This window comes from Blastopirellula marina DSM 3645 (assembly GCF_000153105.1).
GTDB classification, from domain to species: domain Bacteria; phylum Planctomycetota; class Planctomycetia; order Pirellulales; family Pirellulaceae; genus Blastopirellula; species Blastopirellula marina.
Window position 1 is genome coordinate 597,874 of record NZ_CH672377.1, and the last position, 57,671, is coordinate 655,544.

Here is a 57,671-nt window from a genome sequence, read left to right on the forward strand (position 1 = left end):
GTCGGCATAGTCGTTAACTCTGTCACTACCCGCGTCAGCGCAACTTCTGCGCGGCGCTTTTCGTCGGCGAGTTCCTCGCGCGCTGCGTGCGGCAACCTACAACTATTTAGGCACGAAGTACACCCACACGATCGGATCGCCCATCATGCTTACTACGTTTCCTCTCGTCTCCGCCATTTTTGGCGTCTCCGACGGCCTGTTTTGGGTTCTCGTCGGCGTGGCGCTGTTCGTCATGTTCGTGTTTTCGACGCTGATCTTCATCGCGAAACAGTACAAACGCTGTCCTTCCAACCGCGTGCTGGTCATCTATGGGCGCACCGGCAAAGGAAGCGCCGCGAGAACGGTCCACGGCGGCGCTTCGCTGGTGATTCCGCTGCTGCAGGACTACGCCTATCTCAGTCTCGAACCGGTGCAGATCGACATTCCGCTCCGCGGCGCCCTGTCGTCTGAAAACATCCGCGTCAACGTACCGAGTTGCTTCACCGTCGCGATCGGCACTTCGCCCGGCGTGATGGACAACGCCGCCGTTCGTTTGCTCGGCCTGACGGTCGGCGAAATCCGCAAGCACTCCGAAGAACTGATCTTCGGTCAGTTGCGTCAAGTGATTGCGTCAATGCGGATTGAAGAGATCAACCGTGACCGCGACAAGCTGCTCGAACATATTCAATCGTCGCTCGAGCCCGAATTGAACAAGATCGGTCTGATCTTGATCAACGTGAACATCACCGACATCACCGACGAGTCAGGCTACATCGACGCGATCGGCCAAAAAGCGGCCTCGTTGGCGATTCAAAACGCGCGTGGTGACGTCGCCGAAAACTTGAAGATGGGTGAAATTCGGGTCGCGGAAGCGGACAGGGCCAAATTGGTTTCGGTCGCGCTGGCCCAAAAAGAACAGATCATCGGCACCCGCGAAGCGGAACGGGATCAGTCGATTCGCGTCGCCGAAATGCAGAAAGAACAAACGATCGGCGAACGCACCGCCGAGTTCGAGCGCGAAGCCCAAGTCAAAAACGCCGAGCGTGATAAGCGTGTGAGAATCGCCGACGCCGACGCAACCGCGATCGAAGGCGAAAACCTCTCGAACGCCAAGATCGCCGCGTCGCAAGCTGCGCTCGCCGTGAAGCGGGCCGAAGCGTATCAAACCGGCGAAACGCGCAAGAAAGAAGCGGAAGCGGCGGTGCTCGAAGCCCAAAACCGCGCCATGGCCAAAGCGGCCCTCGCCGAAGCGGAACGAGTGGAAGCCGAAAAGCGTGCGTTGCTCGAAGCTCCCGCGAAAGCCGAAAAAGCGAAGATGGAAGTCGACGCGTCGGCCGAAGCCTCCAAGCGACGCATCCTGGCCCAAGCCGACGCCGACGCGATCTACGCCAAGCTCGAAGCCGAAGCCCGCGGTGAATACGAGAAGCTGGCCAAGAAGGGTGAAGGCCTGAAAGCGATCGTCCAAGCGTGCGGCAGCTCGAAAGAAGCGTTCCAGCTCATGTTGCTCGAACATCTCGACAGCCTGGCCGAATCGTCCGCCAAAGCGATCTCGAACATCAAGTTCGATAAGGTCGTCGTCTGGGAAGGAGGCGGCGCCAAAGATGGCCGCTCCAGCACCGCCGATTGGCTCAGCGGCATGGCCAAAACCTTGCCCCCGATGATGCAAGTGCTGAAAGACATCGGCGGCGTCGAGCTGCCCGAAGCGTTCATCCGCTACGCCGAAGATGGCCCCGAAGGCCTGGCCAAATCGATGGAGTCGAACGGCGCCGTCGCGACGGCGGAGAAGCCGCAGCAGGATGAAGAAGAAGCGTAAGCCGATTCACTTTCGTATCGAAAAATTCAACGCAGCCGCTTTTAAAAAGCGGCTGCGTTTTTTTGTGCGCATTGATATTCGTCGTAGTTGTAGTGACTCATCTCGCGAAAAAGTCGTAGGGTGGGTGAAACAAGCGAATTCAGGCGAAAACTCGGAAGCGACATCGCCGCTTGTGTAACCCACCAATAACGCCGGAGTAATGAGCAGGGCCGGTGGGTTACGCAAACCGATCATGATGATTAACGATGGTTCGATCGGACGCGGTTTTGCTCCACCCACCCTACGCGGCTCACCACAGTATTTAGCGCGACTCGAGGATATCCAACCCAATGGCTCGCGATCCTATCGGTTCTGGCAGCGCGGCGGCGGTTATGACCGTAACTTGTCATCCACACCGGAAGTCCATCGCAAACTTCGTTACATTCATGAGAATCCCGTGCGCCGTGGACTCGTTCAGCGAACAATCGATTGGCGTTGGTCGAGCGCTCTTGCTTGGGAAACTGGTACCGACGAACCACTTTCGCTCGATCGCACCAGCTTTCCGCCGCCGACGTTCCTGGATGAGGATCTCTCTTCGGATCTACTGCGGTGATTGATACGGCGAAGACATGCTCTTCTCGCGAAGACGCGATAAGAGCATGGCACCTGATTGGAAAACCCGGGTAATGCACCCGGCTGCGTTTTTTTGTGCGCTTCGATAGTCGCCTTTCGCTCCCGCGAAAGTAGCGTCTTGCCGATGCGGATTGGCGCTTCCACTACTTTTGCGGAGCAAAAGGCGACTATGTAGCGCCGGTTCCCTCCCAAAAATTGTCTCTCGACAATGCGCACGGATCCATGGTCGATTACGTTCGGCTCGTGGGCATTTTCCGCGGCGAATCAGGCTTTGGGATGAGCCGCGAAATCGGCCAGGCTAGCCGGGATTTCTGATCTTCGAAAATGCGTGACCGAGGTCGCGCCGGCGATCGAAGTGCGCGCTAGGGGGCAGATTTCTGTTCAGCGGTCCTGTCCGCTCGGCCCTCCAGAAAAAAAACGTCGCGGTCCAGTCCACATTGTGAATCTTGTCACGAAGTTCGGAGTCCGAATGCTGCAGGAAGCACAAATCAACGCGGTCCGGTCCAGTCCAACCTTTGGGGACTGGCCTTTAAATGACGCAGCTTAACCCACAGACGAGAGGGGGCGGTTCGACAAAAAAATGACTGCGGTCCGGTCCAGTCCAACCTTTGGGGATTGGCCTTTAAATGACGCAGCTTAACCCACAGGCGAGAGGGGGCGGTTCGACAAAAAAATGACTGCGGTCCGGTCCAACCGCTTTCCCTCGGCTTGCGCACTCGGGCTAGTTTTGCTTTGGGTTTCGACATTTGTCGTTTACCTCTGGCCGCTTTTCTCTCGCTCGCGCGTCGGGCTACGAAGAATCTTGGAAAATCTTTTTCGGCTGGGACCAATCGTGTCACGGGCCTGGGCGAAGCTATATCCGTCGCAGCAACGCGGCCGCAAGAAGTGAAAAATTGGCCCCTCGGTGAAGAAGGATATTTCCCATGATTCAGCACAAATCTCTCCTCTCCCCTGCCCCGCTGTTCGACGACGCTTTGGCCGTGTCGGCGGCGCCGTTTGACGAAAGCTGTTTGGATGATTTGTTTGAGGGCGCCATGGTTGATCCGCGTCCTTACCAATTGCGGATCGCGTCGAAAGCGATTTCGGCCTTTGAGGAACACCGGGCCGATCCGTTTCACGAACTTTCGGCTTCCGCCGCATCGGTATTGGTCGAAAGTCCTACCGGCAGCGGTAAGACGGTCATGGGCTTGGGCATCGCCCAGTGGATGCAAAAACATTACGGACTGAGCATCGGTTGGGTTGCGATGCGACGCAATCTGCTGCAACAAGCCCAGGAAGAGAACCTGCGTCGGGGGTTTGACGTCAAGCTTGAGCTCATCTCAATGTTCGACAAAAATCCGCCCAAGGTCGACATGCTAATTGTTGACGAAGCGCAGCACGACGCCGCCAGCAGCATGGCCAATCTGCATTGTTCGGTCCGCCCGCAATACATTCTGGGCCTGACCGCGACCCCGTTTCGCAGCGATCGCGTGAAGCTTTGTTTTGACACGGTGATCAAAGACGCGGGGATTCACCAGCTGATTCAAGATGATTACTTGAGCCGGTTTCATCACTTTACGATTCCCGAATATACGCCGGAAGCGGTCGCCGAGCATTACGCTCGCAGCCCGCTGCATTGGGGCAAGTCGATCATGTTCTTCCATCGTCGCCAACAATGCGACGTCGCCCAAACCGCACTAGCGGCTCACGGCATCCGCAGCGAAGTGGTCACCGCGACCAGTGATCGTGAGCGTCAGCTGAGCGACTTTGTCGCCGGTCGCGTGCAAGTGCTAATCAACATGAGCATTTTGACCGAAGGCTTCGATTGTCCTGATTTGCAAACGGTCTTTTGTCGACCGTCGAGCCGGGCCTGCACGATTCAGATGTGCGGCCGGGTCTTTCGCAAACATGCGGCCCATCCCTTCAAACAGATCGTGCAATGCCGCAACACGCCGCACCCGATTTTGAAAACCGCGACCGCCGCCGAGCAATATGTTTGGAACGGCGAGATGTGGCGCAGTCTGAAAATGAATCGCGAGATCAGCAAAATCAGCACGCGGACGCGGCAATTGATCGCCGGCGCCGAAGTCAAGCTGCCGAAACTGGTCGCCGCGGCTCGTACGTCAAAACCGTTTTGGCAGCAAGTTCGCGAAAGCTTTTAGTCAGTTCAACACGTTGCAGATCGATCCACTTTTTCAAACCCATGCACGGGAGATGACGCGATGAAATGGAACTTCGAATACGGAAATGCCCGGATTAAAGATTTTCAAGTCGCCGCCGAGCGTGACCAGCGCAGCGGCAAGGTCCACGTCAAGTCGATCGACTTGCATGGAGAGAAACTGACGCCGACTCCCCGGTTTTGGCGCTCGATGTTCATCCGGTTCGGCTTTTCGGAAAGCGTGTTTCGCTACTTCGATCACGGCGAAGTCTTTCAGCGGATCGCGGCGCGGACTCCTAGCGATACGGTCCGCTTTTGCGTCGAACGGCCTGGCAAAGGAAATCCTCGCTTGCTGTCGGTCAGCAATCCGAAACGCCCAGTGATCATGCATGACGAGGTGATCGACCTGGTGCAGCGTTATGAAGGGGACGACGTCGACTATAGCAACGGCATGATCACCAGCACGCATCGTCCGCGCAGCGGCGACTGTACGTTTGAGATCGGCGGCGATCATTTCAAGCATCGGTTTGTGATGGAAACGCCGATCGACGGCTTCAGTCAGCCCCGGATTTTTCTCTCGTTTTTGCGGATGGTCTGCTCGAACGGCGCGATCGGCTACAGCCGCGCCTTTCGCAGCGACGTTAGTTTGGGCAAAGACATTGGGCACTGCATTAGCCGCGCGCTCGACAGTTACGACAACGGCGAAGGCTACGCCGCGCTGCGGCAACGGTTTGAAAGTGCGCAAACCTCCTGGGCTTCGCTGCACGAGTGCAATTCGCTCTACAAAATCTTGTGCAAGTTTGAGCGCAGCAAGTCGTTCTCGGCCGAGAACGTGATGCCCGACTTCCACAAAATGACCGGGCGTCTGCACGAACTGTATGGAATGGCGAATCTGGACGCTTTGAGCGAGAAGCGGCAACGCATTTTGCCGGCGAAATGTCGAATTTACGATCTGGTCAATTTCGCCAGCGAGGTCGCGACGCACCACAGCGACGCTGACGCGAATCGCAGCTTGCAGGCCTACATCGGCAGCCTGATTTCGGACGAATACGACATGGAAGGGACGGCGGTCGACTCGACGGAGTTCGCCGATCTGCTGGTGGGCGAGTCCGCCGCGGCCCTCAATTAGCCGCGCGACCGTTGCCGACGAGTGCAGCGGCGGGTTACACTGCCAGTTCAAGAGCGACGGCGCTCTAGCCGCGTGAAGCGATTCGCAATTTCGTTCACGGAAGAACCTAGGCCGGTGGCACGCAACGAACAACTGATCCGTCAGCACAAAATTCTGCAGATACTCGAGCATTCGCGTTACGGGTATCTGCTGGAAGAGATCCGCGACGATCTGGTCAATCAATTGGGCCTGACGTCGCTGCACGTCCGCACGGTTCGCCGTGATCTAGAAGCGCTGCAAGCGGCCGGAGTCGACGTCGATTCGCACGAATCGCCCCGCGGACGCGTCTGGAAGATGGGAACCGGCGCTCGGGGGATGCACAAGATCAACGCGTCGGCGACCGAGCTGATCGCGCTGTCACTCGGGCGTGATCTGATGTTGCCGCTCGCCGGCACGCCGTTCTGGGTCGGCATCGAATCGTTCTGGAACAAAATCAAAGAAGAACTGCCCGACGGAATCTGGGACCACTATCAAAAGTTTCGCCAAGTGCTGCACGTCAGCGGCGTCACCCCCAAATCGTACAAGGATCAAGAAGGCGTTCTGAAAACGATCAATCGCGCGATTCAGCAACATCGGGTCGTGCAGATCTCGTATCAGACGCTCGGTCAACCGAAACCGAAAGAGCGCGAGATCGAACCGTACGGCGTGGTCCTCTATCAATCGAGCATCTACATCGTCGCGGCGGCGCGTGAAATTGAAGATCTAGAAACGCGCGTACGGCACTGGAAGCTTGACCGCTTCAAAAAAGCGGAAGCGCTTGACGCCTATTTCAAGCCGCCGAAAGACTTTGATCTTGAACAACACTTGGCGCAGTCGATCGGCATCTTCGCATCCGAGAAGCCGCAAAACTTCAAGATCCGGATCAGCAGCTTCGCCGCAGCGTGGGTTCGCGAAGATCCCTGGCACCCCGAACAAAAGATCGAATCGCAAGAAGACGGCAGCGTCATCTTGACGGTCAAAGCAGCGAATGACTTGGAGATTATCCCCCGCGTGTTGGCGTTGGGCGCCGAAGCTGAAGTGTTGTCGCCGGCTTCATGCCGCAAAGCGGTCGCCGAACGGGTCAAACGCTTGGCGCAGATCTACCAGATCGATTGACGCTTCCAAACGACAACTCCATTTTCGTCGGGCAAGATCCGCCGCTCATCGGTCAGCTTGTCAGGATCTGCATAGAGATAAGTCGTCGCGCTGATCTCTTGCCCGTCAAACGTTTCGCACGGCAGTTCCTCACGGCCATACAACCGCGGGTAGCCTTCAATCTCATCGAGCGCCTTAAGCACGTTCGCGGCGTCGCGATGCTTGAAGATCCACAGCTCGCCTTGGATGCGGTCTTCGCCGTGTACGAGGCCCGGGTATTCGCCCAGTTCGTAGAGCCGACCTTGCGTGAACGCGGTGACGACGGTGAGCGGCCGAGCAGGCCAAAGCTTTTCGCGTTCTTCGCCTCGTTTGAGCGTGCCGTAAGCGAAGAAGGGGGTGATTTCGTGGGCCATTAGTTGAACAGCGTGGGGGTTTGCGGTTTGGTTCGTTTCCGAGTTTTGGGCGTCGTCGCCGGCGCTTCGATCGGCATATCATTCAGCGAGAGGACCGGGATCTTGGCCGAAAGCGTTTGCGCCTTTTCGACCATCGACTGATGGCAGGTCAAAAACAAGATTTGCACGCGGGGGTCAAACTCTTGCAGCACGGCTAACGTGCGCAGCTGTCGCTGGTCGTCAAAGTTGACCAGGATATCATCCATCACCACCGGCAAAACTTCGCTGCCGGCGGCGTAGCTTTGGATATAGGCTAAACGAATCGCTAGATAAAGTTGCTCACGCGTACCGGTGCTCAACTCTTCCGCCGTTTTCGGTTTCCCTTCGCGAGGCAAGACGATCAATGTTCCCAGCTCATCCAGTCGGCGTTCGATTCCCTGGTATTCGCCAGCTGTCATTTCGCGGAAGAGCCGACCCACCGCTTCGAGCATGTCTCCTTGCGTCTTTTCGCGATGCTTGGCGACCGCCCGATCGATCAACGCGCGGGCCAATACCAGCGGCGCGTATTGATCGACTTTCTCCTGTAGCTCCCCTTTCAAGCTCTCCAGCTCCGACGCGACGGCGATCGACTTGTCCGAACCTTCCAGCGACTCTTGTTGCTGCCGCGCTCGGCCCAGTTGCTCCTTCACGTCGTCAAGTTGCTGGTGCAGCTTGGCGACCTCCGCTTCGCTTTCGACGCGACGCAATTGCACATCGTCCAGATCGGCGGCGGCGAGCGCTGCGGCAAACGCGTCCGCGTCTTCAGACTGACGAATGCCGGTCAGCTCGGCTTGCAACGTTCGCCGCTCGGTTTCCAACTCGGTCAGCTGGCGCGCCTTGTGAGTCGCTTCCTCCAGGCCGAGATCATCATCGACGCCGGCCGCTTCGCGCCAGGCGGACAATTGCGATTCGATCGTCGCATGCTGCGACCGACACTGAGCAATCTGCTGCTCTAGGCTCGCGATTTGCCGCTGGGCGTTCTGCTTTTGACGGACCGCCGCTACCGCCTCTTTCAATCGCCGATCCAGCTCAATCGCGCGCGCCTCGGCCAGGAGATCACTGGCGGGCAAATCGGCCGTTCGCCAGCAGCCGATCACCTCCTGCTCGAAAGTGTCGATTCCCTGCTGCATATCAGCGATCCGCTTTCGCAAGTTGGCCGCGTTATCACGCATCGCACGCACGGCGTCGATTCTGCCCAGCAAGTCGTTGATAATCTGAGCATCGTTGGAACCGAGATCGGGGGCCTCCGAAAGATGCGTGCGGATGGTCTCCATCGCCGCTAATTGACGCTCTTGCAATTGTTGCGCGGCGTCGACGGCGGCGGTGCGATCGCTCTGCAGCTTTTTCGCTTCCACCGCAAGTTGACTATGCTCTTCACGCAGCTTTGTATCAGCCGCCGCGGCACGTTCCAACCAATCGACGACTGTGGCGATGTCGCTGGACGTCGGAGCTTCTGGCAGCACCTGACCGATCTCTTGAATCAGCGACGCATTCGCGGTGGCGATTTCGGCAAGCGACGCTTCGACGGCGGCGGCATGGTCGTTCAGCTCTCGCCAACGTCGCAACTTGTCGCACCAGGTGATCATTTCACTGGGGGATTGAGGAGAAACGCCTTGTTGGTTCCAGAGCTGACGCCATTCCTCTTGCAGCGTTTGCAGCTGTTGCTCGGCGGCGGCCAGCGCTTCGTGGAATCGATCGATGCGGCGCCGCGTCAGTTCCAGATCATCTGTCAGCTTGTCGCGTCGCGCATGCAGTTCGGCCTGCTCTTGGCGACGATCGGCCAAGTCGTCCGGCGTTTTCAACAACTCAGCAAACGCCGCTAGCTGGGCGGCGTCAGCAGTAGCCGAGGTAATCGAATCTTGAAGTTCACCCCAGGCCGCGTCACGTCGTTGGCGAGCTTGCTCGAGCTGCTCGCGCGGCACCAACGCGTGCCGTTGATCCAGGACTTCAATCTCGGCCTGTTGAGCCGCATACGATTCTTCCTCGGCTTCGACGCGCCGCTGCGCTTCGTCACGCTTTCGCTCGGCTTGCTGAAACGCTTCCGCATATCGGTGCAGCTCTGCTTCTGACGGCAAATGTTGGACATCCACCGCTGCAAAGCCGCTCAGGGTCGCGACGCTCTTTTTGAGAGGGGCGGCGGATGACTCTAGTTGCTGCAGCTCACGCTGCAGATCGATCGCTCGGTCGGCGCGGCGCTCCCACGCTTTCGCTTCGCGCATCAAAGGCGCAAACTCGATGTCGCTGACCGGGGGCAGTTCCGCCAACCGCTGCTCGACAATTTGGCTCTCGCGGGCAAGCCGCTGCAGGTCCTGTTCGTAAACCTTCGCTTGACTCCGCAGATCGCGTTCGGCGGCAGCGGCCTTCTCCACTTCCTTTCGCTGCGGAAGCGAGAGGTTAAACTGCGCTAAGGTGGCGACGCTCCAGTCAGGGTGCAGCTCGCGCATTTCGCGATCCGCATCCGCCAACGCGGCGGCTTCGTCTTGTTGGCGAGCGGGAATATCACGACGATAACCACGAATCTCGGTAACGGTTTGCACCAACCGATTGATCGTTTCCTCTTGGCGAATCAAGTCGTCGCTGATCGCCGCCGCGCTGTCGGCTTCTTCTTTGGCCAACAGTTCCGACTGCGATTGATAACGCGCCAGCTCTTCTTCCAGCGATTGCAGCTTGGTTCGCTGCACGCCGAACTTTTCGATCGCTTCGCGCGGCGGTTGCTTTTCGCCTGCCAGCGCGTTGATCTGTTCGCTCAGCTGGGCGATCTTGATCCAAACCGGATAAGCATTTTCGATTCGCTCCAAATGTTTGAGTCGTCGATAGGCTTCCGCATGTTCCTCGTGCAGCTGATCGCGGCGCTCTACCAGCTGATCGAGATCACGCAGCATCTCGTCATAGTGAGTCGGCCGCAGCGGTGCGCTCCGCAGACGAGTGCGCGCTTCGCGGACTTGCGACAACAGTTCGTTGATGCGAGGTTTTCGGCCGGTTGGCAAAAAGAGGGTGTTGCTCTCCGTTTCGAGGGTCTTCTTGAGCGTCTGCAATTGCCCCAATCCGCCGAGACTCCCCCCATACAGCGCTTCATCCAGGCTGGCCGCTTTCAGCCCCTCTTCTCCCGAAGCGAGTTCGGTCAGCGAGAAACCGAACAGCTGCTCATAGGCCGCTTGCTCGACGCCCCCCAGCAAGTCGAGCCAGACCTTCTCGTCAAACGTCTCGCCGCTCTTCGTAAACTGCCCGGTCAGCGGCGCCTTGTTCGACTTGGTTCGGCGAAACTCTAGCTCGCGTCCATCGCCCAAGGTTCCTTCCAGCTCAACCCCCATTTTTCCGCCGTCGGCGTACGCATACGGATTGCGGACGCGGAAGCCGAAGATCGTCTCGCGGATCAGTTGCAGCAGCGTCGACTTGCCGGCTTCGTTGGGGCCATAGATGATCTGCAAGCGGTCGCCCAACTCGAAGCGACGATTGGTGAAGAGCCCAAAGTTTTCGGCCTGAATCGTTTTGATTTTCACGCGGCGCCCTCCAATCCGGTCAGCAAGATTTGTTCGGCGGCGGCGAGCCACTCTTCCATCCGAGCATTTGTATCGCGTTCGTCACTCAGGCCAGCCTGAGCGGAAGAGAGCTTATCAAACAGCGATTTCAACTCGGGCGACAACCCGGCGAGCGCCTCGGGGTCTTCCCGCAACAGCGCCACTTCACGCGAGAGTTCGCCCAGCAGATCGGCTTCGCCGCGCGAGCGTTCCGAGCGTTGGGCGCTGGTCCGTATCTTCACCTTCTCAATGCACAGCTCGTCACTGATCACCGCAGCCGCGTCCCGTACTCGGCCGATCCAGTCTCCTTGTTTCAAGGGATCGTTCAGTTCGGCGTGCAGTTGGCATCTGCCGGTCAGACGAACTCGGGCCACCGTAAAACGTCCTTCGTTCTTCTCATGCGCTGCCGAGAGTGCGTCGCGAATTTGCTCATCCAGTTGTTGCGCATCGGCGTCCGCGGCAAGGACAATCTCCAACTCGCTCCACCGCAATACGTCGGTCGGCTCAAAGCGAACTTCTTCAAGCTGCCCATCGGCGACGGACGCGACGAGACATCCTTTGGCGCCTTGTTCGCGAATATGGCGCCCTTGCGTATTGCCGCTGTAGGCGACATAGGGATGTTCGCACAAAGCTTGCGCTTCGCGTAGATGAATGTGCCCGAGCGCCCAGTAGTCGTACCCTTTGCCGCGCAGCGTATCGATCGTTGTCGGCGCGTAGGGATCATGCTCGTCGTACCCCTGCAAGCTGGTATGCAGCATGCCGATGTTAAAGTGACCGGGGATCGCGGCGGGATAGGCGGCGGCAAGATCCTCCAACACGTCAGGACGTGCGAATCCACGACCATGGATCGCCACTTTCACTTCGTCCAGCGTAATCGTCTCGGCCTGTTTGACCGACAGTTCACTCACGTTGTCGGGCCAGCGAATGGATTTTTGCAACTTGCTTTCGGCGTCATGATTGCCGCGAATGTAAAAGACGCGGATGCCGTGAGCGTCCAGACGGCGAAACTGGGCGATCGTCCATTGCCCGGTCCGCATGTCTTGCCATTGACCGTCGAACAGATCACCGGCGATCAGCAGAAACGCGACCTCTTCGCGAACCGCCAGGTCGACGAGCTTCTCGAATGCGGTCCGCGTCGCCAACTGGACGCGCTGCATCATCGCCGGATCGATTCGCCCCAGACCTTGCAACGGGCTATCAATGTGCAAATCGGCGGCGTGAATGAAACGAAAGCTCATGATTTCACCTCCACGATCGTGTCGATCGATGCGAAATAGAGATGGCCAATGACGGCCTTCTCCGGCAGTCGCCACATCTGCTGCACCGCGCGGCGATAGGCGTTGACCTGCGGTCGATAGTAGGCGGCGCGATCGGCCAGCGTTTCCGCGTCGTCCTCCGGCAAGCGATCGGTCTTATAGTCAATCACGTCGGCGGCGACTACTTCATCCCCTTCTTTCCACAAAACCAAACGGTCGATCGCCCCATTTTGGATTCCCCCTTCGACCGCGATCGCGAAGGTCTGCTCTTGGCGAACCTCCGCGGTCGCGCCGGCGGAGACGCCCTGCGGCCGCGGCGCCGTCTGGCGATCGAGCAACTGCCGCAACTGCGGTTGCTCGATCGTCTTGCGGAAGCGCGCGAGCAAATGATCGACATTCAACGCGTCGCCGACGATTGCCCGCGCGATCGTGCGAAACCGCGTCTCGTCGAGCTCAAAGTCATTTAGCCACTCGATCCGCTCTAGCCAAGCATGCGTTACCGAACCAAACAGCCGTCCTGTCGAATCGGTCGTATGCAACAGGTTGGCGACCTTCAATCGCGGCCCCCCTTCCAGCTTCGATGGCGCGAGAGTTTCGCCACGCTGCGATTTCGCCGCCGCCATAGCGATGGGCAAACGCCGCGCAACCACAGGCGTACGATGCAAGCGCGGCGCATCCGCAGCCGCAAGATGAGCGAACCACTCGGCGTCTCCCATCGCGAAGACGACGTCATTGCCTTGCGGTTGACGCTTGACCTCCAGCGCCTCGGTCACCAATCCGGCCATCGTGCGCGGCGTCTTCTTTTCGCGCGCCGATGGAGGTTTGATCATCACATGCATCGCATGCACCGCGCGAGTGATCGCCACATACAAGACGCACAGTTCTTCGACCGCCTGCTGTGAACTAGCGTTGGTAAACATCTGCTGCAAGCGAGGCGGCAGCACCTTTTGCACATCCTTATTCGCGTAGCGAACAATGCTAGTGACCGGCGACAGCGGCGCCGCGCGCTCGATGACAAAATTGGGAGAACGACCGGGGAACTCGTGATCCAAATCCAACAGCACCACCACGTCAAACTGCAGCCCTTTCGCTTGATGAATCGTCATCACGCGTACGGCCGACGCTTGAGGATCCGCGACGCGCTGCGTCTCGACGAACTCCACAAAATCGCTCGTCCGCAGCGTCGCTTTCGGCTGATACGCATGCGCCATGCGAACCAACTGTTCGACGCGCCGGCGTTCGCGGGAATTCCCGATTTCGACGAGCACCTGCGACCACCGGCGAAGCATCGCGCCATAGCCAAAAACCAACAGCTCGTTTCGCAGCGCCTGCGCCAATTCGGATGACTTGCGCGCCGCCATGTGCGGGGTCAGGCCAATCGTAGCGGCCAAGGGACTGTTCTGCACATGGAATCGAGCGACCGTATCGGCCGGGTGATCGATCCATTGCAACAGCGACATCATCAATTGAACCGACGCCGAATCGGTCAGCGTGCCGCCTCCTTCTTCGCTGGCGGTCACGCCGCGCTGGCGCAGTTCAAAGATCATCTTCCGCACGGCGGCGTTGGTGCGAACCAAGACGCCGACTTCGCTTCCCGGCGAATCTTCCAAACTGCGGCAAACGCGCTCGGCGGCAGCGACAAACAGCATCTCGTCAGTCGGGTCTCCTTCTTCGCCGTACCGCGCGGTTTCGACACTGACGTAGCCCGGCAAACTGGTTTTGGCGGTCGAGTGATCGGCGAACATCGTCTGCCAACGTTTGACGCCGTCTTCAAATCGATCAAGCGACGGATGGCGATGCAGATTCCGCGCGACCAGATTCACAAAATCGATCACCACCGGCGACGAGCGGAAGCTGACCGCTAGTTCCGCTTCGTCCAGCTCGCCAAGTTCGGCGACTACTTCTTCAAAGATCTCGGCCACGCCGCCGCGCCAGCCGTAGATCGCCTGCTTCACGTCACCGACGCAAAAGAAGCTGCCGAGCGGCTGCGTCGTCACCCGTCGCGCCACAGGGCGCAACACGCTCCACTGGGCTGGCGACGTATCTTGAAACTCATCCAGCAACAAATGATTGATATGGCCATCCAGTCGATAGGCGACGCGGGTTGGCGTGTCGGCGTCGGCTTGTCGCGAGAGAAAGCGGGTGACATCGTCAAAGCGGTACGACTGCGACTGAAACTTCAACCGCCGATAGATCGCGTCAAAACGATCGAGCAGTTGAAAGGCGCCTTCGGTTTGACGAACCAGCAAATTATAAGGCTCACACGCGGCGGCCGAGATCAAAGTCTGATAGGCGCGGGCGACATCGGCCGGGATCTCGGCGCGGTAGTACGAGAGATCATCGTCGATGACCTTTTTCGCTAATCCTTTTTCTAGAAACCCGCCGAAGTCTCCTTCGTCGAAGCGGGCCAGATCTTCATTGCGGGCTTTGGTCATCCGTTTGTCGAGCGGCGCTTCGAGCAACAATTTTTTCGCCGCGTCAATCTCTTGCGCTTGCGGCGGCTTGCGGGCCTTCAGCGCTGTCCAAACCGCTGCTGGGGTCTCTTGGAAGAGCCCGTAAAATTGGCTGGCCGCGTCCAGCATCAACTGGCTGACGCCGCGGGTCGTCTCCCCTTTGCTCATCAGGTGGACGATCTCCAGCACCAGCGCCGCTTCGTTCTCGCGCAACAGTTCTTCGATCGCATTGATTCGCAGTTCCGAGTCATCCACTTCATCGGCAATCGACCACCCCGGCGGAAAGCCCATTTCAAAGCTGAAGCACTGGGCGACCTGAATGAAAAAACTGTCGAGCGTTTGCACGCGCAGCCGATGCAGTTGCTGCGTCAGTTCGCGCAACGTCGCGACGCAAGCCGCCGGAGTGACCGGCGCCGCTTCGATAAAGCTGTTCAGCTCGGCTAGTTTGTTGGGATCGCGCGCCGCTTCGGCCAGGCGAATCATAATGCGGTCTAGGATTTCGCCGGCCGCTTTACGTGTGAACGTGGTCGCCAAGATTTCAGCCGGAGCGTCGCCAGAGGCCAACACGCCGAGAAAGCGATTGGAAAGTTGAAACGTTTTGCCCGACCCGGCCGAAGCGCGAATCAAACGATGTTGAAATGGTTTCATCGGGTGATCTCCTCTGCGGCGGCCAACAACTCGGCAGGAGGAAACCAACGTCCTAACACGCCATCCTGACAAATTCGTGAGTAGTCATCTTTTTGCCCGCGAATGTCGGCAGGCGGCCAGAACTCGCCGCGACGAATCTGTCGCACGACATCCACAATCACCTCTTCGGCTTGATCCAGATCGGCGTCTTCCCAGGCGGCGGCGCGATACTTGACGTCTTCGCGCTTCGCCGGCAGCGTGAAGTAGCCGACCTCGACATGGGGACCGATCCCCAGTTCGCGGGCAATCATCCGATAGAAAGGCAATTGCACGTTGAACCATTCTCGCTCTTCAAATTTGCCTTTGTGATGATCGGCCTCCGGTTTCTTCGCCGTGTCAGACGTTTTGTAATCGACGACCGCCCAACTGTTGGTATCGGGGTGATGATCGATGCGGTCGATGCGTCCCTTCAAGCGAACCGGAACGTCGTCGACGACCAGCAGCGGTTCATGCTGAGAGTTGTCGGTTTCGGTACGGACAATTTTCCAACCCTCGCCCGCGCGGCGTGCTTGGGCGGTCGCAAACCATTGCAAACGCAGTCGCAGTTGTTCGACTTGGATCCGAACCGCCGGCAAGACGCGCGCTCCAAATTTTTCGCGCACCAGTTCGCTGAGCGCCTGCTGCAAGAAGTCGCGGATGGCCGCCTCGTCGACGGAGTTGCGAAGCTCGCTGCGGCCGAACGCTTCGAGCGAGTCATGCGCCAGATTGCCAAACTGGGCGGCGTCCAACTCGCGTGCGCTGTCCGAATACGATCGCAGCCGCAAGATTTTTTCGAGATAGTAACGATAAGGACAATACAAGTAGCGGCGAATATCGCTGGCCGTAATCTTATCGACCTGATAAGGCCCCGGCGCAGGCAGCGGGATCTCGATCGCCTGGTTAAACTGCTCGGTCTCGCCAGATTGAAATTCGACCGCACCGTTGTTGATCGCCTCGGGTGCGCCAAACATCCGCTCGACCGCGATCGGCAGCGCCGTGTCATCGCAGCCAAATAATAGCCGACTTGGCGCTAAGGGATCGCCTGCGGAGGTTCGCTTGGCGACGATCACATCGAGATCGCGGCGGCTGTTCATCAACAATTCAAAGGCGTAGGCGTCACGCGCCAGGCGCCGCGAGTTATCTTCGATCCCCAACCGTTCACGCAGCGAATTGGGCAAGAAGAGATCGCCGTTGGCGGAACTCGGCGTCAGACCGTCGTTGAAACTGGTCAGGATCAGGGCCGGCGCGTCACCCAGCGGCAATTCAAGCCAACCGAGCAGCTCGATCACGCCGCTGCGCGGCTCTTCCGGAATCAGATCCGCACGCAGCAAACGGAGCAGGATATCGATCGCTTCACTGGCCGAGAGCAACGGCTGCAACGTATCGGGGATTTCTTCCCAGGTCGCCAGCGCATTTTGAATCGCTTCGATCGGCAGATAGATTGAGCGGTATTCGTCACTCGCCGGCGTTAGCTCGCGCTGGCCGTAAATCGATTGCAAGAGCTCGTTAATCGGTTGTCGCCAATCCACCAAGGGACAAATTGGTTGCGTCAGCGGAATCGCAATTCGATCCATCTGCGCCATCAAATCGGCGATCGTCTCCCCTTCTAACTCGGTCGCATCGAGCGCGTCACGCAGGTGTTCGCCGAAAAACAAGTCGAGCGTTTCGAGCGGATCGCGCTCGGCTTCGATCAATCGCCAAACGTCCGGGTGCCGCAGCGCTTCGGCCAAGGTGGCGAAACTACGACGGCGTAAATAATCGGAAAACGTCCGCAACAAGCGGCAAGGGAGCGTATCGACGACCGCCGTGCCGGGCCCAAAGCGGCTGTCGAGCTGATGCGAGGCCAGGCGCTGTTTTAATTCGGGTACAAGCGCCTCGTCCGGCACGCCGATCACGACGTCTTCCGGCGCATAGCGTCCGGCGAAGCTGGCCAGACAAGCGACCACTTGCTCGGACTGATCGGCGGGCCCTTCGACCAGATAGACGCGACTTGGATCGACCACCGCGCGGCGATCTGACCAGGCATCTGGTCGCAGGCAACCATGCGCGTCAAACGCAGCGGCCAATTCCTCGGGAGCGGCGATCAGGGCCGAAATCTCGGCGCCGTGCGCAGTCGCTTGATCGAGCATGGACCGCAACGTTTGGTTCAAGTCGACGGCGCCGATTAACACAAGCTTCCGCTCGCAGCGACATTCGTCGTATTGCAGCGCAAAAAGTCGAGCCGTCTCTTTATCCCAGACGCCGACGCGATCCAACCGCGCCAGATAATCTTGCTGCAGCTGTGCGAGCGTGCGCCAGCGCTCGAGCTCGGCAAATTCTGGAATCTCTGTGGCGCGCTCGGCGACACCGGCGAAGTCGAGCTTTTCACTCGCGAGCTCGCGATGCGTTTTGCGAATGATTTCGCCATACTCGCGCCATTGCGTCAGATCGTCGGTCGCCGGCGGAAAAGGAATGAGATGTTTCAGACGCTGCGTCCCAAACAGCCGCAACGTTTCCGCCCATGCCAACTGTTGCGTCAATTGGCTGGCGAAAGGACGCTTTTGCTCGTACAGCAGTTCCGGCGTTTGCCCTACGCCGCAAAGCATCGGGGGGACAAGCGAAGCCTGCTGAGCTTCGGCCCGCTCTATCAACAGATCGCGCAGACGTCGTCCCGCTTGGGCGCCCGGCAGGATTAACGCGTACTCGCTGAGATCGAGCAAAGGACCATCGCGATGCGCCCTGGAAATCAGGTAATCGGCCGCCGAAATCAGCGCAGGGCGATCCCAGCCGAGAAAATATCGTGCGAAGTCGGTTGGTCGTCCTGACATGGCTCGCCTTTGCTCTGAAAACGCTCAAGATACCCGCGCCGGGCGAGGGGGAAAAGCCGCGGGTGCTTTTCCCAAGTGGTCGAGCGTAGCGCCAGCAAGTGACACGTTTGGTCACGCGTGAGAAGAAATTGCGACGACCATAAATGGGGGTCAGGCGTTTAGCGGACCAATTCGTCGTAAACTGCGGCGGTTCCGGCGGCCATGCTGCGGTCCGAAAAAGAGTCGCGTTGCCGCCGAATCGCCGCTTGGCGAAGCGCCGACCAGTGGATTTCGCCAGAAACGACCGCCAAGATTTTTTTCGTCAGATCATCGGCGTCGCCGGGGATAGCGAGCAAACCGTCGGCTTTCGGCTGGATCGCTTCGCAAACGCCTTCGACGTCGGAGGCGATCACCGGCACGCCGGCCGCCATCGCTTCGAGCACGACCATCGGCAACCCTTCGCCAAATAGACTCGGCAGCACAAACAAGTCCATCTTGAAAAGCTCGCGATTGACTTCTTGGGTAAAGCCAACCCACTCGATCGCATCTTTGAGTTTTAATTTGTCGACCAATGCCAGGATGTCTCGTTCGTACTCTGGCGTCTCGAAAGGCCCTACCGCGCGTAACCGAACTGCCTGCCCTTGGCTGCGCAGGTTGGCCAGCGCTTGCAGCAAGACTTCCATTCCCTTGCGCGGGCGAAACAGCGCGACGCAGCCCAACGTCCAATCGTCGGTGGGAGTATTGTGCGAGGGAACTTCGGCGAGCGGCGGCACGCCGTTGTGGACCACGCGAACCTTCTCGGCTGCGACTTTCAGTTGCCTCATGTGTCGGCTCAAACTGTGAGAAACCGTGATCAGGCGATCCGCTTTGGTCATCGCCATCGATTCAACCTTCTGGTTTACCCAATTTTTGAAGCGGCGCGTCGAGTCGCGCGAAGTTGGACTATGAACGTGGTAGACGAACTTCGTTGCGCTGCCGCGAATGGCCAACATGGCCAATAACGCCGTGCGCGGCGTATGGGCATGGACAATCTCGTACCCTTCATCCCGAATGAGTCGCGCGGCGTCACGAGCTCGCCAGAGATCAAAACGATGTCGCATCGCCAGGTCAAAGACTTGGCTTGTCTCCGCTTGCCGCGATGTGAGAAACTTGCCCGGTTTCACACAAGCGAAATCGGCGTGATAGCCAAACTCCGGCAGGCGAAGTCCCAGTAGATCTTGCACGCGCTCGGCGCCCGAATAGTGCTCTCCGTTGATCAAATGCAGCACTTTCACCGTGCGAACTTCCCTCGGGCGCGTAGGGATAGCCGGCGGCGCGGCGCTCGAATAGTCGCCGGACAGGTTGTCTGCAGCATGCGAGGAAAGCGGGCCGTCCATCAGCAAAATTCCGGGGGAAGTGATCAGTCCACCGAAATATAGAACTCTAGCGGCGTATCGCTCGGCGATTCTCGCGATTCTCCGGTTGTAACGGTTATTGGGAGGCGCGGCGGACTATCGCCACAATCCCATCAGGCTACGAACCAGTTCCGGCGCTTTTGCATAGGCCAGATATCCGCCGGCGATCAACATGCCGATCGCCGAGAGCCAAAGGCAAACGTCCCACGCGACGCCGGGCGCAATCCGTTGATCACAGCGGTAGTAGCGGAAGTAGAGCGCCGCGGCCGACAACATCGGCAACATGATCGCCTGCATCATACCGCTAAAGATCACCAAAATGGTCGGATGGGGATAGACGATGTAAATCACCACGCACAGCAGCGGGAAGAAGCCGCACAAGAACCGGACTCCGCCGCGATAGGTCGCGTCTCCTTGCCCCAATAGGCCGAAGATCTGCAGCCCATCGGCGTTGACGCGGGCATGACATGCGTTCGCCACAAAGAACGTCGAGTAAAGGACCGCAAACGCGCCGAACAAAAAGAGGGGAGGCGCATACGCGCCAAAAACGGGTTCGTACATCACGCTCAGCGAGCGGATCATCTCGGAGCTTTCCGGAATCAATTTAATTCGCCCCAAGATCGCCGCGCCCAGCAAATAAAACGCAATGGTCGCGAACGTATAGACGATCATCGAACACCACGCGTCGCAGCACATCACCCGCATCCAACCAGCCGCGCGATGTCCCCACTCGGGCGAATCGTCACGCGGCCCGACAAACCGAGCATATCCTTTTTCGAGACACCAATAGGGATAAGCGATCAACTCCGTCGCGCCGACGCCGATAATGCCAAACGTGGCCAGCGCGGTCATCAGCGGCGAGACGCCGATCGCTTCGTTGGCCGGCGTAAAGCGGAAACTAAGCCCTCGCAGAAATTCTTGCGGAGTGACCGCCCAATCGGGATTAAGCTGCAGCGCCAGCAGATTACCGACCGTCACCAGCGTGAATGATGCGACCAACACGGTCGAAATCGTTTCAATAAAGCGGTAGCGTCCGACCAGCAACAGAATCGCGGTCACGCCTCCCAATACAGCCGCCCAGATTTCGTCGTCGATTGGTTCGACGTTTTTTTGAATCGCTTTCAGTTCGTCTTTACGCTTGGTCAACTCGGTACGCAGTGCGGCGGCCTCTGCACTTTCTGGTTGGTAGTCTAATAAATCGGTGTTGGCGGTTTGAATCGAACGACGCAGCGCGAGAAAGCGCGCGCCTTGCTCGTCCAGATCTCCTTCTAACTGCGCGAGTATCGTGCGCTGCCCTGCTTCTTCTTCCGGGTCGTCGCGATCTGCGGCTCGCGTGATCAAGGTTTCGGTAACGCGAATCCGCGTTTGCAGATCGCCAAATTCGTTGTAGTACCGCCCCTTTTCGGTCAGCGGCAGTCCCATCTGCAGCGCTTGGCCGACGCCGCCGACAATGCCGCCCAGCTGAGCGATGCTTGCGGCGGTCATCACAAACCAATAGATCATCAACCAGTTGACCCGCGCCGGCGTCACCAACCGGTACGAGATCGCCGGTCCAGGGACTTGGTTCATCCCATACAGCGCCGTATTGCCGCTGAAGATGGTGTAGCGGCCAAACTCTACCTGAACAAAGACTTTGATCACGCAGCCGATCATGATCAGCCAGAGGAGCCAGAATCCGGCTTCGGCGCCTGCTTTGGTGGTTGCGATCAACTCGCCGGAGCCGACGATCGATCCAGCCACGATCAAACCCGGCCCAATCCGCCGCAAAATAGCGACATAAGAAGTGGGGGGCGTTTCGATTCGGAGCAAATCCTCTTCCAATTGCGGAGAGGAATCGGCAGGCGTGGTACTCAAGCGGGGCTAACTTCAGAGGGCGCGTTTCAAGAGGTGACCACCACGCGCAAAGATTTGCGGCGGTTGCGAACCTACGAGACTAACGCATGCGCCCCGCTTTGGGAAGAATAAAATGCTGCACTGTCTGCTTAAGGAAGCGAACTTCCCACTTCATAATACTCATCGTCGATCATTAGCTCGGAATCGACCGTTTCCAGCACCGTGGTCGTCTCACCGCTGCTGCTGTACGAGACGGGACTGAAAGCCGAGCCGGCTCGATGTCCGTAGGCGTGGGATTCGTCGTAGACAGCATAGCAATAGTCGTTGGGATGAGCGCACATCGTGCACCCAACTCCGGCGCTAATCGATGACGCGGCCATCAGGATGGCGAGCAATTTTTTCATTGCATTACTTCCACGAATCAAAACTGGCGAACAGGACGCAATCGAGAGGCGCCCTTACCAACTCGATCGGCAGTTTCCGATTGTGGAAATTAGAGAACTTATTCCGGTTGCACCGATTTTTCGGAATAAACGGCGATTCGCCCCCACCTAAGCTGCTTGGCGATTTCCTCGCAGCGCCGCCCACGGGATCAAATCGGCCCAGTTCGACAGCATCACCGAAGCCGGGATCGGCGCGTTACGCCCGATTGCTAGCGTGAGCCAACCGGCTTTGGCGGCGGCCGTCAGGACGCGCGCGTCGGCGCTTTGCAGGACGCAGACCGAATCCCCAATCTGCGTGCGAAGTCGCTGATAGGCGACTGGGTCTCCGGCGTCGCAGCCCAACTCCCACGTGGTGACGACTTGGTCAAACGCTTTGGTCCAAGCATGCTCACGACAACGAGAATCGACCGTTTGGGTCGTTTCCCAAAGCGATATCAGTTGGACCCCATATTGGCGAACGCGCTCTAAAATCAGCAAGATGTCAGGCGATGGCTTTCCGCCCGACTCAAGCTCGGGGAACTTGCGCGACGCAGCGCGCCACAGTTCGTCGACGTGCCCGCTGGAGAGTCCTTTGGCGCACAGATACTCTTTCATCGCGTCCCAATAAGGACGCTCGCCGCGCCAGATTGCGGGCAAATTTTGTGTGGTCCACTGGGCGAAGAATGCGGCGAAATCCGCCTCATCTCGTCGCCCCCCGACTAATTGAAACAGCCAACGCTGTCCGACGGTTGCGTCAAACAGCGTGTTTTTTGGATCGATGACGATCGTCAATCGACTCGTTAAGCCGGCGCTCGCCGAGACGATCCACTCGTCGGCGTACCCTTCTGCATCTTCCATCGCGAGCGACTCCATTCGCTGCGTTTGAAAATTCGCCGGCCTACCCGAGCCAGGCGAAGATCTGCGGGGCAACTTTGCAAGGCCGTTTCCTATCGGCGCAGACAAAGTTTATCCGACTTGATTCATCGTCTCCATTCGCTGCCGCAGATGAGGCGTTTCACGAATGAATCGAACGACATCCTGCCATTCGAGATCGTGTGAACGCATCGCATCGACAATCGTCAGCGAGTGCTCCCAATCCTCTTCGTCCACGACCGACAAGCGGACGTCGGCGCCTTCCAGCTCGCTCGGAACCGGCAACAGATGCTGCGGGAACCAATCGGGGCGAGTCGAAATCGATCGGCTTATATCGGCTCGTTCGGCGGAATCGGTAACAATTTCATCCGCTTTCAAGATCGCTTTGGCGCGATACCATTCCGCGAATAGCCCCAACGGAGAAGCGACAGCGGCGCACCCGTCCAAGTGACGATAGCCGACGTAATCGCATTTCTCAAACATCGCAGCGGTGGTCAGCAAACGATCAATCAGCGCCGGATCGACAAAAGGGGTCTCGATCGGAATGCGCACAACGCCGCGCGGCTGATATTCGCGGACAGCATCGGCGAAACGACCAAGCGAATCATGCTTGCGGCTGATATACACCGGCGTATCGCTCGGGATGAGCGGCAGCACCGCGTTGGTGTCGGCATCGTCCGAAAGAACCACCATCACGCCGTCGACGTGGGCCTCGCCGACGCGGCGAATGATCCATTCGACCAGCGGTTTGCCGGCAATGAAGCGTTGAGCTAGCCGAGAGGGAACAATTCGACTGCGATTCCCGGCGTCGCGCCCTGCAGCGCTGACGCTGTCTTGGTTGACGGTATCGATCTGCAGAATGGCAAGATTCTTCAGCATTTCGGCATCCTTGTAGTTGTTTTGCCGGCGAAAAAATTGAAACCGTCGTCCCCGCGATTAGTGTAGCAGTCTCCACAAAATAGGGTCAAGAGTGACAAAAAGACTAGATCTTGCGTGGCAAACCTAGCACTTCGTAGATCCGCGCATCTTCCAGCGTGTCGGCGACGAACTGAGCGCCGGTAAAATCATGATGCCGACTATGATCTCCAGGCGTCGCGACGACGAAGGCGCCGGCGGCGATCGCTGCGCGACTGCCGGTGTGACTATCTTCGAGCACCAACATCCGCTCCGGCGAAACTCCCATCTTCTCCGCCGCTAGCAAATAGATTTCCGGATTGGGCTTCCCGTTTTCGACGTCAGTTCCGCACAACAAGAATCGGAGCCGCGGCAGGATCGCGAACGTGCCCAAGATTTTCTCCGCCATCGGCCGACCAGAACTAGTCGCGACCCCCTTGGGTAGTTCGGCTTGCTCCAGCGAGTCCAACAGGGCGAGTAGTCCCGGCATCGGCGCTAGATGCTCGTCCAAGATCCCTTCGAAGATGGCGTCCGACTCGTCGGCCAAGTTTTCAGGCGTTTCGTCCAGTTCGTGCCATTCGATCATGATTCGAAAGGCGTCTCGACTAGGGCGCCCCATCATCGCATTGGTGAGCTCTTGCGTTAGCTCGTGCCCGCGCCGCTTCAGCAATTCGTAGGAAACCTGGGGGTATAAGAGTTCGGTGTTAAACATGAGGCCATCCATGTCAAAGACAACGGCCTCGATTTTACTTTTTGCGCGCGAACTCATGCTATTTCCGTTGCTCCTATTCTACAATCTCGCTCAGAAGATATGCCGCCCACTGGGCCATTGTCGACTTTGTCCCCCTTAAAATATAGGGGAGTTGAGCCGTTAGGCGGAGTTGTGCGCAACCGCGAGAATGCTAGAATTCAGAGCTTCCCTCGGCGAAGCGCCAACACTCTACCGAGGAGGGAAAAGACGGGGATGTGGCGAAATTGGCAGACGCGCTAGATTTAGGTTCTAGTTCCTAACGGAGTGCAGGTTCGATTCCTGTCATCCCCACTTTGTAACGGCTGGTCGACATTCGACAGCCGTTTTTTTATGCGCAAATCAAAAAAACGCATCGGTCATCGACAATATCTATCGCCAAAATAATTCTCCGGCGAAGATTTGCTGACGAATTTCATCGTACATCTATCTGAGGGGTTGGGGACATCTTCCGAGGGGAGGTAGATAGCTGCTTGCACTTTCTACATAATAAGCAAAGTTAGAACGAAACCTATAAGGTCGTATTACCTTGTTAGCTTGCATCGACTGCTGTCGAGTGTCGAGCTCATATCCCCCCCGCTAATCACAACTTGATTTGGAGTCTCTACTTTTATGGCGAAAAAAGCCGCCGCCAGCAAAGGCAACAAAGCGAATGCAATTCGCAAGTACAAAACAGAAAACCCGTCAGCCGGACCTTCGGCTATTTCCGATGCGCTAAAAAAGCAGATGCCTGGCGTGACTCCGCAGTACGTCAGCACCATTCTTTCGATGGACAAACGAAAGAGCGGCGCGACCAAGACCGGCGCTCTGACCGTCGATGATCTGCTGAAAACCAAAGAGTTTGTGGAACAAATCGGCAGCATCTCCCGCGCCAAAGAAGCGCTCGAAAAGCTCGCCAAGTTGAGCTAAGCGTCTCTCTATCGCGATGCGTCATAGGACGCATCGCGATCGCTAACGCGCATTTGCATCAATTGCTTTTGAGCGATGATCCGGACATCCGCATCCACGTCATGCGCCAGTTCGATCAGCCAAGTCTGTCGATCATACGACCTTTCGACCGATAATTCTTTCGCTAGGCGTAGGCGCTCTTCGACGCGAGGACTCGTTAAACGGCGAGCCAGCTGCAGCTCAAACGGCTGAAACCGCCGGCTCAACAGCTCTTCTTCGGCCAACTCGACGATCTCTGGCCGCGTATCGTGCAACCAATGCATGACATCGATATCCGCTAGCTTTTTTAGATCCATCGGCGGACTGGGCCGCGCCGATTCTGGCAACAAACCCGGCGTCGTCCCCAATGATGTTCCGGCGAACCCAGATGGTTGTCGGTCAGCGCCTTGCGGGTCAATCGGCTTACTGGTCAGCGCGGCGGCGGACGGAAATCCGCTCGGCGGCTGCAATTTGCCGGCCACTTTCGCGTCTGGATTGACCGGGGCTATCGGCAGGTAACCTCCGGGCGCTGCGGCGATCTTTTCTGGCGGCTCATATTCGGTCGGCATGCTCTTCTGCTCGTCCGGCGTCAACATGGTCAGCGCTGACACCAAGGGACGCGGCTGTGCAATCGGAGCCGTCGATGCGGATCGCCGTAGTATCTGATCCATCGCTTGGTTGAATCGGCGCGCCTGAGCCGGTTCGAGCCCAAGATTCCAGTTGGCGACATCCTCCGCCATGCTGGCGGCCGCCAGACGCGCCGTGGGCGTAAGCTGGTCCCAACGCGTTTCCAATTGCACCGCGATTTCAATCGCTTCTTGTTGATAACGAAGCGCCGCTTGATTGCGCCATCGTCTTCTCTTTTGCTTCAGTACATGGGCGGCGGCCAGCGCCAGGGGAGCGCGGTTGCTGTTTAGAGCATCGACCAAGTCTTGTTCCGGATGGTTCGAGACTTGCAATTGACGGCGCAAATAGAATTCAACTTCTCCGTCAGGAGCTTGCGCTAGCTGAGCTTCATTATACGACTGGAGATAGAAATCGCAGCTATAGGAAACAGCGCAAACCAATCCAAACGCTGCAATCAACAGCGAGGCGAGCCCCCTCCAGCTTTTTGATAAAACGCGATACATAATCTGGCCTGACAGTGGCGCATGAGAGCGATGATGATATCGGCGCCGCCGCTGGCGACAAGGGCGATTCATTGCCGGTACTGCTAGCATTCGGGCTGGAATCGTTCGTATGGAAGAGATTGATTGAGGATTCCCCCCTCTCTGAACCGAATTATCATCAGGATCGAAACAGCTTAACAGTCGGCGAGGTCGACCTGCTTCCGGGGGACGTATGACGCGCAGAGTCCGAGATGCCATTTGCATCGCGAACCAAAGATATGTACGTGCGGCACGGTGGTTCACGGCCATGGCCGTAATGATCGGTTTTGCTGGTGCGGCTTTGGCGCAAGAATCAGGCAGCTATCCGAACGAAACGGTCGCCTTCAATCGAGGGGATCGGGAAGCCGCGATTCGCGAGATCCCGTTTGGCAAGCTGACCGTTCAGGCCGGCGACGACATTCGCCATGTGGTGACCAACCCGAGCATCTTCCGCCGTTTGCCGGTACAGGTGATCGATTGCGATCCCGACCTCTATCTGCTGATGGTTCGATATCCAGAAATCATCGTCAACATTTGGCGCTTGATGGGAATTACGAATGTCGCCGTCGAGCGAACCGGGCAATTTTCGTTTCACGCCCAAGATGGCGCCGGAACCGTGAGCGACGTGGAATTGGTCTACGGCAATCGCGACACGCATATCATGGTCGCCAACGGCTACTACGAAGGTCCACTGGCGCCTGGCAAAGTCGACGCGAAATGCGTGCTCGTGCTAAAAACCGGATATGCTCCGAACGAACTCAACAAAACGTTCGTCTCGAACCAATTGGACGTGTTCGTCAAATTCGAGCATAAAGGGGCCGACCTGCTGGCCCGCACGTTGTACCCGCTGATCGGCAAAACCGCGGACGCCAACTTCGCTGAGACGACGGCCTTTCTCGGCAAGATCTCCAAGAGTTCGGAAGACAACATCACCGGCATCCAAAACCTGTCGCAAAAATTGACCGAAATCGATCCGGCCCTTCGCGCACAATTTGTCCAAGCGACCAACCGCGTCTACGAGCGCAGCAAGGCTGCCCAGCAGCCGCTTTCGCCCCCGGCGAATAGCTCGTCTCCGCGCGAAGTGACCAGCGACGGTTCTCCACGACCTTTTGTCGCTAAACAAGAGAACGGCATTCGTCCCCTCTCTGCCGAATCGCCGAAAGAAGTAACCATCGCCCCGGTCGAAATCGCCGGCCCCTTTCCGCGGAAGCGAACCGCCGATCTACGTCGTTAATACGACGGTAGAGAAGCGGACAGGTTCAATGTGCGTCGCGCGTCTCCCGCAGTCCGGACTATTCGACCGACCAATCGAAGTCTCGGCGCGCACGGCGGCCAACAGTGGATCCCAGGCTCGCGTCATCAACGATCCGCATGTGCGGAGGCTTGCAACAGCGCCATCTCTTTGATCGCTTTCAAGTCGAGCTTTCCGGTTCCTAGCAGCGGTAATTCCGGCACCTGATAAAAAGCGTCTTGCGCCGGAATAAAGATATTGGGCAAGCCCCGGGCGACCAGCGCTTCGCGCAGCTGCTCTGGCGACTTGTCCATTTCTGTGTAGAGGACGATGAGCCGCTCGCCCTTTCTGTTGCAAGGAGCGGCTGAAACGGCGATCCGCGGCTTCTCATCGTCGGCTGGGGCCAGCATCGTATTCAATGCATCTTCGATCTGAATGTGCGGCACCATCTCGCCGCCGATCTTTGAGAAGCGGCTAATCCGTCCGGTGATGCAAATGAAGCCATCTTCGTCGATCACCGCCATGTCGCCGGTGGTGTACCAATCGTCTTGGATCACCTCGGCCGTTTTCTCGGGCAAGTGAAGGTAACCAAGCATGACGTTCGGCCCCAGAATCTGGAGCATCCCCTGCTGATCAGAGGCTAGTTCTTCGTGCGAGTCGAGATCGACAATCCGTGCCGAGACATTCGGAATCGGGCGACCGACGGTCCCTTCTTTGCGATCGGGCTGAAAATTGTCAAACGATCGACTAGGCGGAATATTGCACGACACGAGCGGCGAACACTCGGTCGCCCCATAGCCTTCGACCGGACGAACGCCGAAGCGCTGCTCAAACTCGTCGCACAGGTCATGGGGCAACTTCTCGGCGCCGGCGATGACCACTTCCAACGAGCGGAACAAATCAGGATCGACGCGTCGCAAAAAGCCGCGCAAGAAGGTCGGCGTAGAGAACATCAACGTCCCAGCGTATTTATGGGTCAACTGACCGATCTGCTTGGCGTCCAGCGGGCTAAAGTGGAACGCGCCGGCAATGTCGAGCGCCAGCACCGGCCACATCGTCAGCGTATAGCCGAACGAATGGAAGAACGGCAAGATGCCGATCATCACATCTTTGCTGTGCAGATGCCCCATCTGATCGACTGCTTGAACGTTCGACGCGATATTGGATTGCGTGAGCATCACCCCCTTCGGCTCGCCGGTCGAGCCCGAAGTAAAGATGATTGTCACCAAATCTTCCGGCTCGATTTCGTTCAGGCCAAATCGCCAATTCAAAATTCGACTCGGCGTCAAAAACGCTGCGGCGCCGCAGGCGACTTTGTCGAGCGTCGTCGGCTTCGTTTTCAAGTCTTCCAGCAAGACAATTTCGGCGTCGAGCTTGTAGTCAAACTTCTCCATAAACTTGCGGCTGGTCAGCACATGCTTGACGCCGGCCTGACGAATGCAGGAATTCAAAACGTCATTGCCGACGGTGTAGTTCAAATTGACCGTCGTCCGACGATCGAGCGCCAGCGCGGCGTTTACTACCACATCGGCGCCGGTAGGCGGCAGCAAGATGCCGACCATCGGTTCCGCATGACGATCGGCCAACACATGACGATTGAGCAAGCGCCGCATGATCATTGCACCGGCCAGCAGTTTGCCTCCGGTCAGATCAACGCCGGTCGAATCGACCACTTTGCGAGCGAACAGCCGCTTCTTGCAGGCCTTGATAAACGACTGAACTGGAGGAACAACCCGATCATGGCGCACAGCAAACGCATGAGAACCAAGTCGCTGCACCGCTTGGCGAATTTTAAACACGTCGTAGGGCGCCTCAATCGGTTTGCCAAAATGAATTGAAATCGGCGTCCGCCAACCTTGCGGACGCTTCCAAAAAAACTTGCCGCCGGAAAAGCTGAAAATGCTTCCCCAAAGTTCGTCCAGAAAAACAGGCACGACGGGCGCATCGGTCCCTTGCACCAACTTCATCAGACCGCGTTTGAATCCTTGCACTTGACCGCTGCGCGTGATGCCCCCTTCGGCGAAGATGCAAACCAGTTCGCCATTCTTGATCGCGGCGTTCCCAACGCGCAAGGCCTTTAAGATTCCCTTCGGGCCGTTGTCGATCATAATCGCGCCATGCCATTCGGCGAACTCGCGCGCCCACTTGCTCTGAAAGTTCCCCGCCCAAACGAACATCCGCACCGGGCGACTACTGGTCAGCAGCAGCAAGATTCCGTCTAAATAAGTGACGTGATTTGAAACGAGCAGCGCGCCGCCGTTGACCGGCAGATTTTCTCGGTCATAGACCCGAATGCGATAACACGTTTCGCTGGCGAGCCAGACGAAAAAGCGAATCGTCGGCTGAGGGAGAAGCCGTAAGATGTACCATAGCACCGGCACGGTCGCGATTCCACAAAAGAGGAAAATGAAGCGAGATGAGAGGAGCGGTAAGCCGGAGGCTTGATAAAACACGGCCGCCGCCAACTGCTTGTCTTCCGGAAACCGCGCAAGCTGATTGCTGCGATCGACCAAATCTTGAACTTTGAATCTCTGGGAAAGCTCGACCCATAGCAACTCGGCGATCGCTTTTCGCCGCTCATCATCGGTAGCGGCGAAGCGGTCGATCTGCTCGATCGTGATCCGCGTTCCGTTTCCTTTTTCCCACTCGTTTTGGTGCGCCAAGACCTGCGCCGCTAATTGCGTTTCAAACTCGGGCGATCCTACGTACTGAGCTGCTTCGATATTTTGCAGCGCACCTTCCCGTATTTGCCAGCGCATTCCCATGAACATGATCGCGACGACCATGCAGCCGCTGAATGTGAGGAAGTTGCTAGCGGCGAGCACGACGCCTCGCTTGCGCGGATCGCTCCGGTGTTGCAAGAACGCCGCCAGCGGAACCTCGAACAGCCCGGCGAATACCCCCAACGAGAAGAGCAGCGCACAGGTGATCCCATACGTCGCGTTCAGCGTCTCGTCTGGATTGATGATCGCGCCATGCACAAAGGATAACGCCAACGAACTGAGCGCCATGCCTGCGGCGCCCAGCGGCAAGATGCCCAGTTCGACGTGGCCTTGCGACCAGTAGCCTGCCAAGACGCAGCCGACGGCGACGCCGGCGACCAGCGCGATCAAGAGCGGTCCGACCTGCTGCTGCGTCGTCGTACCTCCCTCGCCGGCGAATTGATCGATATTCATCTGGGCGAGACTCGCCAAGGACCAGAAGAACGCGGTTCCCAGCGCCACGCGCAAGATAGCGCGATCCTCTCCCAGCACGCGCAAGTTGCGAATCGTCTCGTGGAACGCCGCGATCGGGCTCCAAGGAAATTTCAAGTTGCTATTCGCAACCGGCAGCGGCTGAATCAGCAAACTGGCGCCGACGCCCACCAGCGCCGTACCGATCAAGATCACCGCCGCCAGACCGATGTTCGTCATTCCCTGATCGGTCCAGTCGCTGAGCGAATTGCCGACAAACGTGCCGACCGCGACGGCGATGACCGTTCCCAGTCCCAAGATCCCGTTGGCGGCCGAGATATGCTTCATCTTCAGCATCTCGGGAACGGCGCCCAGTTTGGCGGGCCCATACAGCGCACTTTGCGCCCCCATCAAGAAGACGGTCGCCAACAACCACCAGAAACTGTTGGTCACGACAAACACGATGCCGAGCGCCATGATGGCGACTTCGGCCCACTTGCACCAAACGATCACCGTGCGCTTGCTGTAGCGGTCGGCCAGATAGCCGGCATGCGCGGCGAACAATATATAGGGAAGCACAAAACAGGCGGTGCCGGCCATCAAGACCGAAGCAATATTGGTCGCGGCCTGCTCTTTGCCGATGCCGATGACAAACCAGCGAAAGATGTTGTCGTTCACCGCGCCCAGCATCTGGGTAACGACCAAACCGAGAAAGCTGGCGGACCACAGATCATCGCGCTGGGCGTCGCTTTCCGCTTCGCTTTCGATCGAGGACACGGCGTCAGAATTCATGGAAGATAGCTTCAGATAGGTTCCGCAATTTAATCCGGTAAGTTAGCCGATTCGCGTCAATCCACCTAGTAGTGGGTAGCGGAGAACTCCACCGTCAACCATGACGCGAGATAAGCATCCTCACGAGCCAAATCGGCGCCAATTTAAACCACTTTCCGCCATCGCGCCCCCCCAAGATTGCGCTCGACGCCGTATTCAGACCGAAATATGCTTGCGATCGTCACCGGCGCAATAACCCTGCCCCCAGAGAATCCGCTGAAATTCACCGATCGCTAGCTCGATATTTATAGATACCTCTGCTCACGTGCCCAACGACTGAGAGCCACCCTATGGAACTGAATCGCAACCAATACTTCATGATCGGTCTGATCGTGCTTGCGCTCGGAATCCAATTTCGCGTCATCGATTCTGTCACGTTGACGGCGGAAGCGAGCTCTTTTATCGCCAAAAGGATCGTCAAGCAACAAGCCGAAGCCGGTGAGATTCCGCCTGCTTTTGTGCCGGCCGCCGAGAAACAGGCCAGCAATAAGCGTACGATCAATCCGCCAGAATGGCTCGGCTGGGCGCTGATGTCGGTCGGCGGAGTTTTGATTTTGCATAGTCTAGCGATGCAAAAACCTGGTTAAAACTAGCGCCGCTGATACGGTAAGTTCGACCCCTGGTTCAGATCTAGATAGTCGCGATAGGGGGAATAGGTGCGAATCCGGACCCAGTCTAATTTACGCTCGAAGACCCCCTGCCCCGGCACGATGATGCGGACTTTCACCAGCCCATTGGGGCTGAGCGTATCGTCCGTCTCCGGGTTGAGCCCCTGATACGGCAAACGGACGGCGGCCGTTCCGCCAGACGACTCAAGCTTACCGCCCCAGCGACCTAAACGGGTCGAAACGACGCCGCGCTGCGACGGCGCCGTATAAAAATCGTGCCGCCGAAAAGCATATAGCTCGGCGTCATATTGCCCTTGGAGATCCAGCGAACGCCCAAACTGATCCCGAGCGTCGATCGTTAACAGCAGGCCATCGGCGATGATGTCGTAGTCCCAATTCTCCAGCGTGGCGCTGACATGCAGCGACGACAGCCGCGGGACGTACGTCTCCTCGGTTTCGTAGGAAGCCTGCTGAACGGGCCGCGCAACGATCTCGGATCGCAAACGAATTTCTGGATCGATCAAATCCATTTGTTGCTGTCGCAACTGATCGGACGAAATCGTCGCGCCAGCGACGCTGGCCGATTGGATCCGATCCCAGTCGATCGGACGAACGATCCGAACCCCTGAATTGCCGGTCGCCAGCCAAAGTTGAGAATCATCCGACTTGGACGAAACCGAGCCGGTAAGCGAACGGCCGCTCTCCAATAGAACGGTGATTTCGGAACCGTTGGCCTGCGTGCTGAGGAGGAGCAGCAGGGTCAAAATGGACGTGAATCGAAGGTACATAGCGGCGACTCGGCGAATTCTGGCGGACAAAAGGTCTTCCGTGCCAAAATGCAACCACGGCGCCAAAGCATCCAAGCAAGCGGCGTGAATCAGCGTAAATCATTGCCAGCCATTATCTTACACGCTGCAGTAGTCGATCGCCAAGAGAATTCGCTGTCGCGAAATAACAACACGGTGGTGAAAACGCCACGGCCGCGCGCCCCCAAAGCGTGTCCTAAAATTGACACAAAGCAGTATCTCCAGCGCACTCCTACCCGTGGTTTCTCTGATGTTACGAATGCTAGGCATCTTCGCCGTCTTGGCCCTCGCCGCGCTCCCGTTTGTCGCTAAGGCACAGCAACAATCGCAAACTCCCCCCCCATTTCGGCGCCAGACATCGAAGTAGTGACCGACCGCGCCAGCGCCCAAGCGGACGAGAACCGCCGTCGCAACCGTGTCCGCGAGGGAACGCGCGTTACCGACAGCGTCGGCCAGTTCGATTGGGTGGGGGACCGGCTGCGGTTTGTCAGCGAGGACGGATCGCAAGACTTTCAGGTTTTGGAGAACCTGACCATGGAACGGGTCGCCCAATCGATGGAGCAGTCGGCCAGCAAGATCACTTGGACGCTCTCCGGCGTCGTGACCGAATATCGGGGCTCGAACTACTTGCTGATCGAGCACGTCACGCTGAAAAGCCGACGTCAGTAAAACCGGCTTCTCTGGCCCCTGTTTCTGAGGGAAGTTGCCCGTTGCTAGCAAGAGGAGGCGTTGACAGCACCGTCTGCACGAATATCATTTGAAATAACGGGTTACGTCAAATGGCCGATCTGCTTTTGGGCAAGGCGACGGCTAACTGCTTCATTGCCAGCGAGGTGGATGCATGGCCGATCATCGGCGTCTTGGGGTTTCTGAAGTCAGCGGTGTGACTGTCGTCCAGTTTATTGATCGCAAGATACTAGACGATTCCCAAATCCAAGAGATCGGCCAGGAGTTTACCGCTCTGGTCGAACAAGATCAAAAAAAGAACATCCTGCTTAACTTTTCGCATGTTGAATTTTTGTCGAGTTCCGCACTTGGCAAATTGATCAACTTAGAAAAGCAGGTCAAAGCTCACAGCGGTAAGCTGCGCATGAGCAATATCCGACCAGAAATCATGGAAGTTTTCGCGATCACCAAACTCAACAAGTTGTTTGATATCCGTGAAGACCTTCCTGACGCGTTGGCGGCCTTTAAGTCGTAACGGCCCATCCGTCGATTTGGATCGTGCTCGTTTCGCCAGAATCCAGTTACCGCAGGCAATCGCCCTTTATCTCTATTCTTCATTCCGCTAGTGGCTCGTCCCGCGACTCCTACTAGGTCGCACTCCCGTTACTCCCGAAACCCCCAAGAAACTATGGGAGCAAGTAACAATTGGCTTTGGACTTGCTCGGAAACGATTCCGAGCGAAACGCATGAAGGTCAGCGTCTCGTGAAGCAGCTTCTTTCCAAGCTGGAAGAGCATTCATGGGGCATGTCCGACGTGTTCGGCATCCATTTGGCCGCGGAAGAAGCGATCGTCAACGCAATCAAGCATGGCAACGCTTACAACCCCGAAAAAAACGTTCAAATTGAGATGAACGTCGGAGCCGATCGCGTGTCTCTTCGTATTACCGACGAAGGTCCCGGTTTTAACCCCGTCGAGGTCCCCGATCCGACGGAAGAAGAGAACCTGGAAAACGAGTCGGGACGCGGCGTCATGCTGATCAAAGCCTACATGACTGACGTGCGGTACAACGATCGCGGCAACTCCGTTTTCATGGAGAAAGTCCGCTCGCAGTGACGATGTAAATGATCGCTGCGCGTTGGTAGTCGTCACGGTCTCGAGCAACTCCGCCGCCCCAGGCGACTGCGTCGCCCACGGCCCCCGCTCTAAAGATCGCATGCCCCAATCAGCAGCCGAACCTTTTTCTACGATCTCAGGTCAAAACCGGTCCGGGTCGTAGGGAAAATGCCGAGCAAAAAAGTCGCCGCCAGCAGCCTTAGATCAGCCCAAGGGGTGTTGCGTTTCAAAGCGACCTAGCTAAATTAGACTCTTTCAACGATCCCCTGTAGCTCAGCTGGTAGAGCGAGCGGCTGTTAACCGCTATGTCGTAGGTTCGAGTCCTACCGGGGGAGCTTCTGTAGGTCAGCGGATTTTCCGCTGACAAACAATCCAACGCACAGCGCCGAGAGTGAAAGCTCTCGGCGCTGGTCGTTTCTTGGCTTGCTGGCGACGGTTTGCGGTGATCTGACCCGCTCTCACGGGAGACTCTTGCGCTCTCGCATTTCTTGGCCGCTTGGGTGAACCCCTTGATTGGCTGCGGTCTCCACGGCGGACCGGCTAGGGGAACGGCGGAAATCCAAGTAACGGCAGCAGACCTTGTCATGATCGTGTTAGAATACCCCCAAATTAGTCCACAGCGTAGATTTCTCTGCGACTTACACGACGCTCTTCCTTGGTTCTTGACAGACATCTATGGCTAAGAAATCGACCACCAAAAAAGCAACCGCCCGCCAGACTTCTCCCCCCCAGAACAAAGAATCCAAAGCGAAGAAATCGTTTGAGCAAACCCTGTGGGACACCGCCGACAAGCTGCGGGGGACGGTCGAATCGTCCGAGTACAAGCATGTCGTCCTCTCGCTGATCTTTCTCAAATTTGTCAGCGACCGGTTTCAGCAGCGCCGCGCGGCGCTAATCGCCGAAGGCAAAGCCGACTACGTCGACATGGTCGAGTTCTACACCATGCAGAACGTCTTTTACTTGCCGGAGAACTCGCGCTGGTCGACCATCGTCAAACAGGCCAAACAGGCCGACATCGCCGTCCACATTGACAGCGCCTTGCATGCGGTCGAAAAGAACAACCCGTCGCTCAAAGGGGCGCTGCCGGACAACTATTTCTCGCGGATGGGGATCGACGTCGCCAAGTTGGCGGCGCTGATCGACAGCATCAACAACCTCAGCACGGTGGCCGATCAGGCGGCCGAATCCGAAGAAGACATCGTCGGCCGGGTCTACGAATACTTTTTGGGCAAGTTCGCCGCGACCGAAGGCAAAGGGGGCGGCGAGTTCTATACGCCCAAGTGCGTGGTCAATCTGCTGGCCGAAATGCTGGAGCCCTACAGCGGCAAAATCTATGACCCTTGCTGCGGCAGCGGCGGCATGTTTGTCCAGTCGGTCAAATTCATCACCAGCCATCACGGCAACCAAAAAGATATCTCCATCTATGGTCAGGAGCAAACCAGCACGACGTACAAGCTGGCCAAAATGAACCTGGCGATTCGCGGCATCGCCGGCAACCTGGGCGAAGTCCCGGCCGATACCTTTTTCAAGGATCAGCACCCTGACCTGAAAGCCGACTACATCCTGGCCAATCCCCCGTTCAACCTCAAAGCGTGGCGCGGCCCCGACGAACTGACCGACGATCCGCGGTGGAGCGGGTACGACGTACCGCCGGCAGGCAACGCCAACTATGGGTGGATCTTGCATATGATCAGCAAGCTCTCCGAAAACGGCGTCGCCGGGTTTGTACTGGCCAACGGGTCGATGTCGACCAGCACCAGCGGCGAAGGCGCGATCCGGCAAAAGATCATCGAAAATGATCTGGTCGATTGCATGATCGCGCTGCCGGGGCAACTGTTTTACACAACGCAAATCCCGGTCTGTCTCTGGTTTTTGACCAAAAGTAAACAGGCTCGCAAGGTCCAAGGGCACAGCGAACTGAACCAGCGAAAGCGGAGCGGCGAAACCTTGTTTATCGACGCGCGAAATCACGGCACGATGGTCGACCGCACGCACAAAGAGCTGACCGAAACCGACATCGCCGAAATCACCCAGACGTATCACGCGTGGCGCGGCGAACCCAAAGATGGCGCCTACGCCGACCGCCCCGGCTTTTGCAAAAGCGCGACCCTCGCCGAGATCCAAGCCAACGATTACGTGCTGACGCCGGGCCGCTATGTCGGCGCGGCCGCGATCGAAGACGATGGCATTCCGTTTGAAACCAAGATGACCGAGTTGACCACCACGCTGTACCAGCAGATGGAAGAGGCGAAGCAGCTGGATAAGGCGATCCGGAATAATTTGGGGGCGCTGGGTTATGGGGAGTGAATGGAAAACTGCTTTTTTGACTGATCTTTACGACATCAGTTCAGGGCTTTCAAAATCCGCCAAGTTCTTCGGTTCCGGCCATCCCTTCGTCGCGTTCAAGGATGTGATGTACAACTACTTCTTGCCCAACGAACTTTCTCAGTTGGTGCAGTCCACGAAAGAAGAACAGCAAAAATGCTCAGTTAATCGTGGGGATGTTTTCCTGACGCGCACGAGCGAAACGATGAATGAACTAGGGATGAGTAGCGTCGCGGTCAAAGATTACGAGGATGCTACATTCAATGGGTTCACAAAACGCCTGCGTCCAAAACCCGACACCACAATTGTTCCCGAGTTCGTCGCCTACTATTTGCGGTCGCCCAAGTTCAGAAGCGAAATGCGCGCGTTTTCTACGATGTCGACACGGGCGAGCTTGAACAATGAAATGATAAGTCGACTCAAAATCTCGTTTCCGTCCGTTCTTGAACAACGAGTAATAGGAGGCGTCTTAAAGACGCTTGACGACAAGATCGAGCTGAACCGCCAGATGAACGAGACGCTGGAGTCGATGGCTCGGGCGTTATTCCAGAGCTGGTTTGTCGATTTTGATCCGGTGATCGACAAAGCGCTGGCCGCCGGCAACCCCATCCCCGAGCCTCTGCAGGCCCGAGCCGAAACCCGCCGCGCCCTCGCCAACTCCACACAACCCCTCCCCGCCCACATCCAAAAGCTCTTTCCCGATGCCTTCCAGTTCGATGAAGAAATGGGCTGGATTCCTGAGGGATGGAAAGTGACGCCGGTAGGCGAAGCAATCACGATTAACCCTCGAGTAAGTTTGAAGAAAGGTGCAGTCGCGAAGTATGTCGACATGAAGTCGCTGCCGACCTCGGGATTTGCGATCAATGAAGTCATCGAAAAAGAATTCTCAGGTGGAGCAAAGTTTCTGAACGCCGATGTTCTAATGGCACGGATAACTCCCTGCCTTGAGAATGGGAAGGCGGGAGTTGTGGATTATCTTGACGATGACGAACCCGGTTTTGGTTCAACTGAATTCATCGTTTTGAGGCCCAAGAATGAGATCGGCACGCCGTTTATTGCCGCTCTTGTCCGTGACGAAAATTTTCGCGCACATTGCGTATCGAACATGGTGGGGTCATCCGGACGGCAACGCGTGCAAAATTCTTGTTTCGACAGTTACTTCTTGTGTCTGCCATCGAAACCTCCGCTACTGACTAGTTATCACAAAACCTGCTCCACGTTTTTTGCTCGCATCACGAAGTTGAAACTCGAGACCAACTCACTCACCAAACTTCGCGACACGCTTCTCCCCAAACTCCTTTCGGGCGAGATTCGCATCCCGGACGCCGAAAAGCTGGTGGCGAATAGCTTATGAGCACGACTCAAAAATTCACCGAAGCAAAGCTCGAAGCAGCCATCATCCAATTGCTGGCTGACCAAGGCTATCCGTACCTCTCCGGCGCCGACATGGTGCGAGACCCCAGTGATGTCCTGATTCGATCCGACCTGCGAGACTTCCTGGCCAAGCGATATGCCGCCGACGGCATCACCGAAGGCGAAATCGACTCGATTGTTCGCCAACTCGACTCGCTCAACGCCGCCGATTTGTACGACTCGAACAAAACGATCTGCAAGTGGGTCTCGGACGGCTTTTTGCTCAAACGCGAAGATCGCAATCAAAAAGATCTTTACATCCAACTGATCGACTACTCTGGATTGGTCGTAGCTGAGCAGACGACCGGTGATCAAACCGGGGACGCCAATATCTACAAAGTCGTCAATCAACTGGAGATCGAAGGGCGCGAGAAACGGATCCCGGATCTCATCCTGTATATCAACGGTTTGCCGTTGGTGGTGTTTGAGTTCAAGAGCGCGATTCGCGAAAACGCGACTTTGCACGACGCCTACCTGCAACTGACCGTGCGCTACGCCCGCGATATCCCTGAGTTGATGAAGTACAACGCGCTCTGCGTGATCAGCGATGGGGTGAACAACAAGATGGGCTCGCTGCTGGCCGACTACGAGTTCTTTTACACGTGGCAAAAGATCACCAGCGACGAGGTCGCCACGCGAGACGGGATCAACTCGCTGCACACCATGCTGCAAGGCTTGTTCGATCCCCTGCGTCTGCGGCAGGTAATCCGCGATTTCATTCACTTCCCCGATGTTTCTAAAGCGGAAGTAAAAGTCGTCTGCCGCTACCCGCAGTTTTACGCGGCTCAGAAACTGTACCAGCATATTTTGCAGCACCGCAAACCGGACGGGGACGGCAAAGGGGGGACGTACTTTGGCGCGACCGGCTGCGGCAAAAGCTTTACGATGCTGTTTCTGACGCGACTGTTGATGAAGAGTCTTGCCCTGGAGAGCCCGACGATTCTGCTGATCACCGATCGCACCGACTTGGACGATCAGCTCTCGAAGCAATTCACCAATGCGAAAAATTACATCGGTGATCAGACCGTAATGAGCGTGGAAAGCCGTGCGCAGTTGCGGGAACTATTGACAGGACGCCAGAGCGGAGGGGTCTTTCTGACGACGATTCACAAGTTTACCGAAGACGCGCAGCTGCTGACCGATCGCGCCAATGTGATCTGCATTTCGGACGAGGCCCATCGCAGCCAGATCAACTTGGATCAAAAGGTGAAGGTGACTGAATCCGGCGTCAAAAAGTCATACGGGTTCGCCAAGTACTTGCACGATTCGCTGCCGAATGCGACCTATGTCGGTTTCACCGGCACGCCGATCGACGCGACGCTGGATGTATTTGGCGAAGTGGTCGACTCCTACACGATGACCGAATCGGTCAGGGACGAAATCACGGTGCGGATCGTCTATGAAGGACGCGCCGCGAAGGTGCTGCTGGACAATCAGAAACTGGAAGAGATCGAGGAGTACTATCAGCGCTGCGCGGACGAAGGAGCCAGCGACTACCAGATTGAAGAGAGCAAAAAAGCCTCGGCCCAGATGAACGCGATCCTAGGCGACCCTCAGCGCATCAAAGCGGTGGCCGCCGACTTTGTGGCGCACTACGAAAAGCGAGTCGAAGAAGGTTCGACCGTCGCAGGCAAAGCGATGTTCGTCTGCAGCAAGCGGGAAATCGCCTGGGCGTTCTACCAAGAGGTGATTGCGCTGCGTCCCCAATGGAACGAAGTCCGCGAGTCTGCCGAGGGTGTCGAACTGACCGAGACGGAGCGCAAGAAGATCAAGCCGATGGAGCGGATCAAAATGATCATGACTCGCGGCAAGGATGACCAGAAAGAGCTTTACGATCTGCTGGGCGGCAAGGATTATCGCCAGGAACTGGACCGCCAGTTTAAGAACTTGAAATCGAACTTCAAAATCGCCGTCGTGGTCGATATGTGGCTGACCGGTTTCGATGTCCCTTCACTGGACACCATGTACATCGATAAACCGGTCAAACGCCACAACTTGATCCAGACGATTTCGCGCGTGAATCGGAAGTTTGAGTCGAAGCAGAAGGGCTTGGTGATTGACTACATCGGGATCAAGAAGCAGATGAATCTGGCGCTGGCTCATTACAACAAAGCGGACCAGCAGAACTTCGAGGAGATCAGCCAATCGGTCGTCGTGGTGAAGGACCACTTGGATCTGCTGCGCCAAGTCTTTCAGAAATTCGACGCGTCCGATTATTTTCATGGCGACTCGGTCGCCCAGCTGAACTGCCTGAACCGAGCGGCGGAATACGCCCAGCTGACGGAAAAGATCGAGAAGCGTTTCATGGCGTTGGTAAAACGGATGAAGGCCGCCTACGACATTTGTTGCGGCAGCGAAGGACTCAGCCAGGACGAGCGAGACCGGATTCACTTCTACTTGGCGGTTCGCTCGATCGTATTCAAGCTGACCAAAGGCAATGCGCCGGACGCCGCGCAGATGAACAAGAAGGTGCGCGAGATGATTGCCGAAGCGCTGAAGAGCGATGGCGTCGAGGAGATTTTTAAACTGGGCGATGTCGACGGAATCGACATCTTTGACGACGACTATTTGGCGAAGATTGAAAAGATCAAGCTGCCCAACACCAAGATCAAACTGCTGCAGCAGATGTTGGCCAAAGCGATTGAAGAGTTCAAAAGAACCAACCGGATCCGGGGAATCGACTTCGCCCAAAAGTTCAAAGATTTGGTCGACCGCTATAACGAGCGAAGCGAAGAAGACGTCCTAGTGAGCGACGTGCTGGACGATTTTTCGAGCGAAATTGTCGACCTGATCCGAGCCCTAAAAGACGAACGCGAGTCGTTCCACGACCTGGGGATCGACCTGGAAGACAAAGCGTTTTACGACATCTTAAAAAGCCTGGCGATCAAATACGATTTCACTTATCCCGAAGACAAGCTGATCGAGCTAGCCAAAGCGGTGAAGCTGGTCGTCGATGATAAAGTGAAATACACCGACTGGAGCAAGCGCGACGACATCAAAGCCGAGTTAAAGGTCGACCTGATCCTAGTGCTGGCCGATCACGGCTATCCGCCGGTCGACCGGGATGAGGTTTACCAAGAGATCTACGCACAAGCAGAGAACTTTAAGAAGCACCGCACAGGGCTGTAGCACCGCGCAGCGACGCCCAGCCCTCGAAGGCGACGGAAAGCGGCGGATGGGCGAGAAGATGCTTTCCACCCCGAGCATTGGCGTTCTCGCCCATTGGAGAAGCAATCGCGCAGCGCAGCACGCGAAGGCGCCCCCGTTGATTCCAACTTATTTTGACTTCAGATCAAAATCGACGACGTTGTCCCCGGCGGTGACTTCGGCGACCAGTTCTGATTTGGTGTGATATTTGGCCGGCAATCGTTCTGGCGAAGCCGGTTTGCTGGGATTGGACGGATCGTCAAATTCCTGATAGGTGGTGATCGTTACCGAATGGTCGCCCAGCTTCGCGCCGTCGAGATCGATATTGTATCTCAGACTGTATTGCCCCTGTTCATTGGTCAGCCCGGTCGATGGTCTGCCGGCGGTTGGTTGAAACTTCAGCGTGGCGTTATTGAGCGGCTTGCCGTCGAGCGTCACCGTACCGGTAACCGGGGCGACTTCGGGGAGATCCGATGGTCCGGCCGAGCATCCGGCCAGGAGCAAACCGCAGAGCGCGAGACTCACGATATTGCACTTTAGAAGTACTTGCACTTCGTCATTCCTAATAGAAAGCCAAGTTGTTTCAAGTCGACGGAACCAGGCAGACGCTGCGATCCTATTCGTGGCAGGTCGCGCCGAAGTCTCGATCACGTCGAAAAGGGAAAGTAGAAATTGGGCGGCAGTCGCGCCGGCTGTTTATCTTCTTGCATGGGCCAAGCACGCGAAACTTACGCCGCAGAACTCGCTTACGTTTAACCGTCTGAATGCGATCCCCAAATAGCGGCGTAAGTCGCTCTGGCGCGAGCGGCCTAGTTGTCAAAACTCGCCGATCACTTCGCCGCCGCGGATCGATTGCATCGCGTTGATGACGCCGACTTGATCGGCGTTCTCGCTCATAAAGCGAACGGAACAATCGGCCAAGAGGAAATGAACTCCCCCCTTATGCAGACTGCCGACTCCATTTCTACCCACGCCTGAATTTGGGGTATCGGCGACGATTTGATTGATTCCCTTCTTCAATTCGAGCCAGTAAATATAGGTGTAGGTATTCCAGTAGGGGCCTGTCCACTTCTCCCCGGATTTCTTTTGAAAAGGAGCCTCCGTCATCGCGACCGTATTGCTCGTCCCATCGGTGATGTCACGAAAACTTGCCGCTCCATTGGGGCCCCACATGCCCTTGTCTAACGCCGTGCTCTTCGCCCAGGTCGTGCTCCAAGCTCCATCCCCCTGGTGCGACACCAGACCGTAACTCGTTCGGTAGGCGCCGTTGGCGACGGAGAATTCATGATTGGCGTCACCACGCTCTGGCCCTGGATCACTAGGGCAGGCGAAAATCGACAGTTGACTGGTCACCAGCGCGAACTGATCGGTGGTCGGAATCGTGGCGGTGCAATTGCTATTGTTGTTGTAGCGAGATTTTCCGGAGGGGGAGGAAAAGTCGATTTGGTTATGGAGAGCCGATTGTTCCACATACGGCAGAATCATCTGGAACGCCGTGTGGTTTAAGATTTTCTGATCGGGAGAGACGATGTCGCAGTTGGTTCCCGGGTTGAGCGCTCCCGGCGGAAAGGTGTTGTGCACATCGTGATAGTTGTGCATCGCCAAGCCGATCTGCTTTAGATTGCTTTTGCACTGGAGTCTTCGCGCGGCTTCGCGAGCCTGCTGAACGGCAGGCAGCAACAAAGCGATGAGAACGCCGATGATTGCAATCACGACTAGCAATTCGACGAGCGTAAATCCAGAATGGGGGTTTTCTGGAGCGTGATGGGCCGCATGTTTTTGTTTCACGTGAATTTTTTCCTAGGAGAGGAGAAAATGGCAGGGTATTGAGAAATAAATGATCACGTCATGCCAAGTAAGTGCCCCACAAACGAGTTTTGGACACTTTTTCGCCGATAAATTTTTAAATTAATTCCGCGTAACAACTCCTTTTGATGTCCGAAATGGCTTGCGGGAGCACTTAATACCTATGACAGGCGGTGAACAACGACGTCCATCGAGCGGCGATGCTGCGACAGCGGATGCTCACATTGAGCAGTTCATTCAATTATTGGCCGAGAATGAACGTCTGTTGGCGGTATTTGTGATGACGATGGTGCCGCATTCACCGGATGCCGACGACATCCTCCAAGACACGAAGATCGCGCTGTGGCGCAACTTCGACCAATTTGAATTGGGAACCGATTTTGGTGCTTGGGCAAGACGCACGGCATTTCATCGAATTCTCGCGTTTCGCAAAAAGAAGGGTCGCGACAAGTTGCACTGCGGGTTGTCTCAGGACTGTTACGCGATGCTTGCGAAAGATTACGAAGCGGACGTAAGCGGACGCGTGGATTGGATTCGACATTTGAAGCGTTGCCTTTTGCGGTTGCCTGAACAACACCAACAAATCATCCAGATGCGCTACGAACAGCAACTTTCGATCGATCGGATCGCCGCGACCGTCGATCGCACGCCGGCAGCGATCTATCGCGTACTCAGCCGCATTCGACTTGCGCTGCGAGACTGCATTCGTTATGGCGAATCGTCGTCATCGCCGGTTTCTGAACCCTACAGAAGTGATGAGCTGCCTGATGCAGGAAAATGAAGCGCGACAAATTGCCATCGCGATCGAGCACTTGATCGAAGGAACTCTGCCTGCTGATCAGTTGGAGTTTCTCGAACGAATGCTGTTGGAAGACTCTGAAGCGCGAGCGTTGTTTCTCGATCTAACTCAAACGCACGCCCATTTGCGTCGGGAGATTCCTCGTCTGCAGGTGGGCGAATACGAGTGGCCGACCGTTGTTTCTCGGAAGGAGCAGCGATCCTCGACTTGGTATTCGGCGATCGTCGCGGCTTGCGTTGTCGTGGCTGCGATGTTTTTCTGGCTCGCTCAAGAACCGCAGGCCGCCAAACAGCAGGCGATCGCTGAATTGGTGCGCTGCGACGATGCGACATGGGGAGCGAGCACGCTGGCGACCGAAATCGGCTTACCTCTGGGCCCTGGCCGGATGCGGCTGGAGCAAGGACGCGCGATCCTGCGATTTAAGTCGGGCGCGAAGGTCTTTCTGGGTGGCCAAACGGATCTTGAACTGCGCGATGAATTGACCGCCGTGTTGCATTCCGGAACGGTGATCGTAGAAGCTCCCGAGTCGGCGCATGGATTCGCCGTCCACACTCCGAGCGCGATTGCAATCGACCACGGCACCAAGTTCGCCATCTCGGTTGATCGCGCGCGTGACATCTCACACTTGCAAGTGCTCGACGGAGAAGTGGAGATCCGACATCCAAATTCCGGCAAAGCGACCATGCTGATCAAGGGCGAAGCGGTGACCGCGACACAACAAGCGGTGAGTGAGAAGACCGCAGCTGAATTGAGTGAGTTTTACGTGGCTCGGTCCGAAGAAAATAACGTGCCGCTCAATTCGATCCGAATCACAACGGCGATGGGGCGCGACGCTACGATCGTCAAGAGTAACGCGCCGCAGCTAACCGATCCTGCGTTGATTCTGGTGAAAAACTGCCCCAACGAATATCGCCGCAAAGGCTATCTCGCATTCGACCTGAGCTTGGTAAAAGGGCTCCACTATAATCATGCGAAACTAATCCTGACGCTCCAATCCAGTAAGTTTTCTCACCCCACCGAAGAACCTGACGCTCGGTTTACGGTTTACGGAATCACCGCAGAGTCCCTGGATGACTGGCGCCGCGAGGATCTTCGTTGGGACAACGCGCCAGCCAATCTCGACGGAGCGGATGAGGTCGACGAAACCGTGACGCAGAAACTCGGCGAGTTCGAAATCCCCGCTGGGCGCGACTCAGGGCAAGTCGTTTTGGAAAGTAAGGGTTTGACGGACTTCCTGAAATCCGATACCAACGGCATCGTCACTTTAATCATCGTGCGGAATAACCTTCAAGTCTCCCCGTTTTCTTCGCCGACCACTTTCGCCAGTCGTCGTCATCCGACGCAATTGCCGCCGACTCTTGAGTTTGAATTGGAACCATAGTTCTACAGGCGTGGTTTCGCCGGTCGCTTGACGATTTACTCGTCGAAGTCGCTTTGCGGATTGGCGAACGCGCGCCTCCGCCGCAATCGAAACGCTAACTTTTCCAGGCGATCGCCAGCTCGAGCTTTCGATCCCCGCGAATCAGCGTCAGCACCAAGGGGAGATCGTGCGGAACGACCGCCAGTAAGCGATGAATGTCATCCACACTGGCCGTGATGCGATCATTGATCGCGACAATCAAATCACCAGTTCGAACGCCGCTTTGCCTAGCGACCCCGCCGGCTGCGACATCGACGACTTCCACGACTTGGTCTGAGAGCAGGTCAAATTGTCGCACCATCGCTCGGGGTAATCGCTGCGCAGCGGCGGTAACTCCCAGTTGTCTACGGCGAACGACCCCATGCGTCAAAATCTCGGAAATCACCCACTGCGCCGTATCACTAGGAACAGCAAAACCTAGCCCCTGCGCCATTGCGATGATCGCCGTATTAACGCCGACGACGCGTCCGCGCGAGTCGACCAACGGGCCGCCGCTATTGCCGGGATTGATCGGCGCCGTGTGCTGGACAATGTTCTCAATCAAGTGTCCATCTTGACCACGCAGCGTTCTGCCAACCGCACTGATCACGCCGGTTGAAACCGTCGAATGAAGTCCCAACGGACTTCCCATCGCGATCACCAATTGCCCCACTCGACTCGCGTTCGATTCTCCCAACTCCGCGTAGGGAAGTTCGCTCGAAGCCAGCTTTAAAAGTGCGATATCGGTGGAAGGATCATCGCCGATCACTTTTGCGTCGACGCGATCGCCGTCATTGGTCTCGGCGAACAAACGCCGGCGTCCTGCGACCACATGACTGTTGGTGATCGCGTATCCGTCCGGCGTAACGAGAAATCCAGAACCGGCTCCGCCCCGTTCGCCCGAGACGCTGACAACCGCCGGAGACACGCTTTCGACCACATTAATCACCGCTTGCGAATAGGCGTCCAGCAGATCCGCATCGGCAGGATTGGCCCTCCGCGGCGTCGATGCATGATCACCACCTCCATCGGCGCCAGAGAGAAATCGCAGTGAATCGTCCGCTTTTTTCATGCCTGTCCCTTCCGAGAAAAGTATTCTCCAATCTTACGCAGTCAAAGCGCAAAGGACAGATGCGAGCAGCGCCACGCACATCGGCGGCGAATGAGTCCCCACATCGAGATAGATTTCGTCGCCGCCGCAAAGTATGATCGAAAATCCCACCGGTCGCTTCATCCCTGCCAAGTGACAACCCTTTTAGCCCCTTTCCCATCCAGCTCGATTAGAAAACCGATGCCCAAGCCTTTCTCGCTTCTGTGCGTTTCTCTCGTTTTGGCGATGCTATTGATCGCGGCGCCGCTGTCTGCTCGTGAATGGCACGTCAATGCGGCGACCGGCAGCGATGCGAATTCTGGCGGCGCAGCGGAGCCGTTTAAGTCGTTGCAGAAGGGGATCAATTCGGCCCAGGATGGCGACGTGATTCAGCTCTATCCTCACGGCGCCGTTATTCGACAGTCGGCGAGCTTTGGCAATCGATCCGGAATCACGATCGAAGGGAACGGCGTGACGTTGGACGGCGCCGATCCATTGCCGGTCGACGGTTGGGAGACGGTGGGCGTCAATCTGTATCGTCGCGTGCTGAAGCGAACGCCGCTTGACCGGCATCTGCTGATCGTGGCCGGCGTGATGCAGCGGATGGGACGGACGCAAAGCGCTGGCTCGCCGCAGTTCCCTGCACCTGCCGATCTGAAGCCGGGACAGTTTTGCTTTGAGAACATCGATGAGAAGACCGGCTGGCTCTATGTGTGCGGACCGATCAAGAATCTCGAGTGGTCAACGCGTGTGAATGGAATCGGCCTCGGCGGCGTTTGTCAGCGAATTGTCGTTCGTAATCTGAACACGCGCAACTTCCTGAATGACGGCTTCAACATTCACGGCGACGGGCGCGAACTGACGTTCGAGAATATCAACGGCTACGACTGCTTTGACGAAGGTTTTTCGGCCCACGAAACCTCCGAGTGCCTGATCACCGGGGGCAAGTTCTACGGCAACGAAAATGGGATCGCCGACGTGAACGCGTCCGAGACCGTTTATCGCAACTGCGAATTCTACGGAAACGTTAACACCGACGTTCTGCTTATCGGTAAAGCGCATGCGTTGATCGATTGCAAAATTCTCAATTCGACATCGGCGGCGGCGCTCGTCGCCGGACCGCGCTCCGAAGACAAGTTGTTCGCGTTGCGACTGCAGCACGTTACGATCACCACCCAACAGAAGTCCGATCGTGGTCTAGTGCGAATTAACGGAGGGACGCTGCTGGTTGACAACTGCGTCTGCGAGAATATCGGCTTCAATACGCTCGGCGCCGACGTGACCTACCAGGGGCGGAATTTGGTTGACGGCGTCGAACTCGACGCGCGATAAATTGGATTCGCTTCTTAACCCGCCAGCGGTCTACAACCAAGCGATGCGTTCCCTATTTTGCGAACTTTCCCGTCAATCATGTTGGAAAGTGACTTCGAATCCTCTAAAAAAGATCTCCTACCTTCTCCCCCTACCCACCTAAGGAGCCCATCTCGTGAAGCGAATTCTGCTGACTCTCGCGCTGCTGCTGCTCACCACGCAGTTGCAAGCCGAAGAACTGAAACAGCTGCTCAATCTGCCGTATGGCGATCATCCGCGACAAGTGCTTGATTTTTATCCCGCGAAGTCGGACAAGCCGACGCCGGTCGTCTTTTACATTCACGGCGGAGGATGGCGCGGCGGCGATAAAAAAACGAATCCGAAAGCATTCCTAGACAAAGGTATTTCGGTAGTCGCAATCAACTACCGCTATGTCCAAAACGGCGTCGAACAAAAAGTGGAGCCGCCGGTCAAAGCGCCGCTGAGCGACGCCGCCCGGGCTTTGCAATTTGTCCGCTCGAAGGCGTCAGAGTGGAATCTCGATAAAGAACGTATCGGCGCTACCGGCGGTTCGGCCGGCGCGTGCAGTTCGCTGTGGCTTGCGTTTCACGATGATTTGGCCGATCCCAAAAGCGACGATCCGATCGCTCGCGAGTCGACCCGTCTCTACTGCGCCGCGGTCAACGGAGCCCAGGTTTCGCTCGATCCGAAAGAACTGCGCGAGTGGATGCCCAACTACAAATATGGCGCCCACGCGTTTGGTCTGCCGAACCTGGAAAGCGTGATCGAAAATCGTGAATCGTTGATGCCCTGGATCAAAGAATATTCGCCGATCGAAAGCGTCTCGAAAGACGATCCCCCGATCGCGTTGTTCTATGGTGGTGAAGTTCCGGTGGTCGGCGCCTCGCCGAAGGATCCGACCCACTCAGGCATCATGGGCGTCAAGCTGGCGGAACGTCTGGAAGAAGCGGACGTCGACGTCGTGCTGGTGACGCCGGGTACCGAAAAACCGAAGTACAAAAACTCGACCGAGTATCTCATCGACCGCCTGACCAATTAGGTCTAGTTTTCAACATCCGTGCAAGCGACTTCCGAGTCGTTCGCGGATCGCGATCGCAACTGCCGAGAGAACCAAGTTCTGTACATGGGGATGACGCCGATTACGGCGTCATCCCTTTTTTTGTGAAGTGACTTCGCCGAGCCTTGGAAAAGGCAAAAAGAGACTCGCTATTCTAGCAATATCATTTTCAAAACTTTTCCCTTGCACCCTCCTGCAGAGTCGCGTACTTTGCACATGGCAGTCACATCAACGGCTTCTATCGCGTCAAAAATGCGATCCGTAGCCCGGTAGACTGCCCCTTTTCCTTGCGCCGCAGAGTGTGGCGACGACTTTTCCAACATCACCGAAAAATCGCGGCGACGCCTGCGCCTTTTTCCCACGTTCATTGCAATCCTGTCAGCCATAACGCTCTCCACTGCCGCGTCATTGCCGCGACGATTGGCGGAGCCATTTAGGAGTGGGTTCGATGTTCTTTCTCCGATTCGCATGTCGTCATTTTGACACGTCGACTAGCCAGTCCATTTCGTACGTTGTCCCTGGACGGCGTCGGAACTCTTTGCCAGCGGCGACCGGATTTACCCTGGTCGAACTGTTAGTGGTGATCGCCATCATCGGAGTTCTCATCGGTTTGCTCCTTCCCGCCGTACAACAAGCGCGAGAAGCGGCCAGACGCATGCAATGCGTCAACAACATGAAGCAAATCGGGCTTGCGGTCCACAGTTTTCATGACACTTTCAACGGGCTTCCACCGGCGACGACCGGCAATACAGGAGTAACCCTCTGGGCGGTCTTGATGCCTTACATGGAGCAAGGCAACGTCTACGGCCAACTCGACATCGAAGCCCCCGGCGGCGTTGATGCTTGCACCAACGCATCGCATATCGGCGCCAGCGCCGCGGCCGCAGCGAGCGCCAACTACAGCGTCCTGCGCAATACCGTGATCGGCGGTTATCTCTGCCCTTCGCGTCGATCAGCCGCCGAAGGAAAAAACAGCAAAGGGGTGCCGGTAGGCGACTATGCAATTGTCATTGCAGGCACGGAAAAATGGCAGTTCTGGAAAAACCCTAGTTCGCAACTGCAAGCGCTGCGCGTGGCGCAAACCAGCGACGATAAAAACTTAATCGCTATCAGCAACAGCCCCGTCACCGACGCGATTGACAATCCTAACGGCGGCTGGCGCCCGCGTGACACGCTGGCGCGAATTACCGACGGAACCAGCAATACGATGATTGTGGGAGAGAAGCATATCACGGCCGGGTTTCTGGGACTTTGTTGTCGGGCGGATCGCGGGCCCAACGGCAGTGACGGCTACCTCTATTGGAATCGCTCGAACGGCCCAGGCGGCTACGGCGAATATTGGGTCGCCGGGAGTGTGAATTACGGTCTGGCCCGTTCACCTAACGAAGGAGTCGGACTGAGCGTCAACAGCAGCCCAGCGCTCGGAAGTTGGCATCCGGGAGCTTGTAATTTTCTGTTTGCCGATGGCTCAGTCCAAGCGTTGGCGGTTAACGTCAACTCCAACGTCTTGATCTCACTGGGAGGGGCCAACGAAGGCAACGTGGTGAGTCTTCCCTAATGAAATCAATCTATCCAATGCAACATTCGTCGTTCTTAAAGTCTGCGCTTCGCATGTTCGCACTCGCATCGTTGCTGGCCTGCGCCGCGGGATGCGGCGGCAGTTCGATGCACCCAGTCATAGGTCACGTTCATTTCACCGATGGATCTCCTCTGAAAACGGGACGCGTGATGCTGGACGGCGGGGATGCCAATACAAGTTCCTGGGGACTGATTCATCCCGACGGTTCGTTCCAAGTCGGAACGCTCGACGTGGACGACGGAGTTCCGGCAGGCGTCTATCGCGTTTACATCGAGAATGCGATGTCGCTCCCTCCAGACAACTGGGGAGATCGCGATTTTACTCCCAAGTTGTTAATCCATCCCAAGTTCATGGATCCTGAGCAGTCTGGATTAAGCTTCGAGGTTCCCGGCAAGTCGACGCCGTGGGAGATCGTTGTCGAGAAGCCGCCGAAATCCCGCTAGCCGCACGGCAAGATCTCTATCGCGACTCGTTCACGAGATATCCTTCTTCGCAAAGTTGATAGGCAGTGTGGTGATTCTCCCCGCTCGGCCAGCTAGAATGGATCGACGGGGCCGATGCTGACGGCGTCCTCCCCACTTGGCCAGAATCGCTTCTTTCCCCCCTGCCAACCCAGAAATCCTACCAGCCATGTCTATTCGATCCGCTGTGATGTCGCTGCTTCTCATGAACGCCGCTTCCCTCGTCGCATTCTGCGCAGAGCCGACGAGCGTCACGCTTCCCCCCAAAGAAAAGTTTCAGCTTTTTCTGCTGATCGGTCAGTCGAACATGGCGGGCCGCGGCAAAGTGGAAGCCCAAGACAAAGAAATCAATCCACGCGTGCTGACGCTCAACAAGGCTGGCCAGTGGGTCCCGGCGGTTGATCCGATCCATTTCGATAAGCCTGGGATCGCCGGCGTCGGACTCGGCCGAACTTTTGGCCTCGAGATCGCCAACGCAAACCCAGAGATCACCGTTGGCCTGATCCCGTGTGCGGTTGGCGGCACGCCGATCGATCGATGGACGCCTGGCGCCTATGATAAGCCGACCAAGAGCCATCCCTATGATGATGCGTTGCCGCGGGCCAAGCAGGCGCTCGAGTCAGGCGTCCTCTGCGGCATTCTCTGGCACCAGGGAGAAGGAGACTCGAATCCCGCCAAGGCCAAGGTCTACGAGCAAAAGCTGGATGAGCTAGTGACGCGAGTTCGGAAAGAACTAGACGCTCCCGAAGTGCCGTTCCTGGTTGGGCAATTGGGCGTATTCGAAGAACGCCCTTGGGACGATGCCAAGAAACAGGTCGATGCGGCACAGCGACATTACGCCGCGTCTCATCCCAACGCGGCGTTCGTCTCCGGCGAAGGCCTGACGCACAAGGGAGACAAGGTCCATTTCAACGCCAAGTCGTACCGCGAATTCGGTCGACGCTACGCCAAAGCGTATCTCGATCTTGCACCAGCCAAGTAGTTGGCGGCGCCGCGGCTTACTTCCACGTCCAAATTTTTAGGTCGTCGATCCAAGCCGAATGGTTGACGGCCAAAGTGATTATTCGTTTCGTCGGATGAGCAACTTCCTCCGACGAAAATTGCGCGACCTAAGCGCCGTCGATCGTAGCTGTCATCGTGTCTCCTGCGACCGTGACTCGCAGCGTGTACCACTGGTTTGGTTTCAACTGCAGCGGCGAGTGCAAATTGAAATGTCGTTGAAAATCCAAGTGGAATCTTCCATGCGGAAAGCTTCGACACGAGTGTTTTATCATGCGAGTATTTCGGTTTGATCCTGGCCAGGTTTCATTCCTGCTCGACCATTCGCCAACTGTGCTAAACTGATCTTCGTCCCTTCCTTATTCTTCGGAGAGCCCGTCGGTCATGTCGCGTCTGTTTGCTGGAACTCCCTTCGATATTCCGCCCCAGTGCGACGACTGCGGCGAGCTATTGCCGCAGTGCAAATGCACGCCTGCTGAGAAAGCGGCGAGCGAGGCGCGGCGTCAACAAGCGGCGGACCGTCAGCAGCGCGAAGCGGGCCGCCTTCCCCCGGAAAATCAAATCGCCGTTCTCAGCGTGCAAAAGCGCAAAGGGGGAAGAAAAGCGACGGTCATCACAGGGTTAACCGATGTCGCCAACGACCTGCCGGCGTTGCTTAAGCAACTTCAGGCCGATTGCGGCAGCGGCGGAACCGTGAAGGCGAAGGAAGACCTGCTCGAAATCCAAGGGGACCATGCCGATCGCGTTCGCAAGTCACTCAGTGCACTCGGCTATCGCGTGAAAGGTTAGTGCGTAAAGCGACGGCGGTTGCTAGGGAATCATCACGTCGACCGGCAATCCGGTCAGCTTGTCAAAGACTCGCTGCGTTCCGGCCGTGACGAGCGTGATCGATTTCCATCGCGCGGCGTCTAGGCCGTGCGAATCTGCTCCAAAATAGCAGACGCCTGCCGCGGCGTTCTCGAAATGGAGCGAAATTTCTTCGGCGGTCAGCGGAAAATCATACAACGCGACTTCGTCGAGGACGCCTGCAAAAGGCTCACGCTTGCGCCACATATTGCCAACGACCGCCGGCGCCGGCCCGCCGCAGAGGATCAAACCGCCGACCGAAAATTGGTGCTGAAAACAAAGCTTTCCATCGATATAGAGCGCCTTCTGTCCACTGAAACTATCGTAGGTCGCCACCACATGATGAGGCTTGCCGTCTGTCAACTGCTCCACGGTCGGTCGCCCATCGCGACCATCCAGCGGCATGTCCAGTTCGCTATAACCCTGCTGTTCGATATGCAGTCCAAACGATAAGCACGGCCCCGGAGCGACCTCCGGAAGATCATAGTCTCCTACATCATCGTCATTTTGAAAGCTAAGCAAGATGCGGTAGACTCCATCCTCTTTGCGAAAAATCTCGTCATAATCGAGAAGTTCGCCGGACCACTCCGAGATGAACATGGCCTCGATCGTGATTCCGCTGCTGCAGGCCATCAAACCATCGCCGATCTCGGTTCCCATTCCTTCATCGATCTGCACAATCGATTCTGGCGTGTTGTCAAAGCGAATAGCGCCGTGCCCGACGATGCCGGGAACTCGTTGAGCGTGTTCGCCCAACGTCAGCGGCGTGGAAATCGAGGGAGCATCCTCGCTGGCCGCTCCCTCGCGATCGTCAAAGTGCCAATAGTAAGAAGGTAAGCGTACGCGCGACTGGACATCGACCTGGCCATGCATCGCCTGCACGCGAATATGTCGATCATCCAGCATCGCGACTTGAAATTCGGTTCCCATATCGACCACGCGCAGATTGGAAGTCGTCACTGAGAACCTCGATTGCGGGCTCTCAAGCATCGCATGGACCGACCCATTGTAAAGAACGCCCTCTTCCGGCGAATTGACTCCAAACAGGGCCGGCCCTGTGACTCGCAAATTGGCGCCGCCTGACGATGCGAACTCCGTCTCTCCCTGAGCAATCGACAACGTCAGCGGTCCGGAATCGTGCCCCTCTAACTTACCGACGGCGCCAATCGGCGGCTGGCGGTTGTCGTAATTGGACGGTGCTGCATCCGCAAATTGCTCATCGGGTGCGTGCTCAAGCAGGTCTTGCCGCGGCGCATTGCTCAGCGATATCCAAAGTACGAGAACTATGGAAGCTGCAGTCGCCAACGAGACTCCGACGGACCATCGCTTCCATCCGATCGGCGTCGTCCCGACCTGTGCGGAAAGCGTCGGATCGGAATGGGCGGACGCTGTAAGCCGTTGCAGCGCCGGCGGCGTCATCCGCAGTTGCGCATGCACAAGCGAATAGCGAAGGTAGATGGAATGCGCGACCGGGTCATTCGTGAGCAACTCGGCAAGACGCGCCACATCGTCTGGCGTCGCCGTACCGTCAAATTGACGATCGGCGAGTTCGAAGATTTGCTCGGTGCGATTCACGAATGTTCTCTTGGTTATCTGCGGACGTTGTTAGGTTGTTGGGTGGCAAGCTTCGACTCGACGCATTCCAGTAGAGAGCGCCGCATCACTTTCAGCGATTTGTAGACCGCATGCACCGATCGGTTCCACGCATCGGCGATCGTCGCGGCCGATTGATTTTCGCCGTAGAACAATTGAATCAGTTCTCGCTGGCGATCGCTGAGCAAGGTCACGCACTCGTCGAGCGCCTCTTGTCGCGGTTCCAATTCGCTGGCCAAGCCGATCGCAGTGGCCGAGATCTCCGCCAGCAACACCTCGCTAAAAATATGACGATCGCGGTCGCGCGTGCGCCAATACTTCAGAACCTGATGCCGTGCGATTCCCAGCGCCCAAGGGGTAAATTCTTCGTCTCGCCGGAAGGTTGCAAAGCTGCGCCAAAGTTCTAGACTCGTTTCCTGAAACACGTCGCCAGCAACCGAGTGGTCATGAATCAGCGCACGGATATAGGCCAGCACACGCAATTGGTCGCGTGTGAACAGCCGGAGGAAATCTTCGTAGTCCGAGGACCTGTGGATCCGATCTTCGTTCATATCTGCCGCGTGTGTGGCCAAAAAACCAAGTCATTCAGGCAGTCGTGCAGGCTGCTATTCTAATCTGCCGCTCTTCGGCAGCGACGCCAAGCGGATCGCTGGCTATTAGGGAATGGCGCGGTCGACCCCAAATTAGTACCCAAAAGGTTGTCGCCGAGCCTGATTTTCTGGTACTAATTCTGAATGCGGTGGGTCAATGCTTCGTAACGCCGCCGCCCCCTCCATTCTTCCCACCGCAAACCAAGGAATTCGCTATCGTGAAACATGCCCGGCGAAATTCGGCTCCTCTCGCCTTGTTGGTCGTCGCGTTGTTCCTGATCGCGTTGCCCAGTGCGACGCAAGCGGGCGATTTCTTTCCGCAGCAAGTTGCCCCTATCTTGCAGCAAAAATGCCTAAGTTGTCACAGCGGCGATCAGCCGCAAGGCGATTTCTCGCTGCAATCGGTCGCCCAAGCGTTGGCTGACGGTTACATCGAACCAGGGGACGCGGCGGCCAGTCATCTGGTTGAGCTGATCTCGCCGATCGACGGCATCGCCGCTATGCCCAAAAACGCCGATCCGCTCACTCCCGCGGAGCTCGCTGTGATCCGCAAGTGGATTGACGACGGCGCGGATTGGCCCGCCGACTTCCAACTGCAAGCGGCTCGCGTTTCTGATTTCGCTTGGTGGTCGTATCAACCTCTTATCTTGCCAGCCGTGCCACAATCAGCGGATCCCTGGGCGAAGACCGCGATCGATCAGTTCATTTTAGAAAAGCTCGACGAGCAGGGGCTTCAGCCTTCGCCGGCCGCCGATCGCCGCACGTTGATTCGCCGCGTCACCTACGATCTGACCGGATTGCCGCCGACGCCGGAGGAGGTCGCCACATTTAATAATGATTCCGATCCGCTGGCATACGAGAAGCTAGTCGATCGTCTGTTGGCCTCTGATCAGTACGGAGAACGCTGGGCGCGGCATTGGCTGGATGTCGTCAAGTATGCCGATACGTGCGGATACGACAAAGACAAACTGCGTCCCAACGCATGGCCCTATCGCGACTATGTCATTCGCGCTTTCAATGACGACAAGCCGTATGCTCGCTTTGTCCAAGAGCAAATCGCCGGCGACGTCCTGTTCCCCGGCTCGCCGGATGGCGTTTTGGGACTGGGCTTTTTGGCGGCCGGTCCCTGGGATTTTATCGGACATGTCGAAGTATCAGAAGCCAAGATCGATGGCAAGGTAGCGAGAAACCTCGACCGTGACGACATGGTCTCGAACGCGATCAACAGTTTCTGCAGCGTGACCGTCCAATGTGCTCGTTGCCACAACCACAAGTTTGATCCGATCACGCAAGAGAACTACTACGGCCTTCAATCAATCTTCGCCGCAGTCGATCGAGCCGACCGCCCTTACGGCGCTGATCCCCAGATCGAAAGAGTGAAAAGCCGTCTGGAAGAAAAGCGGGCTGCGCAAAAATCGGAATTGGCGAAACTGCAAAAACAAATCGAAAGCGACGGTGGTCCGCACTTCGAGAAACTGGGAGAGTCGATCCGCCAGTTGCAAGCCGACGCCAAAGTCAGCAAGGCGCCCGAGTACGGCTATCACAGCGCCATCACCCGAACCGCGGCGACAACCAAATGGGTCGAGGTCGATCTCGGTCAGCCCACAAACATCGACAAGATTGTGCTGCGTCCTTGTCACGACGACTACGCCGGCATCGGCGCTGGATTTGGATTTCCTGTTCGATTTCAGGTTCAGATCGCGGCGAATCCAGACCAATGGACCACCGTCGTCAACCAGACAAAAACGGACTATCCTAATCCCGGCTTGAATCCGTTGGAGATCCCTGAAATTGCTGCGCCGGTCCGATTCATTCGCTTAACCGCGACTCGGCTGGGGGAACGCAAAAATGACTACATGCTGGCGCTCGCCGAGATGCAGGCCTTTGACGGCGCCGGCAACAACGTGGCGCTCGGGCGAAAAGTGACTTCGGGTGATTCTATCGAAGCCCCGGTTCGTTGGTCACGAAACAATCTGACAGACGGAAAATGGGCGCAAGACCACGATCCCAAGCGATCCATTGAATTGGCGAAATTGATCTCCGAACGCGCCGCGATGGCAACGCCGGAAAATAACGCTCAGCGTAATCGCTTGCAAGAGTCGCTTGTCGCGATCGAGCGCGAGATCGCCGCGCTCCCTCAGAGTCGCATGGTATATGCCGCAGCGACCGATTTTCCCACGCAAGGCAATTTTAAACCGACAGCAGCGACGCCGCGGCCGATCTATTTGCTGCATCGGGGTGACGTCCAAACTCCGCGCCAAGAGGTCTCGCCGGGCCTCCTGCCGCTGGGCGAAAATGCCGATTGGCATTTAGACGCGGCGTTGTCCGAGGGAGAACGTCGTGCTGCGCTGGCCCGCTGGCTGACCGACCAGCAACACCCGCTGGTCTGGCGTTCGATCGTCAATCGCATCTGGCAGCACCATTTTGGCGAAGGGATTGTCGCGACGCCGAATGACTTTGGTCGGATGGGCGCCAAGCCGACGCATCCCGAATTGCTCGATTGGTTGGCGTGCGAATTCCGCGACGGCGGACAGTCATTCAAAAAACTGCATCGCCTGATCGTGACCAGTAACGTCTATCAGCAATCATCGCAACACGATGCGGCACAGGCTGCGATCGACGACGGCAATCAGTATCTGTGGCGAATGAATCGCCGCCGACTGGAAGCGGAAGA

General features: G+C 57.0%; 43 protein-coding genes and 2 tRNA genes (2 of these 45 only partly in view). 26 read left to right on the forward strand and 19 right to left on the reverse strand.

The features are described from left to right. From DSM3645_RS28775 to DSM3645_RS21550, 6 genes are all read left to right on the forward strand, one after another. Positions 1 to 10: the end of a hypothetical protein gene (locus DSM3645_RS28775; RefSeq protein ID WP_131282778.1), read on the forward strand. It extends 578 nt beyond the left edge of the window; 10 of the gene's 588 nt are visible here — the last part of the coding sequence; the start codon falls outside the window, past its left edge; its stop codon occupies positions 8 to 10. Positions 11 to 145: 135 nt separating this feature from the next. Continuing rightward, positions 146 to 1,792, forward strand: a complete 1,647-nt coding sequence (locus tag DSM3645_RS21525; RefSeq protein ID WP_002654692.1) for a flotillin family protein — start codon at positions 146 to 148, stop codon at positions 1,790 to 1,792. Positions 1,793 to 1,991: 199 nt separating this feature from the next. Then, on the forward strand, positions 1,992 to 2,384 hold the full coding sequence (locus DSM3645_RS21535; RefSeq protein WP_002654694.1) for a hypothetical protein: 393 nt from the start codon (positions 1,992 to 1,994) through the stop codon (positions 2,382 to 2,384). A gap of 943 nt (positions 2,385 to 3,327) precedes the next feature. Further along, positions 3,328 to 4,545, forward strand: a complete 1,218-nt coding sequence (locus DSM3645_RS21540; RefSeq protein ID WP_002654695.1) for a DEAD/DEAH box helicase — start codon at positions 3,328 to 3,330, stop codon at positions 4,543 to 4,545. Positions 4,546 to 4,605: 60 nt separating this feature from the next. Next, entirely contained in the window at positions 4,606 to 5,670 is a 1,065-nt protein-coding gene (locus DSM3645_RS21545; RefSeq protein ID WP_002654696.1) for a hypothetical protein, read from the forward strand. Positions 5,671 to 5,784: 114 nt separating this feature from the next. Next, complete coding sequence (locus DSM3645_RS21550) at positions 5,785 to 6,804, forward strand: helix-turn-helix transcriptional regulator (RefSeq protein WP_002654697.1); 1,020 nt, start codon at positions 5,785 to 5,787, stop codon at positions 6,802 to 6,804. Here DSM3645_RS21550 and DSM3645_RS28780 read toward each other — a convergent pair. The 11 genes from DSM3645_RS28780 to DSM3645_RS21605 form a co-directional block, all read right to left on the reverse strand. Then, positions 6,789 to 7,196 (reverse strand): gamma-glutamylcyclotransferase family protein, encoded by a 408-nt coding sequence (locus DSM3645_RS28780; protein WP_002654698.1) that lies wholly within the window; start codon positions 7,194 to 7,196, stop codon positions 6,789 to 6,791. The genes DSM3645_RS21550 and DSM3645_RS28780 overlap by 16 nt on opposite strands. Beyond that, positions 7,196 to 10,714: an AAA family ATPase gene (locus DSM3645_RS21560; protein WP_002654699.1), complete on the reverse strand. Its 3,519-nt coding sequence runs from the start codon at positions 10,712 to 10,714 to the stop codon at positions 7,196 to 7,198. Before DSM3645_RS21560 ends, DSM3645_RS28780 begins: the two co-directional genes overlap by 1 nt. Continuing rightward, positions 10,711 to 11,970 (reverse strand): metallophosphoesterase family protein, encoded by a 1,260-nt coding sequence (locus tag DSM3645_RS21565; RefSeq protein WP_002654700.1) that lies wholly within the window; start codon positions 11,968 to 11,970, stop codon positions 10,711 to 10,713. The genes DSM3645_RS21560 and DSM3645_RS21565 overlap by 4 nt, the downstream gene beginning before the upstream one ends. Further along, positions 11,967 to 15,089, reverse strand: coding sequence for a UvrD-helicase domain-containing protein (locus DSM3645_RS21570; RefSeq protein WP_002654701.1), 3,123 nt, complete (start codon positions 15,087 to 15,089; stop codon positions 11,967 to 11,969). The genes DSM3645_RS21565 and DSM3645_RS21570 overlap by 4 nt, the downstream gene beginning before the upstream one ends. Next, entirely contained in the window at positions 15,086 to 17,914 is a 2,829-nt protein-coding gene (locus DSM3645_RS21575) for a PD-(D/E)XK nuclease family protein (RefSeq protein ID WP_002654702.1), read from the reverse strand. Before DSM3645_RS21575 ends, DSM3645_RS21570 begins: the two co-directional genes overlap by 4 nt. 158 nt (positions 17,915 to 18,072) lie before the next feature. Beyond that, the gene (locus tag DSM3645_RS21580) at positions 18,073 to 19,269 is read right to left on the reverse strand and encodes a glycosyltransferase (protein WP_002654703.1); all 1,197 of its coding nucleotides are present in this window, start codon (positions 19,267 to 19,269) and stop codon (positions 18,073 to 18,075) included. 114 nt (positions 19,270 to 19,383) lie between these two features. After that, complete coding sequence (locus DSM3645_RS21585) at positions 19,384 to 21,141, reverse strand: Nramp family divalent metal transporter (RefSeq protein ID WP_116344545.1); 1,758 nt, start codon at positions 21,139 to 21,141, stop codon at positions 19,384 to 19,386. Between the two features lie 128 nt (positions 21,142 to 21,269). After that, the gene (locus tag DSM3645_RS21590; RefSeq protein ID WP_002654705.1) at positions 21,270 to 21,524 is read right to left on the reverse strand and encodes a hypothetical protein; all 255 of its coding nucleotides are present in this window, start codon (positions 21,522 to 21,524) and stop codon (positions 21,270 to 21,272) included. Positions 21,525 to 21,671: 147 nt separating this feature from the next. Further along, positions 21,672 to 22,400 carry a hypothetical protein gene (locus DSM3645_RS21595; RefSeq protein ID WP_131282780.1) on the reverse strand — a complete coding sequence of 243 codons (729 nt, stop codon included), beginning with the start codon at positions 22,398 to 22,400 and terminating at the stop codon, positions 21,672 to 21,674. A gap of 108 nt (positions 22,401 to 22,508) precedes the next feature. Next, positions 22,509 to 23,294, reverse strand: a complete 786-nt coding sequence (locus DSM3645_RS21600) for an NTP transferase domain-containing protein (RefSeq protein WP_002654707.1) — start codon at positions 23,292 to 23,294, stop codon at positions 22,509 to 22,511. A gap of 103 nt (positions 23,295 to 23,397) precedes the next feature. Next, entirely contained in the window at positions 23,398 to 24,078 is a 681-nt protein-coding gene (locus DSM3645_RS21605) for an HAD family hydrolase (protein ID WP_002654708.1), read from the reverse strand. Between the two features lie 191 nt (positions 24,079 to 24,269). On the opposite strand from DSM3645_RS21605, the gene DSM3645_RS21610 reads away from it, so the two are divergent. Then, a tRNA-Leu gene (locus DSM3645_RS21610) sits at positions 24,270 to 24,351 on the forward strand. Positions 24,352 to 24,669: 318 nt separating this feature from the next. Then, complete coding sequence (locus DSM3645_RS21615) at positions 24,670 to 24,966, forward strand: hypothetical protein (protein ID WP_002654709.1); 297 nt, start codon at positions 24,670 to 24,672, stop codon at positions 24,964 to 24,966. An 8-nt stretch (positions 24,967 to 24,974) separates the two neighbouring features. Here the strand turns inward: DSM3645_RS21615 and DSM3645_RS21620 are convergent, their stop codons facing one another. After that, the gene (locus DSM3645_RS21620; RefSeq protein WP_002654710.1) at positions 24,975 to 26,114 is read right to left on the reverse strand and encodes a hypothetical protein; all 1,140 of its coding nucleotides are present in this window, start codon (positions 26,112 to 26,114) and stop codon (positions 24,975 to 24,977) included. Between the two features lie 286 nt (positions 26,115 to 26,400). On the opposite strand from DSM3645_RS21620, the gene DSM3645_RS28785 reads away from it, so the two are divergent. Beyond that, positions 26,401 to 27,366, forward strand: coding sequence for a hypothetical protein (locus DSM3645_RS28785; RefSeq protein ID WP_002654712.1), 966 nt, complete (start codon positions 26,401 to 26,403; stop codon positions 27,364 to 27,366). A 125-nt stretch (positions 27,367 to 27,491) separates the two neighbouring features. On the opposite strand, the gene DSM3645_RS28790 is transcribed toward DSM3645_RS28785, so the two are convergent. Continuing rightward, positions 27,492 to 31,328 carry an MFS transporter gene (locus tag DSM3645_RS28790; RefSeq protein ID WP_002654713.1) on the reverse strand — a complete coding sequence of 1,279 codons (3,837 nt, stop codon included), beginning with the start codon at positions 31,326 to 31,328 and terminating at the stop codon, positions 27,492 to 27,494. Positions 31,329 to 31,657: 329 nt separating this feature from the next. On the opposite strand from DSM3645_RS28790, the gene DSM3645_RS21640 reads away from it, so the two are divergent. After that, positions 31,658 to 31,954 (forward strand): hypothetical protein, encoded by a 297-nt coding sequence (locus DSM3645_RS21640; RefSeq protein WP_002654714.1) that lies wholly within the window; start codon positions 31,658 to 31,660, stop codon positions 31,952 to 31,954. A gap of 2 nt (positions 31,955 to 31,956) precedes the next feature. On the opposite strand, the gene DSM3645_RS21645 is transcribed toward DSM3645_RS21640, so the two are convergent. Beyond that, positions 31,957 to 32,763: a hypothetical protein gene (locus DSM3645_RS21645; RefSeq protein WP_002654715.1), complete on the reverse strand. Its 807-nt coding sequence runs from the start codon at positions 32,761 to 32,763 to the stop codon at positions 31,957 to 31,959. Positions 32,764 to 33,147: 384 nt separating this feature from the next. Between DSM3645_RS21645 and DSM3645_RS21650 the strand changes: the two genes are divergently transcribed. From DSM3645_RS21650 to DSM3645_RS21680, 7 genes are all read left to right on the forward strand, one after another. Further along, a complete protein-coding gene (locus DSM3645_RS21650) occupies positions 33,148 to 33,450 on the forward strand; it encodes a hypothetical protein (RefSeq protein ID WP_002654717.1) in 303 nt (100 codons plus the stop codon). Between the two features lie 172 nt (positions 33,451 to 33,622). Continuing rightward, positions 33,623 to 33,982: an STAS domain-containing protein gene (locus tag DSM3645_RS21655; protein ID WP_040352913.1), complete on the forward strand. Its 360-nt coding sequence runs from the start codon at positions 33,623 to 33,625 to the stop codon at positions 33,980 to 33,982. A gap of 228 nt (positions 33,983 to 34,210) precedes the next feature. After that, positions 34,211 to 34,561 carry an ATP-binding protein gene (locus DSM3645_RS21660; protein WP_202595001.1) on the forward strand — a complete coding sequence of 117 codons (351 nt, stop codon included), beginning with the start codon at positions 34,211 to 34,213 and terminating at the stop codon, positions 34,559 to 34,561. Positions 34,562 to 34,823: 262 nt separating this feature from the next. Next, positions 34,824 to 34,896: transfer RNA gene (locus DSM3645_RS21665), tRNA-Asn, on the forward strand. 340 nt (positions 34,897 to 35,236) lie between these two features. After that, positions 35,237 to 36,868 (forward strand): class I SAM-dependent DNA methyltransferase, encoded by a 1,632-nt coding sequence (locus DSM3645_RS21670; protein WP_002654721.1) that lies wholly within the window; start codon positions 35,237 to 35,239, stop codon positions 36,866 to 36,868. Between the two features lie 16 nt (positions 36,869 to 36,884). Further along, on the forward strand, positions 36,885 to 38,240 hold the full coding sequence (locus DSM3645_RS21675) for a restriction endonuclease subunit S (protein WP_202595002.1): 1,356 nt from the start codon (positions 36,885 to 36,887) through the stop codon (positions 38,238 to 38,240). Beyond that, positions 38,237 to 41,428: a type I restriction endonuclease subunit R gene (locus tag DSM3645_RS21680; protein ID WP_002654723.1), complete on the forward strand. Its 3,192-nt coding sequence runs from the start codon at positions 38,237 to 38,239 to the stop codon at positions 41,426 to 41,428. The genes DSM3645_RS21675 and DSM3645_RS21680 overlap by 4 nt, the downstream gene beginning before the upstream one ends. 147 nt (positions 41,429 to 41,575) lie before the next feature. Here the strand turns inward: DSM3645_RS21680 and DSM3645_RS21685 are convergent, their stop codons facing one another. Next, on the reverse strand, positions 41,576 to 41,998 hold the full coding sequence (locus tag DSM3645_RS21685; RefSeq protein ID WP_040352914.1) for a carboxypeptidase regulatory-like domain-containing protein: 423 nt from the start codon (positions 41,996 to 41,998) through the stop codon (positions 41,576 to 41,578). A 264-nt stretch (positions 41,999 to 42,262) separates the two neighbouring features. Continuing rightward, positions 42,263 to 43,234, reverse strand: coding sequence for a DUF1559 domain-containing protein (locus DSM3645_RS21690; protein WP_002654726.1), 972 nt, complete (start codon positions 43,232 to 43,234; stop codon positions 42,263 to 42,265). 181 nt (positions 43,235 to 43,415) lie between these two features. On the opposite strand from DSM3645_RS21690, the gene DSM3645_RS21695 reads away from it, so the two are divergent. Further along, on the forward strand, positions 43,416 to 44,033 hold the full coding sequence (locus DSM3645_RS21695) for a sigma-70 family RNA polymerase sigma factor (protein WP_002654727.1): 618 nt from the start codon (positions 43,416 to 43,418) through the stop codon (positions 44,031 to 44,033). Beyond that, entirely contained in the window at positions 43,963 to 45,432 is a 1,470-nt protein-coding gene (locus DSM3645_RS21700) for a FecR domain-containing protein (protein WP_081444964.1), read from the forward strand. Before DSM3645_RS21695 ends, DSM3645_RS21700 begins: the two co-directional genes overlap by 71 nt. A 94-nt stretch (positions 45,433 to 45,526) precedes the next feature. Here DSM3645_RS21700 and DSM3645_RS21705 read toward each other — a convergent pair whose 3' ends face one another. After that, positions 45,527 to 46,522, reverse strand: a complete 996-nt coding sequence (locus DSM3645_RS21705; protein ID WP_002654729.1) for a S1C family serine protease — start codon at positions 46,520 to 46,522, stop codon at positions 45,527 to 45,529. 219 nt (positions 46,523 to 46,741) lie between these two features. Between DSM3645_RS21705 and DSM3645_RS21710 the strand changes: the two genes are divergently transcribed. From DSM3645_RS21710 to DSM3645_RS21740, 6 genes are all read left to right on the forward strand, one after another. After that, entirely contained in the window at positions 46,742 to 47,872 is a 1,131-nt protein-coding gene (locus DSM3645_RS21710) for a right-handed parallel beta-helix repeat-containing protein (protein ID WP_002654730.1), read from the forward strand. 154 nt (positions 47,873 to 48,026) lie between these two features. Continuing rightward, on the forward strand, positions 48,027 to 48,911 hold the full coding sequence (locus DSM3645_RS21715; protein WP_002654731.1) for an alpha/beta hydrolase: 885 nt from the start codon (positions 48,027 to 48,029) through the stop codon (positions 48,909 to 48,911). Between the two features lie 556 nt (positions 48,912 to 49,467). Next, positions 49,468 to 50,487, forward strand: a complete 1,020-nt coding sequence (locus DSM3645_RS21725; protein ID WP_002654733.1) for a DUF1559 domain-containing protein — start codon at positions 49,468 to 49,470, stop codon at positions 50,485 to 50,487. 53 nt (positions 50,488 to 50,540) lie between these two features. Beyond that, entirely contained in the window at positions 50,541 to 50,951 is a 411-nt protein-coding gene (locus DSM3645_RS21730; protein ID WP_131282784.1) for a hypothetical protein, read from the forward strand. A 187-nt stretch (positions 50,952 to 51,138) separates the two neighbouring features. Next, positions 51,139 to 51,951, forward strand: coding sequence for a sialate O-acetylesterase (locus tag DSM3645_RS21735; protein ID WP_002654735.1), 813 nt, complete (start codon positions 51,139 to 51,141; stop codon positions 51,949 to 51,951). Positions 51,952 to 52,352: 401 nt separating this feature from the next. Continuing rightward, the gene (locus DSM3645_RS21740; RefSeq protein WP_002654737.1) at positions 52,353 to 52,757 is read left to right on the forward strand and encodes a translation initiation factor; all 405 of its coding nucleotides are present in this window, start codon (positions 52,353 to 52,355) and stop codon (positions 52,755 to 52,757) included. Positions 52,758 to 52,778: 21 nt separating this feature from the next. Here the strand turns inward: DSM3645_RS21740 and DSM3645_RS21745 are convergent, their stop codons facing one another. Together DSM3645_RS21745 and DSM3645_RS21750 are read right to left on the reverse strand one after the other, a co-directional pair. Further along, positions 52,779 to 54,389, reverse strand: coding sequence for a LamG domain-containing protein (locus DSM3645_RS21745; protein ID WP_002654738.1), 1,611 nt, complete (start codon positions 54,387 to 54,389; stop codon positions 52,779 to 52,781). 14 nt (positions 54,390 to 54,403) lie between these two features. Then, the gene (locus DSM3645_RS21750) at positions 54,404 to 54,958 is read right to left on the reverse strand and encodes a sigma-70 family RNA polymerase sigma factor (protein ID WP_002654739.1); all 555 of its coding nucleotides are present in this window, start codon (positions 54,956 to 54,958) and stop codon (positions 54,404 to 54,406) included. A gap of 257 nt (positions 54,959 to 55,215) precedes the next feature. Between DSM3645_RS21750 and DSM3645_RS21755 the strand changes: the two genes are divergently transcribed. Next, positions 55,216 to 57,671: the 5' portion of a DUF1553 domain-containing protein gene (locus DSM3645_RS21755; protein WP_237564909.1), read on the forward strand. It continues 502 nt past the right edge of the window; only the first 2,456 of its 2,958 coding nucleotides appear in the window; the start codon lies at positions 55,216 to 55,218; the stop codon falls past the right edge of the window.

Excerpts from the sequence above, each read along its gene's own strand:
- DSM3645_RS21670 (WP_002654721.1), top strand. The coding sequence starts at position 35,237 with ATGGCTAAGAAATCGACCACCAAAAAAGCAACCGCCCGCCAGACTTCT.
- DSM3645_RS21620 (WP_002654710.1), bottom strand. The coding sequence starts at position 26,114 with ATGTATCGCGTTTTATCAAAAAGCTGGAGGGGGCTCGCCTCGCTGTTG.
- DSM3645_RS21645 (WP_002654715.1), bottom strand. The coding sequence starts at position 32,763 with ATGTACCTTCGATTCACGTCCATTTTGACCCTGCTGCTCCTCCTCAGC.
- DSM3645_RS21600 (WP_002654707.1), bottom strand. The coding sequence starts at position 23,294 with ATGCTGAAGAATCTTGCCATTCTGCAGATCGATACCGTCAACCAAGAC.
- DSM3645_RS28780 (WP_002654698.1), bottom strand. The coding sequence starts at position 7,196 with ATGGCCCACGAAATCACCCCCTTCTTCGCTTACGGCACGCTCAAACGA.
- DSM3645_RS21535 (WP_002654694.1), top strand. The coding sequence starts at position 1,992 with ATGAGCAGGGCCGGTGGGTTACGCAAACCGATCATGATGATTAACGAT.
- DSM3645_RS21710 (WP_002654730.1), top strand. The coding sequence starts at position 46,742 with ATGCCCAAGCCTTTCTCGCTTCTGTGCGTTTCTCTCGTTTTGGCGATG.
- DSM3645_RS21695 (WP_002654727.1), top strand. The coding sequence starts at position 43,416 with ATGACAGGCGGTGAACAACGACGTCCATCGAGCGGCGATGCTGCGACA.
- DSM3645_RS21640 (WP_002654714.1), top strand. The coding sequence starts at position 31,658 with ATGGAACTGAATCGCAACCAATACTTCATGATCGGTCTGATCGTGCTT.
- DSM3645_RS21680 (WP_002654723.1), top strand. The coding sequence starts at position 38,237 with ATGAGCACGACTCAAAAATTCACCGAAGCAAAGCTCGAAGCAGCCATC.
- DSM3645_RS21575 (WP_002654702.1), bottom strand. The coding sequence starts at position 17,914 with ATGTCAGGACGACCAACCGACTTCGCACGATATTTTCTCGGCTGGGAT.
- DSM3645_RS21740 (WP_002654737.1), top strand. The coding sequence starts at position 52,353 with ATGTCGCGTCTGTTTGCTGGAACTCCCTTCGATATTCCGCCCCAGTGC.
- DSM3645_RS21615 (WP_002654709.1), top strand. The coding sequence starts at position 24,670 with ATGGCGAAAAAAGCCGCCGCCAGCAAAGGCAACAAAGCGAATGCAATT.
- DSM3645_RS21730 (WP_131282784.1), top strand. The coding sequence starts at position 50,541 with ATGTTCGCACTCGCATCGTTGCTGGCCTGCGCCGCGGGATGCGGCGGC.
- DSM3645_RS21605 (WP_002654708.1), bottom strand. The coding sequence starts at position 24,078 with ATGAGTTCGCGCGCAAAAAGTAAAATCGAGGCCGTTGTCTTTGACATG.
- DSM3645_RS28785 (WP_002654712.1), top strand. The coding sequence starts at position 26,401 with ATGGCCGTAATGATCGGTTTTGCTGGTGCGGCTTTGGCGCAAGAATCA.
- DSM3645_RS21525 (WP_002654692.1), top strand. The coding sequence starts at position 146 with ATGCTTACTACGTTTCCTCTCGTCTCCGCCATTTTTGGCGTCTCCGAC.
- DSM3645_RS21590 (WP_002654705.1), bottom strand. The coding sequence starts at position 21,524 with ATGAAAAAATTGCTCGCCATCCTGATGGCCGCGTCATCGATTAGCGCC.
- DSM3645_RS21655 (WP_040352913.1), top strand. The coding sequence starts at position 33,623 with ATGGCCGATCATCGGCGTCTTGGGGTTTCTGAAGTCAGCGGTGTGACT.
- DSM3645_RS21750 (WP_002654739.1), bottom strand. The coding sequence starts at position 54,958 with ATGAACGAAGATCGGATCCACAGGTCCTCGGACTACGAAGATTTCCTC.
- DSM3645_RS28790 (WP_002654713.1), bottom strand. The coding sequence starts at position 31,328 with ATGAATTCTGACGCCGTGTCCTCGATCGAAAGCGAAGCGGAAAGCGAC.
- DSM3645_RS21540 (WP_002654695.1), top strand. The coding sequence starts at position 3,328 with ATGATTCAGCACAAATCTCTCCTCTCCCCTGCCCCGCTGTTCGACGAC.
- DSM3645_RS21700 (WP_081444964.1), top strand. The coding sequence starts at position 43,963 with ATGGCGAATCGTCGTCATCGCCGGTTTCTGAACCCTACAGAAGTGATG.
- DSM3645_RS21705 (WP_002654729.1), bottom strand. The coding sequence starts at position 46,522 with ATGAAAAAAGCGGACGATTCACTGCGATTTCTCTCTGGCGCCGATGGA.
- DSM3645_RS21570 (WP_002654701.1), bottom strand. The coding sequence starts at position 15,089 with ATGAAACCATTTCAACATCGTTTGATTCGCGCTTCGGCCGGGTCGGGC.
- DSM3645_RS21735 (WP_002654735.1), top strand. The coding sequence starts at position 51,139 with ATGTCTATTCGATCCGCTGTGATGTCGCTGCTTCTCATGAACGCCGCT.
- DSM3645_RS21545 (WP_002654696.1), top strand. The coding sequence starts at position 4,606 with ATGAAATGGAACTTCGAATACGGAAATGCCCGGATTAAAGATTTTCAA.
- DSM3645_RS21595 (WP_131282780.1), bottom strand. The coding sequence starts at position 22,400 with ATGGAAGATGCAGAAGGGTACGCCGACGAGTGGATCGTCTCGGCGAGC.
- DSM3645_RS21580 (WP_002654703.1), bottom strand. The coding sequence starts at position 19,269 with ATGGACGGCCCGCTTTCCTCGCATGCTGCAGACAACCTGTCCGGCGAC.
- DSM3645_RS21565 (WP_002654700.1), bottom strand. The coding sequence starts at position 11,970 with ATGAGCTTTCGTTTCATTCACGCCGCCGATTTGCACATTGATAGCCCG.